Source organism: Aeromonas sp. 82P (assembly GCF_051919365.1).
Lineage (GTDB): Bacteria > Pseudomonadota > Gammaproteobacteria > Enterobacterales > Aeromonadaceae > Aeromonas > Aeromonas veronii.
In genome coordinates, this window is sequence record NZ_JBQBEV010000001.1 from 1,458,704 (window position 1) to 1,516,374 (window position 57,671).

Annotated in this window: 45 protein-coding genes and 1 pseudogene (2 of these 46 running past the window's edge); 23 read left to right on the forward strand and 23 right to left on the reverse strand. The window is 59.6% G+C overall.

The genetic code is table 11. The features are described 5' to 3' along the window. Positions 1-698 carry the 3' portion of an acetyl-CoA carboxylase carboxyl transferase subunit alpha gene (gene accA, locus ACTG2S_RS06905; protein WP_005338549.1) on the forward strand. It extends 253 nt beyond the left edge of the window, so only the last 698 of its 951 coding nucleotides appear in the window; its start codon lies beyond the left edge, outside the window; its stop codon occupies positions 696-698. Positions 699-984: 286 nt separating this feature from the next. On the opposite strand, the gene ACTG2S_RS06910 is transcribed toward accA, so the two are convergent. Next, complete coding sequence (locus ACTG2S_RS06910) at positions 985-1,167, reverse strand: DUF3545 family protein (RefSeq protein ID WP_005338547.1); 183 nt, start codon at positions 1,165-1,167, stop codon at positions 985-987. Positions 1,168-1,327: 160 nt separating this feature from the next. After that, a complete protein-coding gene (gene tal / locus ACTG2S_RS06915) occupies positions 1,328-2,278 on the reverse strand; it encodes a transaldolase (protein ID WP_224968470.1) in 951 nt (316 codons plus the stop codon). A gap of 701 nt (positions 2,279-2,979) precedes the next feature. On the opposite strand from tal, the gene ACTG2S_RS06920 reads away from it, so the two are divergent. Further along, entirely contained in the window at positions 2,980-4,410 is a 1,431-nt protein-coding gene (locus ACTG2S_RS06920) for an alanine/glycine:cation symporter family protein (protein WP_013724018.1), read from the forward strand. A gap of 62 nt (positions 4,411-4,472) precedes the next feature. Here ACTG2S_RS06920 and ACTG2S_RS06925 read toward each other — a convergent pair whose 3' ends face one another. From ACTG2S_RS06925 to ACTG2S_RS06935, 3 genes are read right to left on the reverse strand one after another with little or no spacing between them, the layout of a single operon-like run. Next, positions 4,473-6,488, reverse strand: a complete 2,016-nt coding sequence (locus ACTG2S_RS06925) for a transglutaminase family protein (protein WP_439982199.1) — start codon at positions 6,486-6,488, stop codon at positions 4,473-4,475. Then, entirely contained in the window at positions 6,475-7,353 is an 879-nt protein-coding gene (locus ACTG2S_RS06930) for a DUF58 domain-containing protein (RefSeq protein ID WP_439982200.1), read from the reverse strand. The genes ACTG2S_RS06925 and ACTG2S_RS06930 overlap by 14 nt, the downstream gene beginning before the upstream one ends. After that, positions 7,353-8,273 carry an AAA family ATPase gene (locus ACTG2S_RS06935; protein WP_274160233.1) on the reverse strand — a complete coding sequence of 307 codons (921 nt, stop codon included), beginning with the start codon at positions 8,271-8,273 and terminating at the stop codon, positions 7,353-7,355. Before ACTG2S_RS06935 ends, ACTG2S_RS06930 begins: the two co-directional genes overlap by 1 nt. 199 nt (positions 8,274-8,472) lie before the next feature. Between ACTG2S_RS06935 and ampC the strand changes: the two genes are divergently transcribed. The 4 genes from ampC to dtpB all read left to right on the forward strand — a co-directional run bounded on the left by ampC (position 8,473) and on the right by dtpB (position 14,285). Further along, complete coding sequence (gene ampC / locus ACTG2S_RS06940; protein ID WP_274160234.1) at positions 8,473-9,633, forward strand: FOX/MOX family class C beta-lactamase; 1,161 nt, start codon at positions 8,473-8,475, stop codon at positions 9,631-9,633. 293 nt (positions 9,634-9,926) lie between these two features. Next, the gene (locus ACTG2S_RS06945) at positions 9,927-11,099 is read left to right on the forward strand and encodes an MFS transporter (protein WP_274160235.1); all 1,173 of its coding nucleotides are present in this window, start codon (positions 9,927-9,929) and stop codon (positions 11,097-11,099) included. 18 nt (positions 11,100-11,117) lie between these two features. Further along, a complete protein-coding gene (yidZ, locus tag ACTG2S_RS06950; RefSeq protein ID WP_139735835.1) occupies positions 11,118-12,080 on the forward strand; it encodes an HTH-type transcriptional regulator YidZ in 963 nt (320 codons plus the stop codon). Between the two features lie 699 nt (positions 12,081-12,779). Continuing rightward, complete coding sequence (gene dtpB / locus ACTG2S_RS06955) at positions 12,780-14,285, forward strand: dipeptide/tripeptide permease DtpB (protein WP_274160236.1); 1,506 nt, start codon at positions 12,780-12,782, stop codon at positions 14,283-14,285. Positions 14,286-14,342: 57 nt separating this feature from the next. On the opposite strand, the gene ruvX is transcribed toward dtpB, so the two are convergent. The 7 genes from ruvX to metK all read right to left on the reverse strand — a co-directional run bounded on the left by ruvX (position 14,343) and on the right by metK (position 20,005). Then, a complete protein-coding gene (ruvX, locus tag ACTG2S_RS06960; RefSeq protein WP_274160237.1) occupies positions 14,343-14,765 on the reverse strand; it encodes a Holliday junction resolvase RuvX in 423 nt (140 codons plus the stop codon). Positions 14,766-14,806: 41 nt separating this feature from the next. Further along, the gene (locus tag ACTG2S_RS06965) at positions 14,807-15,361 is read right to left on the reverse strand and encodes a YqgE/AlgH family protein (protein WP_043849418.1); all 555 of its coding nucleotides are present in this window, start codon (positions 15,359-15,361) and stop codon (positions 14,807-14,809) included. Between the two features lie 202 nt (positions 15,362-15,563). Next, positions 15,564-16,514 carry a glutathione synthase gene (gshB, locus tag ACTG2S_RS06970; protein ID WP_040066605.1) on the reverse strand — a complete coding sequence of 317 codons (951 nt, stop codon included), beginning with the start codon at positions 16,512-16,514 and terminating at the stop codon, positions 15,564-15,566. A gap of 114 nt (positions 16,515-16,628) precedes the next feature. Next, positions 16,629-17,360, reverse strand: a complete 732-nt coding sequence (gene rsmE / locus ACTG2S_RS06975; RefSeq protein ID WP_005343824.1) for a 16S rRNA (uracil(1498)-N(3))-methyltransferase — start codon at positions 17,358-17,360, stop codon at positions 16,629-16,631. A gap of 119 nt (positions 17,361-17,479) precedes the next feature. After that, on the reverse strand, positions 17,480-18,184 hold the full coding sequence (locus tag ACTG2S_RS06980) for an endonuclease (protein WP_021229195.1): 705 nt from the start codon (positions 18,182-18,184) through the stop codon (positions 17,480-17,482). A 73-nt stretch (positions 18,185-18,257) separates the two neighbouring features. Beyond that, complete coding sequence (locus ACTG2S_RS06985) at positions 18,258-18,785, reverse strand: SprT family zinc-dependent metalloprotease (RefSeq protein WP_118854213.1); 528 nt, start codon at positions 18,783-18,785, stop codon at positions 18,258-18,260. Between the two features lie 68 nt (positions 18,786-18,853). Then, complete coding sequence (gene metK / locus ACTG2S_RS06990; RefSeq protein WP_005338519.1) at positions 18,854-20,005, reverse strand: methionine adenosyltransferase; 1,152 nt, start codon at positions 20,003-20,005, stop codon at positions 18,854-18,856. Between the two features lie 349 nt (positions 20,006-20,354). Between metK and tkt the strand changes: the two genes are divergently transcribed. Both tkt and ACTG2S_RS07000 read left to right on the forward strand, forming a co-directional pair. Continuing rightward, complete coding sequence (gene tkt / locus ACTG2S_RS06995; RefSeq protein WP_005343828.1) at positions 20,355-22,346, forward strand: transketolase; 1,992 nt, start codon at positions 20,355-20,357, stop codon at positions 22,344-22,346. Positions 22,347-22,512: 166 nt separating this feature from the next. Beyond that, positions 22,513-23,214 (forward strand): hypothetical protein, encoded by a 702-nt coding sequence (locus tag ACTG2S_RS07000; RefSeq protein WP_005358731.1) that lies wholly within the window; start codon positions 22,513-22,515, stop codon positions 23,212-23,214. 226 nt (positions 23,215-23,440) lie between these two features. Here ACTG2S_RS07000 and ACTG2S_RS07005 read toward each other — a convergent pair whose 3' ends face one another. After that, entirely contained in the window at positions 23,441-24,460 is a 1,020-nt protein-coding gene (locus ACTG2S_RS07005; protein ID WP_274160662.1) for an NAD(P)H-quinone oxidoreductase, read from the reverse strand. A 135-nt stretch (positions 24,461-24,595) separates the two neighbouring features. Between ACTG2S_RS07005 and ACTG2S_RS07010 the strand changes: the two genes are divergently transcribed. The 3 genes from ACTG2S_RS07010 (at position 24,596) to ACTG2S_RS07020 (ending at position 27,196) form a co-directional block, all read left to right on the forward strand. After that, positions 24,596-25,468 (forward strand): LysR family transcriptional regulator, encoded by an 873-nt coding sequence (locus tag ACTG2S_RS07010; RefSeq protein ID WP_274160663.1) that lies wholly within the window; start codon positions 24,596-24,598, stop codon positions 25,466-25,468. Between the two features lie 145 nt (positions 25,469-25,613). Continuing rightward, entirely contained in the window at positions 25,614-26,477 is an 864-nt protein-coding gene (hchA, locus tag ACTG2S_RS07015; RefSeq protein ID WP_274160664.1) for a glyoxalase III HchA, read from the forward strand. Next, on the forward strand, positions 26,474-27,196 hold the full coding sequence (locus tag ACTG2S_RS07020; protein ID WP_139464137.1) for a PA1136 family autoinducer-binding transcriptional regulator: 723 nt from the start codon (positions 26,474-26,476) through the stop codon (positions 27,194-27,196). The genes hchA and ACTG2S_RS07020 overlap by 4 nt, the downstream gene beginning before the upstream one ends. Before the next feature lie 71 nt (positions 27,197-27,267). Here ACTG2S_RS07020 and ACTG2S_RS07025 read toward each other — a convergent pair whose 3' ends face one another. Next, positions 27,268-28,533, reverse strand: coding sequence for a RidA family protein (locus tag ACTG2S_RS07025; RefSeq protein ID WP_429150005.1), 1,266 nt, complete (start codon positions 28,531-28,533; stop codon positions 27,268-27,270). A gap of 1,173 nt (positions 28,534-29,706) precedes the next feature. Here ACTG2S_RS07025 and ACTG2S_RS07030 point away from each other — a divergent pair. Further along, complete coding sequence (locus tag ACTG2S_RS07030; RefSeq protein ID WP_064338528.1) at positions 29,707-30,579, forward strand: hypothetical protein; 873 nt, start codon at positions 29,707-29,709, stop codon at positions 30,577-30,579. Between the two features lie 21 nt (positions 30,580-30,600). Here ACTG2S_RS07030 and ACTG2S_RS07035 read toward each other — a convergent pair whose 3' ends face one another. Both ACTG2S_RS07035 and ACTG2S_RS07040 read right to left on the reverse strand, forming a co-directional pair. Continuing rightward, positions 30,601-31,722: an anhydro-N-acetylmuramic acid kinase gene (locus tag ACTG2S_RS07035; RefSeq protein WP_274160665.1), complete on the reverse strand. Its 1,122-nt coding sequence runs from the start codon at positions 31,720-31,722 to the stop codon at positions 30,601-30,603. Positions 31,723-32,035: 313 nt separating this feature from the next. Beyond that, positions 32,036-33,361 (reverse strand): peptidoglycan DD-metalloendopeptidase family protein, encoded by a 1,326-nt coding sequence (locus tag ACTG2S_RS07040; protein WP_042081077.1) that lies wholly within the window; start codon positions 33,359-33,361, stop codon positions 32,036-32,038. A gap of 109 nt (positions 33,362-33,470) precedes the next feature. Between ACTG2S_RS07040 and tyrS the strand changes: the two genes are divergently transcribed. Next, the gene (tyrS, locus tag ACTG2S_RS07045) at positions 33,471-34,670 is read left to right on the forward strand and encodes a tyrosine--tRNA ligase (RefSeq protein ID WP_005347884.1); all 1,200 of its coding nucleotides are present in this window, start codon (positions 33,471-33,473) and stop codon (positions 34,668-34,670) included. Positions 34,671-34,712: 42 nt separating this feature from the next. Here the strand turns inward: tyrS and ACTG2S_RS07050 are convergent, their stop codons facing one another. Then, a complete protein-coding gene (locus tag ACTG2S_RS07050; RefSeq protein WP_043818935.1) occupies positions 34,713-35,648 on the reverse strand; it encodes a LysR family transcriptional regulator in 936 nt (311 codons plus the stop codon). A gap of 108 nt (positions 35,649-35,756) precedes the next feature. Here ACTG2S_RS07050 and budA point away from each other — a divergent pair, with 108 nt between their 5' ends. After that, the gene (budA, locus tag ACTG2S_RS07055; protein ID WP_274160666.1) at positions 35,757-36,551 is read left to right on the forward strand and encodes an acetolactate decarboxylase; all 795 of its coding nucleotides are present in this window, start codon (positions 35,757-35,759) and stop codon (positions 36,549-36,551) included. An 18-nt stretch (positions 36,552-36,569) separates the two neighbouring features. Then, positions 36,570-38,240 carry an acetolactate synthase AlsS gene (gene alsS, locus ACTG2S_RS07060; RefSeq protein WP_005338504.1) on the forward strand — a complete coding sequence of 557 codons (1,671 nt, stop codon included), beginning with the start codon at positions 36,570-36,572 and terminating at the stop codon, positions 38,238-38,240. Between the two features lie 114 nt (positions 38,241-38,354). Here the strand turns inward: alsS and ACTG2S_RS07065 are convergent, their stop codons facing one another. Beyond that, positions 38,355-39,767 (reverse strand): MATE family efflux transporter, encoded by a 1,413-nt coding sequence (locus ACTG2S_RS07065; RefSeq protein WP_274160667.1) that lies wholly within the window; start codon positions 39,765-39,767, stop codon positions 38,355-38,357. A gap of 73 nt (positions 39,768-39,840) precedes the next feature. Beyond that, positions 39,841-40,779, reverse strand: coding sequence for a LysR family transcriptional regulator (locus tag ACTG2S_RS07070; protein WP_042055187.1), 939 nt, complete (start codon positions 40,777-40,779; stop codon positions 39,841-39,843). A 498-nt stretch (positions 40,780-41,277) separates the two neighbouring features. Between ACTG2S_RS07070 and ACTG2S_RS07075 the strand changes: the two genes are divergently transcribed. Beyond that, positions 41,278-42,570, forward strand: coding sequence for an HAAAP family serine/threonine permease (locus tag ACTG2S_RS07075; protein ID WP_005338498.1), 1,293 nt, complete (start codon positions 41,278-41,280; stop codon positions 42,568-42,570). Positions 42,571-42,661: 91 nt separating this feature from the next. Here ACTG2S_RS07075 and ACTG2S_RS07080 read toward each other — a convergent pair whose 3' ends face one another. Then, positions 42,662-43,381 carry a substrate-binding periplasmic protein gene (locus tag ACTG2S_RS07080; protein WP_439982204.1) on the reverse strand — a complete coding sequence of 240 codons (720 nt, stop codon included), beginning with the start codon at positions 43,379-43,381 and terminating at the stop codon, positions 42,662-42,664. A 91-nt stretch (positions 43,382-43,472) separates the two neighbouring features. Beyond that, the gene (locus ACTG2S_RS07085) at positions 43,473-44,495 is read right to left on the reverse strand and encodes an MBL fold metallo-hydrolase (RefSeq protein ID WP_236368035.1); all 1,023 of its coding nucleotides are present in this window, start codon (positions 44,493-44,495) and stop codon (positions 43,473-43,475) included. A 155-nt stretch (positions 44,496-44,650) separates the two neighbouring features. Between ACTG2S_RS07085 and ACTG2S_RS07090 the strand changes: the two genes are divergently transcribed. The 6 genes from ACTG2S_RS07090 to pdxY all read left to right on the forward strand — a co-directional run bounded on the left by ACTG2S_RS07090 (position 44,651) and on the right by pdxY (position 54,152). Further along, a complete protein-coding gene (locus ACTG2S_RS07090; protein WP_439982206.1) occupies positions 44,651-45,550 on the forward strand; it encodes a LysR family transcriptional regulator in 900 nt (299 codons plus the stop codon). 88 nt (positions 45,551-45,638) lie between these two features. Further along, positions 45,639-46,919, forward strand: a complete 1,281-nt coding sequence (gene yjeH, locus ACTG2S_RS07095) for an L-methionine/branched-chain amino acid transporter (RefSeq protein ID WP_216977219.1) — start codon at positions 45,639-45,641, stop codon at positions 46,917-46,919. A gap of 392 nt (positions 46,920-47,311) precedes the next feature. Then, a complete protein-coding gene (gene cadC, locus ACTG2S_RS07100; protein WP_021229174.1) occupies positions 47,312-48,865 on the forward strand; it encodes a lysine decarboxylation/transport transcriptional activator CadC in 1,554 nt (517 codons plus the stop codon). A gap of 788 nt (positions 48,866-49,653) precedes the next feature. Further along, positions 49,654-50,988 carry a cadaverine/lysine antiporter gene (gene cadB / locus ACTG2S_RS07105; RefSeq protein WP_005338486.1) on the forward strand — a complete coding sequence of 445 codons (1,335 nt, stop codon included), beginning with the start codon at positions 49,654-49,656 and terminating at the stop codon, positions 50,986-50,988. A 77-nt stretch (positions 50,989-51,065) separates the two neighbouring features. Beyond that, the gene (locus tag ACTG2S_RS07110; RefSeq protein WP_139443216.1) at positions 51,066-53,198 is read left to right on the forward strand and encodes a lysine decarboxylase CadA; all 2,133 of its coding nucleotides are present in this window, start codon (positions 51,066-51,068) and stop codon (positions 53,196-53,198) included. A gap of 93 nt (positions 53,199-53,291) precedes the next feature. Beyond that, the gene (gene pdxY / locus ACTG2S_RS07115; protein WP_042079858.1) at positions 53,292-54,152 is read left to right on the forward strand and encodes a pyridoxal kinase PdxY; all 861 of its coding nucleotides are present in this window, start codon (positions 53,292-53,294) and stop codon (positions 54,150-54,152) included. Between the two features lie 76 nt (positions 54,153-54,228). On the opposite strand, the gene ACTG2S_RS07120 is transcribed toward pdxY, so the two are convergent. Together ACTG2S_RS07120 and ACTG2S_RS07125 are read right to left on the reverse strand one after the other, a co-directional pair. Then, positions 54,229-54,672 (reverse strand): PliI family lysozyme inhibitor of I-type lysozyme, encoded by a 444-nt coding sequence (locus ACTG2S_RS07120; RefSeq protein WP_274160672.1) that lies wholly within the window; start codon positions 54,670-54,672, stop codon positions 54,229-54,231. Between the two features lie 58 nt (positions 54,673-54,730). Next, entirely contained in the window at positions 54,731-56,764 is a 2,034-nt protein-coding gene (locus ACTG2S_RS07125; RefSeq protein ID WP_274160673.1) for a M13 family metallopeptidase, read from the reverse strand. 180 nt (positions 56,765-56,944) lie between these two features. Between ACTG2S_RS07125 and tilS the strand changes: the two are divergent. Next, a pseudogene (gene tilS / locus ACTG2S_RS07130) lies at positions 56,945-57,671 on the forward strand (tRNA lysidine(34) synthetase TilS) (it continues 629 nt past the right edge of the window).

Below are 57,671 nucleotides of genomic sequence, written 5' to 3' on the forward strand. Positions count from 1 at the left end.
AGTTGGCTGGCGATCGCGCCTATGCCGATGACAAGGCTATCGTCGGCGGCATCGCCCGTCTCGACGGCGAGCCGGTGATGGTGATTGGTCACCAGAAGGGTCGCGAGACCAAAGAGAAGATCAAGCGCAACTTCGGCATGCCGCGTCCGGAAGGGTACCGCAAGGCCCTGCGTCTGATGGAGATGGCCGAGCGCTTCAAGATGCCGATCATCACCTTTATCGACACCCCGGGCGCTTACCCTGGCGTCGGTGCCGAAGAGCGTGGCCAGTCCGAAGCGATTGCCCGCAACCTGAAAGTGATGGCCGGTCTGACCGTGCCGGTGGTCTGCACCGTGATCGGTGAGGGTGGCTCAGGTGGTGCGCTGGCAATCGGCGTGGGTGACCGTGTCAACATGCTGCAGTACTCCACCTACTCCGTCATCTCGCCGGAAGGGTGTGCTTCCATCCTGTGGAAGAGTGCCGACAAGGCCTCCGTAGCTGCCGAAGCGATGGGTATCACTGCCCAGCGTCTGAAAGAGCTCAAGCTGATCGACCATGTGATCGACGAGCCCCTCGGTGGTGCCCATCGCGATGTGGAGAAGATGGCCAAAAACCTCAAGGCTCGCATCAAGCAGGATTTGGACGCTCTGCGTCCGCTCGATACCGAGCAACTGCTGGAGCAACGCTACCAGCGTCTGCTGGGCTACGGTTACTGCTAAGCGCAGCCGTCACCCCCGAGTATTCTGGCCCCCGTCATCGACGGGGGTTTTTTATTGCTGATTACTTGTCTTGCGGTGATTGCCCCAATGCGCCCTGAAACAGCGCAGGTCAGTCTTCTAGGGTGAGGGGCAGGGTTGGTATGCCACGCTGTTGGTGAGGGCTGTTAGTAGCCTACAGTATCCTTTGGCATTGCGGGCGATGGCATGACAAGCCACGTGATCATCCGATTGCGGCATAAAAAAGCGCCCCGGCTGTGCGGAGCGCTTTTACAGGTGTCTGGCAGTATTACAGTTCAATCTCGTCTGTAAGACCTTCATAGGCGATATCGATGGATTGCAGCTCCTTCTGCAGGCGATGTTTGTCTTTCAACGCCTCGATTTCACGCCATTTACGTTTTTTTCCCGTTGTCCCGCGGCTACGCGAACCGAGTTCAACCACTTCGTCATAATCGAAGTTGAACATTTCCATGGCTCCCTCCTTGGTTTTTATCGTTTTCACCACCCGTATAACATAACGAACCTGAAATTAAAACGTTTTCGTGACGACTCTATGACAGCGCTAAAAAAGCCCATGAAAAAAAACCGGGCCCCTTGGTAGGGGCCCGGTTTTTATCAGAAAAAAGAACCGATTACAGGCGGCTTGCCAACATGGTTTCCAGCTTGCCTTGGTCGATGGCAAACATGCGGATGCCTTCGCCCAGCTTCTCGTGAGCCATGGCGTCTTGGTTCAGTTCCCAGCGGAATTCGGCTTCGGTCATCGGAGTCGGTTTGGCCTTGCGCTCACCGGTGTAGTCCAGTTTGCGTACCACGGTTCCTTCGGTCTTGCTCAGCTCTTCCAGCAGGGCCGGGCCAATGGTCAGGCGGTCGCAACCGGCCAGTTCCAGGATCTCGCCGGTGTTGCGGAAGCTGGCGCCCATCACCACTGTCGGGTAGTCGTGCTGCTTGTAGTAGTTGTAGATGGAGGTGACGGAGACCACGCCCGGATCTTCGCTGGCGGTATAATCACGGCCATTTTTGGCCTTGTACCAGTCGAGGATGCGGCCTACGAACGGGGAGATCAGGAAGGCACCGGCTTCGGCACAGGCACGAGCCTGGGCGAAGGAGAACAGCAGGGTCAGGTTGCACTGGATACCCTCTTTCTCCAGTACCTCGGCGGCACGGATCCCTTCCCAGGTGGAGGCCAACTTGATCAGAATGCGGTCGTTGCTGATACCCGCTTCGTTGTAGAGACGGATCAGCTTGCGGGCCTTGGCGATGCTGGCTTCGGTATCGAAGGAGAGACGGGCATCCACTTCGGTAGAGATGCGGCCCGGAACGATCTTCAGCACTTCCAGACCGATGTTGACGGCCAGCTTGTCGCCCGCGTCGATGATTTGCTGTGCCTTGTCCTGGCTCTGGGCTTTGGCCCACTTGATAGCGTCTTCGATCAGCGGAGCGTACTCGGGGATCTCGGAGGCCTTCAGAACCAGAGAGGGGTTGGTGGTGGCATCGATGGGCTGATAGCGTTTGATGGCTTCGATATCACCGGTGTCGGCAACAACAGTGGTCAGGGCTTTCAGCTGGGTTAATTTATCGGCCATAGCGAATATCATCTCTTAATGAGGGAGTAATCCCTGGGTTGCGGGCTTGAGACGGTGGTTCTGAAATAAAATTACAGAATCTTGGTGCCTCAGGCTCAGAAAAGCGCGATGGGGGCGGCCCATCGTCATTGCCTGCCTAATTAATACTGATGTGGTGCATCCTGCAATAGGGGCGCTTGGTTGTTAAACATTCAGGCTGTTGAGCTATCCCGTTTTATGGCGTGAAACTATATGATTAGTAAGGTTTTTTACATTTCATCCCGACCTCGTTCCGGTTTGCTTTCAGCTGAACTTTTTTAGCCAATATCCATATTTGTGTCGTCGATCACATAAATTATCTCACTACGTACTTGAAATTTAATTACAGCGAAAACGTTTGGCGAAATGTCTCCGTTTGAAAGCCATTTCATGCAAGCGTTTGCGTTTTCGGATAGCTCATCAGGGATATATCAAAATGGTTCTCTTATGGGGCTTAATGGTGGCCTGTCTGATTGAATTATTGAGTTTGTTGAAAGTTTGCGATTTAAATGGAGCTTTATGGGCTTTTACCGTTCGTTTTTTGTGTCTCGCGTGACCGGGATCACTATTCCGGGCTCTCCCGCTGTGCTAGATTCCGCCCCTTTAGCGAAACGCTAATTAAACGACAGACAGAAAACGGTCAGCGCAGACTGGCCATGGATGTGAATAACAACGAGAGAATTATGGACACCTTGATTGCGATGCTAAACGACCTGATGTGGGGAGCCGTGCTCATCTACCTGCTCATCGGGGTCGGTATCTTTTTCACCTTCCGCCTGGGTTTTATCCAGATCCGTCACTTTGGCCACATGTTTTCCGTGCTGAAAAACAGCCGTAAATCGGACAACGCAGGCATCTCCTCCTTCCAGGCCCTCTGTACCAGCCTTGCCGCCCGTGTCGGCACCGGCAACCTGGCCGGTGTGGCAGTCGCCATCTATCTGGGTGGCCCCGGCGCCATCTTCTGGATGTGGCTGATTGCCTTTATCGGCATGGCGACCGCATTCGTCGAAAGCACTCTGGCCCAGCTCTACAAGGTCAAGGATGAGGATGGCAACTACCGTGGTGGCCCGGCCTACTACATGGAGAAAGGCCTTGGCATGCGCTGGATGGGGGTGGTCTTCTCGCTCTGCCTGATCCTGGCATTTGGTCTGGTGTTCAACGCGGTGCAGGCCAACTCCATCAGTCTGGCGATGAAGGTGGCGTTTGGCATTCCTGACTGGGTCAGCGGTCTGGCGCTGGTGGCGCTCTCCGGCCTGATTATCTTCGGCGGCATTCGTGGTATCGCCCGTTTTGCCGAGCTGGTGGTGCCCTTTATGGCACTGGCCTACATCCTGCTGGCGCTGGTGATCGTGGCGATGAACATCACCGAGTTGCCTCATGTCTTCATGCTGATCATCAAGTCCGCCTTCGGGATTGAGCAGGCAGGCTCAGGTGCGCTCGGTTATGCCATCTCCCAGGCGATGATCAACGGTATCAAGCGCGGTCTCTTCTCCAACGAAGCGGGGATGGGCTCTGCGCCCAACGCTGCGGCGACTGCCACTCCCTATCCGCCGCACCCGGCCTCTCAGGGTTATGTGCAGATGCTGGGGGTCTTTATGGACACCATCGTCATCTGCAGCTGTACCGCCGCCATCATCCTGATGTCCGGTCAGTTTGAGCCGGGCTCCGGCGTGACCGGTGTCGAGCTGACCCAGCGGGCGCTCTCTTCCCAGATTGGCAGTGGAGGCAACATCTTTATCGCGGCAGCCATCTTCTTCTTCGCCTTCACCTCTATCGTGGCGAACTACTCCTATGCCGAGACCAATCTGGTGTTCCTCGAGCACAACCACAAGGGCGGCCTGATGCTGTTCCGGGTGTTCGTGCTGGGGATGGTGATGTTCGGTGCCGTGGGTGAGTTGCCGATTGTGTGGGCGATGGCGGATGTCTCCATGGGACTGATGGCCATCGTCAACCTGGTAGCGATCCTGCTGCTCTCCAGCGTCGCCATCAAGCTGGCGAAGGATTACAACGACCAGCTCCGGCTGGGCAAGGTACCCACCTTCGATGCCAACAAATACCCCGAGATCCGCTCCCAGCTGGAAGAGGGGATCTGGGACAATCCGACCAAAAAGTAACAAGCGGTGAATCAAACCTCTTGATTAAAACCTGAAGGGGGAGCCGGTGGCTCCCCCTTCTTTTATGGCGCACTCGTTGGCTGTTGATCCCAGCGCTGGGCGAGCTGTCTGACACGCCGTTGCAACTGGCGCCAGCAGCGCCCTTGTTGCCGGTCGCTGAGGGGGGCATAACGCCAGAGTCGATAGAGCCACGCACTCTTTAGCAGGGAGTGGGCAAGGTCGGGACGCAGCCGTGCCAGCCGCTCGCACCATGCCCCCATGCTCTCGGCGGGCTGGGGTGGGTAGCCACTGCGTTTGCCCCGTTTGAGCAGGGGCTGCCAGATGCGCCGCTCTGGCGGCAGGCGGGCGGGCAACAGCAGGGGCAGGCTCACCAGCAGGGCGACCAGCATCAGGCTGGCGAGGATCAACCAGGGAGTGTGCCCCGTCAGTGCAGGCCAGCGCAGGCCAATTTGCTGCCAGAGCTGGCCCGCATCGTAACCAATCACCCAGCGACTCCACTGGTAGTCGATATTGTTGCCCCACCAGCGCAGCTGATTGAGCAGAGCCCAGTTGCGATAACGCTGCAAAGCGAGCGGGTCGGCGGCGGTAAACTCGTCGCTCAGCGCCTCCCTCACACCACCTTCAATGCGCACCGGCGCCACTGCAGCCGTGGGGTCGATTCGCCGCCATGTTCCTCCTTCATCGAGATACTCCACCCAGGCGTGAGCATCGAACTGGTGTACCGCCAGATAGTTGCCTCTGGGATTCCACTCGCCGCCGAGATAACCGGTGACCAGCCGTGCCGGAATACCGGCAGCGCGTAGTACGAAAGCGGTCGCCATGGCGTAGTGGCCGCAAAAGCCCTGCCTGGTATCGAACAGGAACTCATCCACCCCGTCACTGCCAAGTCGTGGCGGGGTCAGGGTGTAGTAATAGGATTGGCTGCGAAACTGTGCGAGCAGGGCGGCGACCAGCTTGGCGCGTTCTGGATAGCGCACAGCCAGCCCTTGGCCGTAAGCTCGCGCTCTCGGGTTGCCCCCTGCAGGCAGTTGCAGGTTGCGCTGGGCGGCTTGGTGGTCATCCTCGGGCAGCGCTTCGCCACTGCCAATGCGATAGCGGATCGCCACCTCGCCGCTTCCCTGACGATAGAGGGTGTCGAGAGGGGTAAGCAGCACCGGACCCGCCAGCAGGCGCGGTTCACTCAGGGCAAAGGCCCAGCGGTGGCGCTGGGGCTCGGCGATCACCTCGTAGCTCCCGGCGGGCAACGGACTATCTGCCAGTTGAGTGTTGGCCTGTGAAGAGGATGCCAGAAGGGTCAGCCCGGTCTGCACCGGCACTGTCTGCTGCCATGCTTTGACCTCGGGGCTCAGCAACCAGCGCTGACCATCGAAAACTTCTTGGCGCATCACCGGAAAATAGCGCTCGCGGACAGGGGGCGGGCCATCGGCAAAAGTGACCCGAAACGCCAGTTCCGAGGAGTTGACCAGTTCGCTGATATCGCCGGGGGCCAGCTCTTCCGAGAGGCCCGACAGGGTGCGGCTGGTGGTGGGCATCTGCCAGAGGGGCGGGAGCCTTGGCAGCAGCAAAAACAGCGTGATAAGCAGGGGAAGCGCCAGCAGCAGGCTACCACCCGCACTTCGCCAAGGCCGTTTCTGTTCGGGGGCGATGGCGGCCACCAGCGTAGTTACTGCCAGCCAGAGCGCCACTGTCATTCCGACCGTCCAGCCGATGCTCTGTCGCTGCACCAGCGCCAGCGCGATGAGGAAGAAGGCGAGCAGCAGCACCTGCTCGATATCCCGCTCGCGCCGTACCTCGATCATCTTGAGGCTATAGCCGAGCCAGAGCAGATTGATAAGGGCAGGCAGGGTGCCCAAGCCACGCCACTGTAGTCCCAGCAACAGCACAGTGGTGATGGCCAGCAGCGCCAACCCGCGGGCAGGCAGGGGCGGCCAGCCGCGCCACAGCATCATGGCCCGGATGCCGAGGGTGATGGCGCCCACCGCCACTACCCAGATCTGCAGTTGGGGCCAGAGCGCCGCGACCAGCAGCAGCTGTTGCAGGGCGATGAGTGGCAGCAGGCGGCGGTTATTTAGCAGCATCCTGCGTGCTCTTCGGTGGTGTGGCATCGAACTGGGCCAGCACCGCCAGCCGCTGCTCCAGATCCCCGCCCGCGACCCGCGGCAATGTGAGGCGAGTGTCATCCTGCTGAGGTTCATGGAACTGTTTGGTCAGCAGGCCGCGCCCCTGGGCAAGTTGTTTCCAGGCGACCCGGCTCAGTGGTTCACCGGCCTGATGTGTCCGCAGGGTATCAAAGTCACCGAGAGTGGCCGGAGCGGGCTGGCCCTGATGCCCCTCGCTTTGGGTCGCATGCTCCCCTCTTAACGCGCCGAATGCTGGTTTGGGAGAGAGCCAGCCCTCCAACTGCAAGTCCAGCAGGGACCAGCAGCGAAACAGACCGAGGGGGTAGCGACTCTCGACCCGCAATCGACCAAGGGGCAGTGGCCCACGGCGCGAGCCCGATACTGGCAGGATAACTGTGCTGGCCACAGCGTCGGCCTGTGCCAGCCAGAGGGTGCCTTCGTTGAGGCTAAACCGGAGCGCCTGCACCCGGCGAGGGCTCTGCACCAAGATACGGATAGGTAGCTGGCTACCCGCTTCCCCCAGCACCAGCGGCCCACCCAGCAGCTCCAGCCCCAGCAGGTTGCGGTGGGTGAGCCACATGGCTGCCATAAACAGGCTGCCGAGGCAGTAGGCCACCAGCAGTACCAGATTGTTCTGGTAGTTGGTGCCGAGCAGATAGATGGCGAGCAGCACCAGCAGATAGAGCAGCCCCATGCGGGTGGGGAGGATAAAGAGGCTGCGGGTAGCCAGCGTGATCTGGCGGGTCGGAGGAATGCGGCGGTCGAGCCAGCGCCGCTGCCAGCGGGCTCGCCACTGCTGCCAACGGTTTAGCAGTTTGCTCATCAGGGATTGTCCGGATCGACCCGGGCCAGCAATCGCTGGCTAAGGGGACAGGCTTCGCCGTGCTGTACGCCAAAGCTGCCCCGCAGCCGATGCTCGGCCACATAGGGGAAGACTGCCTGCACATCCTCCACCGTGACAAAGCGCCGCCCCGCCACCAGCGCCCAGGCCCGGCTCACCGCCAGCAAGGTCTGGGCTGCCCGGGGGGAGAGGGGCTGTGGCAGCTCCCCATCAAAGCGGCTCTGGTGCACCAGTGCCAGCAGGTAGTCGAGGGTGGCATCCGAAACATGGATGGCATCCCCTTCGCTTTGCAAGGTGGCGAGTCCGGCAGCATCCAGCATGGTGGGCAACGGGCCAGTCGGCTGGTTGCCCCGCAGTAGCTGGCGCTCCGCTTCTCGCGGCGGAAAACCCAGCGAGAGTCGCACGGCGAAGCGGTCGAGTTGGGACTCCGGCAGCGGATAGGTGCCCGCCTGATCCGCCGGATTCTGGGTGGCGATGACGAAAAACGGATCGGGGAGGGGATGCGTATTCCCCTCAATGCTCACTTTGCCCTCGGCCATCGCCTCCAGCAGGGCGCTCTGTACTTTGGGGCTGGCACGGTTAATCTCGTCCGCCAGCAGTACCTGGGCGAAGATGGGGCCGGGGTGAAAGCGAAAGGCTTGCTGTTGGGGGTCGAAGATCTGCAACCCCAGCAGGTCGGCGGGCAGCAGATCGGCGGTGAACTGCACTCGCCGACAGTCGAGCCCCAGTACCTGTGCCAGGGCGTGGGCCAGGGTAGTTTTGCCCATGCCGGGCAGATCCTCGAGCAGCAGATGGCCGCGGGACAGCAGCGTCACCAGCGCGATTTTCAGTTGCAGTGGCTTGCCCAGAATGACTCGCTCCAGTGTCGCCAGCACCGCCGTGATGTGCTCTTGTGATCTCACCTGCGCCTCCGTTTCTCTCTTTGGCTCTTTGGCCCCTACAGCTTATACGCCCGCGAGCAGAGGAAGGGCACATCGAGCTGTCAGCGATGCAACCCCGGCCATTTCCCGATGACTTCACAGAGGCTTCACACAGGTTCATCGTGGGCACATACATCTTGTTTATGCTAATCCCAATTTCATTCACCACGAGAATAACCATATGCAACAACGAACCACGGTCTCACTGCTGACGCTGGGCACCCTGCTGCTCTCTCCATTATCTTCCTCACTCTCCTATGCGGCCGGGGAGGCACCCCTGACCGCCGCTGTGGACGGCATTATCCGGCCGGTGCTCAAGGAGCACAGGATCCCGGGCATGGCGGTCGCCGTGTTGAAAGATGGCAAGGCCCACTACTTCAATTACGGGGTGGCTAACCGGGAAAGTGGTCAGCGTGTCAGCGAGCAGACCCTGTTCGAGATTGGCTCGGTCAGCAAGACACTGACCGCGACCCTCGGTGCCTATGCCGTGGTTAAAGGGGGCTTTCAGCTCGATGACAAGGTGAGCCAGCATGCCCCCTGGCTCAAGGGATCCGCTTTTGATGGTGTGACCATGGCCGATCTTGCCACCTACAGTGCGGGCGGTCTGCCGCTGCAGTTCCCCGATGAGGTGGATTCGAATGACAAGATGCGCACTTACTATCGGAACTGGTCACCGGTTTATCCGGCGGGTACCCATCGCCAGTACTCCAACCCCAGCATAGGTCTGTTTGGTCACCTGGCCGCGAATAGTCTGGGCCAGCCGTTTGAGCAACTGATGAGCCAGACCTTGCTGCCCAAGCTGGGTTTGCATCACACCTATCTCCAGGTGCCGGAGTCGGCCATGGCGAATTATGCCTACGGCTACTCGAAGGAAGAGAAACCCATCAGGGTCAATCCGGGCGTGCTGGCGGCCGAGGCTTATGGGATCAAGACCGGCTCGGCGGATCTGCTGAAGTTTGTCGAGGCGAACATGGGGTATCAGGGGGATGCAGCGGTAAAGAGCGCGCTCGCGTTGACCCACACAGGTTTCTACTCGGTGGGGGAGATGAGTCAGGGATTGGGATGGGAGAGTTACGCCTATCCGGTGACCGAGCAGGCGCTGTTGGTAGGCAACTCGCCTGCGGTGAGCCTCAAGGCCAATCCGGTCACGCGTTTTGCCGCGCCCAAGGCGATGGGTGAGCAGGTGCTCTATAACAAGACTGGCTCGACCAATGGCTTTGGCAGCTATGTGGCCTTTGTGCCCGCCAAGGGGATAGGCATCGTCATGCTGGCCAATCGCAACTACCCCATCGAGGCCAGGGTCAAGGCGGCCCACGCCATCCTGCGCCAGCTGGCCGAGTGACAGTGTGGCTGTTCTGACCGAGATGAGTACGCCGGGGTGACCCGGCGTACTTTTTGGGTCCTGCCCGGCTCGGCCATCATTCATGTTAATGCCCAAACAGCTCGGCACTTAAAATAATATTTCCAAATTGGAATGTACCGATCGCCATCTCTTCACTAGGTGAGAGCGGTGGGCGCCCATATAGTTGCCCCCATTGCGACGCGCTGCGTTGCTACCTTTGTGACCACCTTGGCTCCGCCCACTCTTGCCCTATGTTGCTGCCATCTGGCGGGCCACTCTGTTATGGAGCATCCATGCCTGTTTTCCTGTTGTGCACCTTTCTGATGATCATTCTCTATCCGGTCGGGATCGATCTCTATCTGGTGGCGGTGCCCCGGATTGCCGATACCCTGCAGGCGAGCGAGGCGCAGATCCACACCGCCTTCTCCAGCTATCTGTTCGGCATGGCGGCGACCGTGCTGCTGGGCGGAATGATTGCCGATCGCTACGGGCGGCGCTGGGTGGTGCTCGGGGGCGCCCTGATTTTTGTCCTCGCCTCGCTGGTGGCAGGCAATGCGGAGGGGATTGGCCAGTTCTATTTCGGCCGTTTCTGGCAGGGAGTCGGGGCGGGGGCGCTCTATATCATGACCTTTACCGTGCTGCGGGATGTGCTGAGTCAGGAGCGGCTGGCGATGGCACTTTCAATGATTAACGGGGTCATCTGCGTGATCCCGGTACTGGCGCCGGTGCTCGGTTACCTTATCCTGTCCCATTTTGACTGGCGCGGGATCTTCGTGGCGATGGCGCTGGTGGCGGCCATCAGCGGTCTGGTGAATTTGTTGCTGCTCAAGGAGACCCGCCCAGCACGGCAACCGGGGAGTAGCGCGGCGCTGCCCTTTGCCCTACTGCGCTCGCCGCGCTTTATGCTGCTCTCCCTGCTGACCAGTGTCAGCGTGACCTCTATTTTGGTCTATGTCAGCGTCTCGCCGCTGATCCTGATGAAGGAGTTTGGCTTCACCACCGAGCAGTACTCCATCGTGATGATGGTGATGGCCGGCGTGAGTATGTCCACCTCCTTCCTGACGCCCCTGCTGTTGCGCTGGTTGGGCAAACAGAAAGTGCTGGCTGTGTCTCATCTCTCCTATCTGCTGGCTGCGTGCTCACTGATCGGCAGCTGGCAGGCGGGGGGCGATATCCATCTGTTGCTGCCGGGGTTTGCGTTGGTCTGTGTCGGCTTCTCCTGTGGCTTCGGGGTGGCGATGGGGGAGGCGCTCGATGGTTGTCAACACAATGTGGCCTTTGCCAGCGCGGTGCTCTGCATCATGCAGATCAGCCTCTCCGGCCTCTATATCTGGCTGCTGGGCCAACTTGGCTTTGCCCCGACCGAAATGCTGATCTGCGCCCTGCTGCTGGCACTGCTCAGTTACCTGGCTGTCAAAGGGCTGTTACCATGGCTCGCGCTTCGTGAAGCGCGGTCGCAGGGCTGATGGAAGATGAGAGGGGATATGCGCAATCTGGGTGAACTCGATTTAAACCTGCTGGTGGTGTTCAAGTACCTGATGCAGGAGCGCAGTGTGGCAGGGGCGGCCAAAAAGCTCTGTGTCACTCCGTCAGCGGTGAGCAAGTCTCTGGCCAAATTGCGGGAGTGGTTTGACGATCCCCTGTTTGTGCGGGTACGGCAGGGATTGCAGCCCACCAACCTCTCCCTGACCCTGGAGGAGGAGCTGAAGGTCTGGTTCCAGCTCACCGACAGCATCACCTCGCTCAATAGCGAGGCGATCCCCGACGGTGCCCGCTTCACGCTGGTGATGGAGTCCCCCTTCTACATCAGCTTCCTGAGCGATCTGCCCATGACCATCTACCAGAAGTACCCCAACTCGGTGGTCAGGATGCTGGGGTGGGATCACCACTCCCTCAACGATATCGTCAATGGCGATGCGGATCTCGGCTTTTGTGCCCGCGAGACCCATGGCCGTTCCCGGGCCAAGGTCAACCGCTTGCCCTACTACATCGATCACGAGGTGCTGTTCACCGATCGCCCGGTGGTTTTTCTGCGCAAGGATCACCCCTTGCTCCAGCAGAAGTGGTCGCTGGAGAACTTTCTGGCCTGCCCCCAGATCAGCATGGTGTGGGAAGCGAACGATACCTGGGCCCTCGACAGTCTGCTGGAGGACGAGGGGCTGAAGCGGGAGGTGCCCATCATGGTCTCAAGCTTCGAGCAGGCGCTGCATATTGCCTCCCAGTCGAGCCACGAGCTGATAGCGGTGGCGCCCTCTTACTGTGGTGGTTATGCCAGTCGGCATCACGGCAATCTGATCGCCATGCCGCTGCCGCTCCCCGAGAAGCTCTACGCCCAGCTGGAGATCGCCTTCATCTTGCTGTGGCACAAGCGGCACAATCAGGATGCCAAGGTGATGTGGCTGCGCAACGAGATCCGGCGACTCTACAACGATGAATCGCCACGCTAATGTGGCCGTGACGGTGCCCATCGATCAGCCGGAGCCATCTGCTCCGGCTTTTTGTTGTCGCAGCGTCCGGATGAGTGGGCTTTTGCACGACTTAAGTGCCGAGTTCGGGTTCAACTGTGTGCCATTCAACTCTCTTTATGCACAGATTGGCCTTGGTTGCACGTCTCGAGTGAAGCTCTTTTCACGAAAAAAATTCATGTGGTTTCATTAGAAAACTTCACTGATGGTCACTTTTAAAGTGTGATCGACCATTAAGTTCCTGTATTTGCAGTGATATAGCATGACACCCCTTGGAGTGGCGGGGTTAGATAGCGCCTGCGTAGGTGACTGCCAGTAGAGCGCGGCGTGAGCCAGCCCCACAGGTCGTCTGTGGCCGTGTCATGCCCCAGCTATCTGGCCACCAGCCATGAGTGACGGAGCAGAGGGGAATAAGCAAAACCGGCTTGAGTGAAGGGATGCAGCAAAGGTAGCACCTGGAGCCGGTAACTGTACTGGGAGACGCCACTCACCATCCCCCGATAACCCGTAATTGAAACCGGCTAGATGAAAAACACCTTTCATCGAACGGGGCGTGTGCACCCGAAAATAGCCAGATTGGCAGGCTGACTGTGCTCCCCGTTATAGCAATGGCGGGCAAAAAAATAGTGCGGTAGCCACCACCAGATTAATAAAAATAAATCTCAGCAAAGGCAGGTTGATATGCGTCCAGCAACAGCACCCACAGGGTTGTTACAACAGCCCAAACCCTTCTTTATGATATTTTTCGTCGAACTCTGGGAGCGCTTCGGTTATTACGGCGTGCAGGGGATCCTGGCGGTCTTCTTTGTGCAACAACTGGGATTTTCCCAAGAGCAATCCTTTATTACCTTCGGTGCCTTCTCGGCGCTGGTATATGGCCTGATCTCGGTCGGTGGCTATGTCGGTGACCATGTGCTCGGCACCAAGCGCACCATGGTGCTGGGGGCCGTGGCGCTGGTGATAGGCTACTTTATGACCGGCCTCTCTATCTACAATCCCGACCTGATTTTCTATGCGCTGGGCACCATTGCAGTTGGTAACTGCCTGTTCAAGGCCAATCCGGCCAGCCTGCTTTCAAAATGCTACCAGCCAAAAGATCCGCGGCTGGATGGGGCTTTTACCCTGTTCTATATGTCGATCAATATCGGCTCCCTTATTTCCCTCTCGCTCGCTCCGGTGATTGCCGATCACTACGGCTATACCGTGACCTATAACCTGTGCGGGGTGGGACTGATTATTGCGCTGCTCACCTTCTTTGCCTGCCGCAATATGGTCAAGGATATTGGCTCCGAGCCGGATCACCTGCCACTGAATTACAGCAAGCTGCTGCTGGTTATATTGGGCTCGGTAGCCATGGTCTTCTTCTGCGCCTGGCTGATGCACCACGTGGTGATCGCCAACATGGTGCTGATGACGGTGACCATCGCCGTGGTGATATTCTTTTTTCGCGAGGCATTCAGGCTCGATACCGTGGGCCGCAACAAGATGTATGTGGCCTTCGTGCTGATGCTGGAGGCGGTGCTCTTCTATGTGCTGTATGCCCAGATGCCGACGTCTCTCAACTTCTTTGCCATCAACAACATGCACCACGAAATGCTGGGCATGAGCGTTAACCCGGTCAGCTTCCAGGCGCTCAACCCCTTCTGGGTGGTGGTGGGTAGCCCGGTACTCGCGATGATCTATACCCGGATGGGCAGCAAGGGGCGGGATCTCACCATGCCGCTCAAGTTCACTCTCGGGATGTTCTTCTGCTCGCTGGGCTTTCTGACGGCGGCGGCATCCGGCTGGTGGTTTGCCGATGAGCAGGGGCTGACCTCCCCCTGGTTTATGGTGCTTATCTACCTGTTCCAGAGTCTGGGCGAGCTGATGATCAGTGCGCTGGGACTGGCGATGGTCGCCGCGCTGGTGCCACAACGCCTGATGGGCTTCATTCTCGGAATGTGGTTCCTGACTCAGGCGATGGCGTCCCTGCTGGGTGGCTATGTGGCGACCTTTACCGCCGTGCCGCAAGGGATGACGGATCCGATGCAAACTTTGCCCATTTACACCGGCGTATTTGGCAAGATCGGGATGGCGACCCTGCTGATTGCGGTAGTGATGGGGCTGATGGTGCCCTGGCTGAACCGGATGATGAATGCGAACCCGACAGAGGCCGAAGGGCTGGTGCCAGGTCAGTCACAGGCGTAATGAGAGGATAGTGCGAGACAAGGCAAGGGCGGCGACCCTTGCCTTTTTGTTGATGGTTTAGTTGTACTGCTCTTCCATCCAGGCTTCGACGATCAACTGCGCCGAGACCCCGTCCACACTGCCTTTTTCCAGCGCGCGATAGCCGCCTCGCTCAAACAGGCGGGCGCGGGCATCTGTGGTGGTGAGTCGCTCATCCTTGAACTCGACCGGTTTGCCGAAGCGACCGTGCAGGCGATTGCCAAACTTGCGGGCACGAACCGTGATCTCCTGATCGGTGCCATCCATGTTCAGGGGCAGGCCGACAATGAGCAGATCCGGTTGCCACTCCTTGAGCAGCTTCTCGATTTCGTCCCAGTTGGGGATGCCGTCATTGGCCTTGAGGGCGCGCAAGGGACGGGCAGTGCCGGTCAGCTCCTGGCCGATGGCAACGCCAATGCTCTTGGTGCCGTAGTCAAAGCCCATGATACTGCGTGATGACATGAAAAAATCCTCGAAATACAACGCAATATGCGTCGCAGGGGTTAGCTGTGGCCGACATCGCTTGATAGGTGGATCGGGTTAACCCCGATGCTGGCCGCAGCTTGCTGCCACCGCTTGTGGATGGGGGTTTTGAATATAAGGTCAGGATTGGGAGGGATCACCAGCCAGGCGCCATCAACCAGCTCCTGTTCCAGCTGTCCGGCACTCCAGCCAGCGTAACCAAGCGCCACCAGCCAATGATCGGGAGCCTCACTCGTACCCAGGGTTTCCAGTATATCCTTTGAAGTGGTCACCATCATTTCGTCCCCCACCTGCATCGTGGAGCCGAAACCGGGGCGGAAGCTGTGCAGTACAAAGCCACGATCGGCGTGCACCGGCCCCCCTTGCACCACCGGCTGCTTGAGTTCCGCAACGGTCGGGGGAGTGAGCTTGAGCTGGGTCAGCATGGCCTCAACGGACATGTCGACCGGGATGTTGACGACCAGCCCCATGGCGCCCTCTTCGTTGTGTTCGCACAAGTAGACCAGCGAACGCTCGAAGTAGGGGTCCGAGAGGCTTGGCATGGCAAGAAGAAAGTGATTTTGCAGTGTTTGCATATGGGCCAGATATTGCAAAGGTATTTGAGGTCAATTATGGCAGTTGATCCCCATGGGAAAAACCGCTTTTTGGGCTGGGCGAGATCCCGCCCCTTTCCGGATTGCTTTGAAACAGAGAGGGTGGCGCCGGGCCACCCTCTCTGTTTTCGGGCTTGTCGGGGGCGGGTTACCCCTGAACAGGCCGGTTTAGCCTGCCTGGCGATTATTTGCCCAGCCGACGCTCGATGGCATCCATCAGCATGCCGGTGATGTGTACATCGAAGGCCGCTTCAATCTCGCGAATGCAGGTCGGGCTGGTGACGTTAATCTCGGTCAGCCGATCGCCGATGATGTCGAGACCGACGAAGATAAGGCCCTTCTCTTTCAACGTCGGGCCCACCGCACGGGCGATGGCCCAGTCGGCTTCGCTCAGGGGGCGCGCTTCACCACGGCCGCCAGCAGCCAGATTGCCACGGGTCTCGCCTTGCGCCGGAATACGGGCCAGACAGTAGGGAACCGGTTCGCCATCCACCACCAACACCCGCTTGTCGCCATCCTTGATGGCGGGCAGATAGGTCTGCGCCATGCAGTACTGGCTGCCGTGGGCGGTCAGGGTCTCGATAATCACGCCGACGTTGGCGTCATCTTCCTTCATGCGGAAGATGGAGGCGCCGCCCATGCCGTCCAAGGGCTTCAAGATCACGTCTTTGTGCTTAGCGTGGAAGGCGCGCAGCTTGTCGGCGCGGCGGGTCACCAGCGTGGTCGGGGTGTGCTCGGCAAACCAGGCGGTGTAGAGCTTCTCGTTGGCGTCACGCAGGCTCTGCGGCTTGTTGACGATAAGGCAACCCTCATCCTCGGCCCGCTCCAGCATATAGGTGGCGTAGATAAATTCGGTGTCGAACGGCGGATCCTTGCGCATCAGGATCACATCGAGGTTGGAGAGGGGCTGGTCCACCACCTCGCCCAGGGTGTACCAGTCGGCATAGTCATATTTGACGGTGAGCGGGCGCATGGTGCCAAAGGCGCGACCGGCTTCCATGTAGAGATCCTTCATCTCCAGATAGAAGAGCTCATAGCCGCGCTTTTGCGCCTCTTCGAGCATGGCAAAGCTGGAATCTTTCTTGATGTTGATGGCCGAGATGGGGTCCATCACGATGCCGAGTTTAATGGTCATCCGCTGTTCCTTTTTAGTGGCTCGATAGGGTTGTAGGGTCGATTAGCGCAGCGTAATCGGCCGCTTGAGGCTGCGTCGATGCAGCCATGGGGCTGATTGATGCGGCCGATAGTATCAAGCTAGATCGCCAAAGCGGCACTGCAGCGCAGTAATCGCAGTCAGGGCGGCGGTTTCGGTGCGCAGCACCCGCGGCCCCAGCAGCATCTCTTTGAAATCTTCCTGCACGGTACGGGCGATCTCGTCGCTCGACAAGCCCCCTTCCGGGCCAATCAGCAGGCGCACGCCGTGCTCGGGAACGGGCAGGGTGTTGATGCTGTACTCGGCGCGCGGGTGCAGGTTGAGCTTGAGCTCTTTGGTCTCTTCCGCCAGCCAGGCGTCCAGCTCCATCGGCATGCGCACCTCTGGCACCACGTTGCGGCCGCACTGTTCGCAGGCGCTGATCACCACCTTCTGCCACTGTTCGCGCTTCTTCTCCAGCCGATCGGCCGGCAGCTTGACGCCGCAGCGCTCGGAGAAGAGTGGGGTGATGCAGGTGACGCCCAGCTCAACCGATTTCTGGATGGTGAAGTCCATCTTGTCGCCGCGGCTGATCACCTGACCCAAGTGGATGGCCAGCGGTGACTCCACTGATTGGACGTCGCAGCTGTCGATGGTCACTTCCACCGACTTTTTGCCGACGCTGGCGATGGTGGCGGGATATTGATTGCCATCGCCGTTGAACAGCTCGAGCTGCTGGCCCGGCTGCATGCGCAGTACCCGGCCGATATGGTTGGCGCCGTCTTCCGACAGGGCGATGGTCTGGCCAACTTGCAGGGTGGCCGGTTCATAGATACGTGGAATGCGCATGGCTGCTTGTCAGTCTCTTGCTTGGAAACCCTTTATATCCTGCGGCGAGCAAGGCTCACGCTGCGGTGAAGAAGGGTTTCATGATAGGAGGGGCGATCCCCCTCCCTGGTCAAATGGGGTTATTGGCACTGCTTTTCAATAAAGGGATTGGTATTGCCCTGCAGCTTGCCGATGCGGCGGTTGCGCTCGCACTCCCAACCCTCTGCCGGGTACTGGCGATCCCAGGCTTCAAACAGTTTACGCTGTTGCGCTGCCAGACGCAGCCCATACTGCTGGCTCATGTAGAGGTAGGCACGGGCAATCTGGCCCCGCACCGGCCCCTTGGGCGGTTGCACCCGACGATCCTTGAAATCCACCAGCATCTGGCACTGGCCGTACTGATCCGGCTTGCCGTTCCAGTCGGAGAAGCGGTAGTTGGCCCGATCGCCGTTCACCTCGCCAATGGCGGGGAAGAGGTTGTGCATGTCCCCCTCCATCTTGTTGAACTCGGGGCTCGCTTTTTCGCAATTCTTGCGACCGCCATCCTGCCAGCATTGCAGCTGGTGGCCGAACTCCCAGGCTGGGACCACGTGTTCCCACTCGATGCGGGCGGCGCGCTTGGCCTGCTTGCGCGGCTCATAACCGCAACTGGCGAGATCCGGGCTCATTTTCTTGCCCTGATAGTCGATGTCACAGCCGCAGTAGAAGGTGGTGACCGCAGGCTGACTGCGATAGAGCTTCACCAGATCCTGCTTGGCTTCACGAAAGGTCTGGGCGTGCAGGGGTGCGCTAAGCAGCGGCAAACCGGCCAGCAGGGTCAGGGCGAGGGAGGAGATGAAACGCATGGGATTCCTTGCAAACGGGATGATTGACGAACGATGGCGGGCACCCTACCACAGGGGCGCGACACAAGTTGGCTTACTGCTCTGGCTCCGGCCGTTCCCGCTCCAGCGGCTGCTTGCAGCGACGACAGTGATAGCGGGCCTCGCCACGCACCACCTTGTTGTGGCGGCGAATAGAGAGCTGATGCTGCTGGCAGTGACAGCGATAGGGCACGGTGCGTTGCGCCAGTACCGCCAGATCGAAGCTGTGGGTGGTTCTGGGCTCAAGGCCGAACACCTCCCGCATCACCGATTGCCACTGGCGGCCGTGGGGTAGCACCCGGTTTTTGCCGCGCCCTTCACCCCACAGGGCATAGACCAGCAGATGGGCCACCTCGTGGGGCACCACCTCATCCAGAAACGCCTGCTGGTTGGCCTGATAGAGGGCGGGATTGAAGCGCAGCTCCCAGGTTTGCAGCCGCGCCGATCCCGCCGCCCGGCCCCGCATATTGCAGTAGATCCGCGGGCGGGGGAAGGTGCGGCCAAGGCGCGCCTCGGCCTGCACAAAGCAGGCTTCTACGCGTTGTTGCAGCAGGGCGACAAGCTGGGCAGGAGTGGCAGACATCAACATCTCGTCAGATAGCGGATAAGCAAAAGGGGAGCCAGGCTCCCCTTTTATTACAACAGCGAGCCTTACAGGCCAGCGGCGGAACGCAGCAGTTCGGCCTTGTCGGTCTGCTCCCACGGGAACTCGTCGCGACCGAAGTGACCGTAGGCAGCGGTAGCCTGGTAGATCGGACGCTTCAGATCCAGCATTTCGATCAGACCATACGGGCGCAGTTCGAAGTGCTCGCGCACCAGCTTGACCAGCAGCTCCTCGGCGACCTTGGCAGTACCGAAGGTCTCGACGCTGATGGAAGTCGGCTCGGCCACGCCGATGGCGTAGGAGATCTGGATTTCACAGCGATCGGCCAGACCGGCGGCAACGATGTTTTTGGCAACGTAGCGGGCGGCGTAGGCAGCGGAGCGGTCAACCTTGGACGGATCCTTACCGGAGAAGGCGCCACCACCGTGACGAGCCATGCCGCCGTAGGTGTCGACGATGATCTTGCGACCGGTCAGACCGCAGTCACCCATCGGGCCGCCGATAACGAAACGGCCGGTCGGGTTGATGAAGTATTTGGTGTCCTTGTTGACCCACTCGGCCGGCAGCACCGGCTTGATGATCTCTTCGCGTACTGCTTCAACCAGATCTTTGTGGCTGATGGATTCAGCGTGCTGGGTAGAGAGTACTACCGCATCCACACCGATGATCTTGCCTGCGTCGTCGTAGGCGAAGGTCAGCTGGCTCTTGGCATCCGGACGCAGCCACGGCAGGGTGCCGTTCTTGCGCACTTCAGCCTGACGCTTCACCAGCAGGTGAGAGTAGGTGATGGGGGCTGGCATCAGCACGTCGGTTTCGTTGGTGGCGTAGCCGAACATCAGGCCCTGGTCGCCAGCGCCCTGCTCCAGCGGATCGCTGCGGTCAACGCCTTGGTTGATATCCGGGGACTGCTTGCCGATGGCGTTCAGCACGGCGCAGGAGTCAGCGTCGAAGCCCATGTCGGAGTGGGTGTAGCCGATTTCACGTACGGTATCACGCACGATCTCTTCGATATCAACCCAGGCAGAGGTGGTTACTTCGCCGGCCACCATGACCATACCGGTCTTGACCAGGGTCTCACAGGCAACGCGTGCCTTGGTATCTTGCTTGAGGATGGCGTCCAGTACCGCATCGGAGATCTGGTCCGCAATCTTGTCGGGATGGCCTTCGGAGACCGACTCGGAAGTAAACAGCTTTGCCATGATAAGAGTCTCAGCTTGTCTGGGTTATCGCCACAGCAATAACCGGATGAATAGGATGGTGTAGAGGTATCTACATCTGGACGTCTATTTTAATTAGCGCCCCCCGTGATTGCCAGCACTATTTTGTCGCGCAGTGTCCAATGGGTCACAAGCGGTGCTCTCCTATCCCGAAAGGGATGGAAGTCAAACGTTTTTCTCTGGTTGCTTGGGTCAATAGAGGGCAAGAAAAGCGATTGTCCTCCCAAAGCCACTTTATTCATCCAGATAATATTTGCACGCCGCGCGCCCTGCTGGGACAATAACGCGCCTTAATCTTGGCCATCAAATGAAGCAATCGCAGGAGATTCAGATGCCTTCTCGTAAAGAGCTTGCCAATGCCATTCGTGCATTGAGTATGGATGCCGTTCAAAAAGCCAACTCCGGTCACCCGGGCGCCCCCATGGGAATGGCGGATATCGCCGAAGTGCTGTGGCGTAGCCACCTCAGACATAACCCGAACAACCCCAAGTGGGCCGACCGCGACCGTTTCATTCTCTCCAACGGCCACGGCTCCATGCTGCTGTACTCCCTGCTGCACCTCTCCGGTTATGACCTCTCCATCGACGATCTGAAAAACTTCCGCCAACTGCACTCTCGCACCCCGGGTCACCCGGAGTACGGCTATGCACCGGGCGTTGAAACCACCACTGGCCCGCTGGGTCAGGGCATCACCAACGCCGTTGGTATGGCGATCGCCGAAAAAGCCATGGCTGAGCAGTTCAACCAGCCGGGCCACGATATCGTTGACCACTACACCTACGCCTTTATGGGCGACGGCTGCCTGATGGAAGGTATCTCCCACGAAGCGTGCTCCCTGGCAGGTACCCTGCAACTGGGCAAACTGATCGCGTTCTGGGATGACAACGGTATCTCCATCGACGGTCACGTAGAAGGCTGGTTCACCGACGACACCGTCAAGCGCTTCGAAGCCTACGGCTGGCACGTTATCCCGGCTGTTGACGGTCACAGCCCGGAAGCCATCAATGCCGCCATCGAAGCCGCCAAGGCCGAGACCGGCAAGCCGACTCTGATTTGCTGCCGCACCATCATCGGTTACGGTTCTCCGAACAAATCCGGTTCTCACGACTGCCACGGCTCACCGCTGGGCAACGACGAGATCGCCGCTGCTCGCGCATTCCTGAAGTGGGACCACGCGCCGTTCGTTATCCCGGCTGATATCGCTGCCGAGTGGAACGCTCAGGAGAAGGGCGCCAAGCTGGAAGCCGACTGGGCTGCCAAGTTCGCCGCCTATGAAGCCGCTCACCCGACACTGGCTGCCGAATTCAAGCGCCGTACCGCTGGCGAACTGCCGGCCAACTGGGCTGCCGAATCCGCCAAGATCATCGAAACCCTGCAAGCCAACCCGGCCAAGATCGCAACCCGTAAAGCGTCCCAGAACTCTCTGGAAGCATTCGGCAAGCTGCTGCCGGAGTTCATGGGTGGCTCCGCTGACCTGGCTCCGTCCAACCTGACCATGTGGTCCGGCTCCAAGTCTCTGACCAACGACGATGCCTCCGGCAACTACATCCACTACGGTGTACGCGAGTTCGGCATGTCCGCCATCATGAACGGTATCGCCCTGCACGGTGGTTTCATCCCCTACGGCGCTACCTTCCTGATGTTTATGGAGTACGCCCGCAACGCCCTGCGCATGGCCGCCCTGATGAAGCAGCGCGCTATCTTCGTTTACACCCACGACTCCATCGGTCTGGGCGAAGATGGCCCGACTCACCAGCCGGTTGAGCAGATCGCCTCCCTGCGTCTGACTCCGAACATGAGCACCTGGCGTCCGTGTGACCAGGTTGAATCTGCCATCGCCTGGAAACACGCCATCGAGCGTACCGACGGCCCGACCTCTCTGATCTTCTCTCGTCAGAATCTGGCCCAGATGGATCGTACTGCCCAGCAGCTGGCCGACACCGCCAAGGGTGGTTACGTGCTGAAGGATTGCGCCGGTACTCCGGAGCTGATCCTGATCGCCACCGGTTCCGAAGTGGAACTGGCCGTTGCCGCCTATGAGCAGCTGACTGCCAAGGGCCGTGCCGTGCGCGTGGTCTCTCTGCCGTCTACCGACGTGTTCGACGCTCAATCTGCCGAGTACAAAGAGTCCGTCCTGCCGTCCTCCGTCACCAAGCGTGTGGCCATCGAAGCCGGCATCGCTGACTACTGGTACAAGTACGTCGGTTTCGGCGGCAAGATCATCGGTATGACCACCTTTGGTGAGTCCGCCCCGGCTGAACTGCTGTTCAAGGAATTCGGCTTTACCGTGGAAAACGTGGTTGCGACCGCTGAGTCCCTGTAATAGCTAATTGCTTTGTATAGAACTGAAAAGCGCCTCCCTAGGGAGGCGCTTTTTTATTTTATAATTATTGTTGTAAATAAACAGCTGGTTTATTTACAACAATAATTGACTTGTGTGACAATAATCGGGGTGGTTATTAGAGAGTTTTCTTGGCGTGAAATCATCAATGATCGATATATTAAGTATGCTTGGTTCCTGGGTGTCAGGAATAGGTACGGTATCTGCTGTTTTGTATGCGATGGATATAAACAAGCCGCGGGTAAAAGCTCTTGTTAGTGATATTAAGTTCAATGATGAAGGTGATTTTACTATTGATATATACAATGAAAGAGCAATATCGGCACATATATCTCATATACGATTAATTCCTGCATGGTCAATGAAACATAGAAAAACTAAAAAAACTAGGTTCAGTGAAAATTCAATAATAAAAGGATCTAGCAAAAAACAATATGAGCGGCTTGATATTGAAGTGCAACCAGGTATGTACCAACAAATTAATTTATCTGCGTCATCCTTATTAAAAGCATATTGTGAGTTTTGTCCAATATCTAGAGCTGATAAGATGATGAGGATGACTAAGGCTCGTTTAGCTATATACCTAACTACTGGGTCGGTCTGTTATGTAGACTTACCAAAATCACAGTATCAAAAAATTAAAAATGCTATGTTTTTACCAGTTGAACGACGAGTAGATAGTTATACAGCGATCGACTTTCATTGGAATTTTCCATCCGATTATACTGAGGAGCATAAGGATAGTATATATAAAAGAGAACTTGATGAGTTTGAGCGGGCATCAAGACGTCATAAATACATTTTGTTACCGTTTGGTATATCAAAGGATGATTTTTGGAATAACAGATAATTTAATGTGATTTTATGTGTTGAGATTTTTCGATAGAGACTCTGTTCGCTATTTAAGTCAAAGGCATAAAGATAATGCCAATTATTCTATGTAAAATAGACCGGTCAGTAGCCGGTCTGTTTTCATTCAGTCAATATTTACCTTTACGTGTGCTTAATAGCCGTAAAACACACATCTATCGTAAGATTAGGACGTTTTTAAATATCGCTGGCCTTTATCAATCTGACTACAACGGCGCCATGGTTAATACCAGCTTGCCAATATGACGACCTGAATCCAGCAAATGGTGGGCGGCGGCGGCCTCATGCAGCGGGAAGGTCTGGTAAACCTGTGGTTTGACCTCGCCCCTTTCGATAAATGGCCAGACATGAGTTTGCAGCTGGGCGATCAGATCGGCTTTTTCCTGCGGAGTACGCGAGCGCAGGGTAGAGCCGATATGGGTCAGCCGCTTTTGCAGCATGGGAAACAGATCCAGATTGGGGGCGGCGCCCGCAATAATGCCGATCTGGACTATGCGGCCATTGATGGCGGCCGCCGCATAGTTGCGCGCGACATACTCCCCGCCAATGATATCGAGAATGATGTCGGCGCCATGGCCATCGGTGGCTGCATGCACGGCCTCGACAAAATCCTCCTCCTTGTAGAGCACGGCCACATCCGCGCCCAGCTTGATGCTGGCGGCCTGCTGCTCGGGTGAGCCGACCGTGGTGATGATTTTTGCGGCGCCAAATGCCTTGGCCAGCATGGTGGCGGTCGTGCCGATGCCGGAGGCGCCGCCATGGATCAAGATAATGTCCCCTTTTTTAAACTGGCCCCGTTCAAACATATTTGACCAGACCGTCATAAAGGTTTCCGGCAGCGCCGCGGCTTCGACAAAGCTCAATCCGGGCGGCAGGGGCAGGACATTGCTCTGGTGGGCGACGCTGTACTCGGCATAGCCGCCACCCGAAATCAGCGCTGCGACTTTGTCGCCAACCTTGAGATGCTCCACCTGCTCCCCCTTGGCGACCACGACCCCGGCGACCTCCAGCCCGGGAATATCCGATGCTCCTGCCGGAGGCGGGTAGAGCCCTTTGCGCTGCATCACATCCGGCCCATTGATGCCGGTCGCATAGTGCCGGATCAAGACCTCATCGGGCTTGGGCTCTGGTGTGGCGCGGGTGGTCAGTTGCAAGACATCGGGGCCACCTGGCTGGGTAATCTCTACCGCGCTCATGGTGGCGGGAATGGAATAGGCGTTATGCATCAGCGGCTCCTTGTAACGAGGTGATATGAGGTTCCCCGAGTGGGATGAGCACCAAGATAGTGGAGATTGCTGATGAATAAACGCAGTATTATCCCTCACCTGTAATGCAAAAATGCATTTCAACCGGGAGTCGTGATGAACTGGGATGATGCGAAAATTTTTCTGGCGTTGCATCGGGAAGGGAGCCTGAGGGGCGCCGCCCGTGTGGTCGGGGTCGATCAGGCCACCATTGGCAGGCGGATTGCCGCACTGGAGCATCGTTTGGCGGCCACGCTGTTTCTCCGTACATCCAAGGGGTATGCGCTGACCCATGTCGGAGAGATAGTGCTGGCCAGCGCCCAGCAGATGGAGCTGGCGGCCATTGATTTTGTGCGGGCGGCGCAAGGGGTCGACAACCGTCTGGTTGGGGAGGTCAGCGTGGCGACCACAGACACCCTGGGGATGGATTTTCTGATACCGGCCCTGACCGAGCTGCATCAGCGTTATCCCGATATCAGGGTCATCCTCAATACCTCGACCCAGGTGGTCAATCTGTCCCTGCGGGAAGCGGATATCGCGATCCGGACGGTGAAGCCGGACAATCCCGACCTGATTATTCGCAAGCTGGCCTCCTGGCCGGTCGGGTTGTATGCCTCCGCCGACTATCTGGCTCGCCATGGCATTCCCGAAGCGGGCACCGGTTTTGCGGGCCATTCGCTGGTGGTGTATGAGCCCCACTGGCAGAGCGCTCGCTCGCCAATGATGCTCGAAGAGGCGGCCGAGGGGGCCACGGTCGCCGCGGGGGTCAATACCAGCCTGATGCTGCGTCAGGCACTGTTGATGGGGCTGGGGCTTGGCGAGGTGGCGGTTCCGCTCGCCGCGCAAGCCGGGTTGGTGCGGGTCTGGCCCGAGCGGCAGTTACAGCAATCCTACGATGTGTGGCTGGTGACCCATCAGGATGTGCAACATGCCGCGCGGGTCAGAGCGGTCATGGATGTCATCGTCAGGGCATTTGCCGCGATGGCCTAAGTCTGTCGGGGATTCTGTTCAGGTTTTGTCGCAGCGCGGTCACACCTCTTGCCATAGTCATGGCGGTTGAGGGAAAACCCTCATTTACTTGGTCTCTGACAGTCAATACTGTGAGACCGAGTCCACCACTACTGGAGCCTGAGCCATGACCGATATGCTTGTTGACGATAAACAACCGACCCCGGATCCGGCAGAGCAGAATGCCTTCTTTCCGTCGCCCTACTCCCTGAGCCAGTTCACCTCGAGCAAATCTGACCTTGCCGGGGCCGACTATCCCGCTCCCTATCGGGAGGGGCGCTGGAAGATCCTGCTGATCGGTGCCGATGAGCGTTATCTGCCCACCGACAACGGCACCCTGTTTTCCACCGGTAACCATCCGGTCGAAACCCTGCTGCCCATGTATCACCTCGACAAGGCGGGCTTTGCCTTTGATGTGGCGACCCTCTCCGGCAATCCGGTCAAGTTCGAGTGGTGGGCCATGCCCGGCGAAGATGAAGAGGTGCTGGGGCTCTATGGCAAATATCAGGCGCAGTTCCGCCAACCGGCCAAGCTGGCCGACCTGCTGAAGCAGGCGCTGGCCGCCGACTCGGACTATATCGGCGTCTTTATTCCCGGCGGCCACGGCGCCCTGATGGGGTTGCCGCAGAGTGCCGAGGTGAAAGCGCTGCTGGAGTGGGCGATGGCCAACGATCGCTTCATCATCTCCCTCTGTCACGGGCCTGCTGCGCTGCTGGCGGTGGCCAATCCAGAGACCTTCGCGGGCTACAAGATCTGCGCCTTCCCCGACGAGCTGGATGCCCAGACCCCGGCAATTGGCTATATGCCGGGCCACCTTACCTGGAAGTTTGGCGAGAAGCTCAAAGAGATTGGCTTTGAGATCGTCAACAACGGCATCTCGGGAGAGGTGTGCCGGGATCGCAATCTGCTGACCGGTGACAGCCCGCTGGCGGGCAATAACCTCGGCAAGCTGGCCGCTACCACCTTGCTGGAGGCGGTTGCCAAGCGATGAGGTTGTCGTCGTCGCCAGCAAATGCGCTGCAGGTCGCGGTGGCGCTCGAAGGGTGTCAGCGGCTGGAGGAGATCCAGCAACTGGTGCGCGCCTTTGCCACTCCGCTGGGGTATCACCGCTTTGCGCTCTTCTCCATCAGCGCCAGCGAGGAGGGGGTGGTCGAGCACCTCTACTGGCTGGAGGGGGAGTGGTTGGAGAGCGGCGAGGCGGTCGACCTGCATGCCTATATGCGCGAGTGCCCGATGGCGATGCATATCAGGGAGCGAGACCAGCCCTTCTTCTGGAGCAAAACGGTTGGCGCCGTTGGCGAGCAGTACCGTATCGTTCGCCATCCTGAGGGGCCGGGCCGACATGGCTTGCAGGTACCCGTCTATGGGCCGTTGGGACTGGAAGGGGCGATGAGCTTTGGCGGCGATCAGATCGATGCCTGTGCCCACACTCGGGTTGGCCTTGCGCTGATCGCGGTGGCGGCTTTTCATGCTGCCCGTCGGCTGATGGAGATGCCGGTAGCGGGTCACGAGCGTGGCCTCACTGGGCGCGAGCGCGAAGTGCTGGAGTGGGTCTCCCGGGGTTGGCGCCATGCCGATATCGCCACCACCCTGAAGCTTTCGGTGCGCACGGTCGAGAACCATCTGCGCAGTGCCCGCCGTCGACTGGGGGTGGCCACCACGGCAGAGGCGGTCAGAGTAGCGATCAGGTACCGCGATATTGAGGGCTGAGGGCCACCCCTTTGTCTGGCATGTAAAAAGAGACCGGCATATAGCCGGTCTCTTTTTATTTATTGCAACCCTTACACCTGCGGCGGGGTGCTTTCGGCGTTGGACATCACTGCATCCATCTGGATTCGCGCGCCGGCCGGCAGCTCGCGCACCGCGATCACGGTGCGGGCAGGCAGGTAGGTCGGGAAGTATTTGGTGTAGACGGCGTTGACCGCATCCAGATCCGCGATATTGGCGAGCTGGATATTGACCTTGACGATATCGTCCATCACATGGCCGATGCTCTCCACAATTGCCTTGATATTGCTCAGGCACTGGGCGGTCTGCTCCTTGATGCAGCCAGCCAGGATCTTGCCGGTGGCGGGGTCAATCGGCAGCTGCGCAGAGAGATGGTTGTAGTGAGAGAAGGCGACGGTCTGGCAATGGAGCGGGCTACGCGGTGCCTTGTCAGTATTGCGGGCGCTGATCACCAGATTGTGTCTGTCTTCCACCAGTTGCGGCGGGGTGCCGTCACCGTGGGAGATGACCGCATCCATCTGCACCCGTGCCCCCATGGGCAGAGCGGCGGCACTGACTACCGAGCGGGCGGGCAGATAGGCGACGGCGCGGGCGATGGCGGAGTCGGGGAAGAAGGTGGTGTAGACCTCGTTGACGGCCTCCAGATCTGCCAGATCGGTCAGATAGACGGTCACCTTGACGATATCGTCAAACGGCACGTCGATGCTCTCCAGCACCGCCTTGATATTGCGCAGGCACTGGCCCGCCTGCTCCTTGATGCCACCGGCAACCAGCTGGCCCGAGGCGGCCTCGACCGGCAGCTGGGCACCGATATTGTTGTAGTGGGAGAAGGCCACAGTATGGGTGGAGAGCGGATTGTGCGGCGCCTTGTCACTGTTGCGGGCCAGTTTAATCAGCTGGCAGGGGGCTTGCGGGAAGGTGCCTTCGCCGTTGGAGATGATGGCATCGATCTGCACCAGCGCGCCCAGCGGCAGGGCTGCGACGGCGAGGGTGGTGCGGGTCGGCAGATAGCCCGGGAAGAATTCGCGGTAGACGGCGTTGACCGCCTCCAGATCCGCCATCTCTTTCAGGAAGATGGTCGCTTTGACCATATCGTCCATCACATGGCCGATGCTCTCGATGATTGCCTTGAGGTTGCTCAGGCACTGTCTGGCCTGCGCAGTGATATCGCCACTCACCATCTTGCCGGTGGCCGGATCGACCGGCAGCTGGGCGGAGATATTGTTGTAATGAGAAAACGCCACCGTTTGGGTGCAGGGACCCAGATCCTGGGGTGCATGGGGGGTATTTCTTGCCGACTTGATGATGGTGCCACTCATAGATATGCCTCTTTTTAATATTTGTTGTTTATTCAGGTACAGGTTTACCCCATCTTGTTGTGCGCCATGGCCACTGCGCCAGCGGCGGCATCCCCGGTTATTATTTGTGATCCACTCAATTACTGAGAGGAATAAGGGAGAAGAGGACAGGGTAGATATTTCAGACGCTGCGATTCTATGAGTGGCTATCAGGGGTTGCAAACCGCTGATTGCATTTCTATGAGATGGCTCAATGGGTGGAAATTTAATCATATTGCTATTCAATTCACCCGAAATCGCAGCCAATTCGTGTGCAAATAGTGTCGAACCGGCGGACAGCCTTGCCCTGACTGGGTTTGCTCTCCCCCTCTTCGGGATATTGGCGTGTGAATAAAGGGTTAATATTATGCGCCGATGTGCAAAGAATGCATATTATGGTGCATGGATATCTGTTTTAAGCTTTTTTAAGGGGCTATGAAAATTCCCGTGAATATGCATATCCACCTTATTAAAGATACCTCTGGAATATAATTCACGGCTTTTGCATTCCTCTCTGTTAACGATTATTCCGGCATACTCGATGACGCCTTGCTGGCAGCCGGGATCTGTTATTAACGCCATAAAATTCTATGCCATGAATTTGCACGGCGGATCTGCTCCTGCTGCACAGGAGTGGTGATCATGGCGTTGGCGTTGGCGTTGGCGTGACGGAGTGCGGGAGCTGTGGTGCTGGATGAAAGGTGGCGTTGGATGAGGGGCGGTGGTGGCAATACGAGTCTCTTCACTCCGGTTGTATCCCCCGATAGGGGGCTTGCCCCGCGTCATCGCTTTTTCCATTTTTTGCGGCTTTGTCTGATCTCCCTCTTATCTGTGGCTGGTTGTGATGATTGGGATGGTTTTCAGGGCTCGGGAACAGCCCAGGTGATTTCGCAGGAATAAAGTTCAATATATTGTTTTTAAAAGGGAATGCGTCAAAAAATGGATTTATCGACCACTTCTTATGGTTTCTTGATGAAACTGTTAATTAGTGGCGTGATTGCGAGTCAGGTCGCTTTTTTCACTCGCTATTAATCGTATGATTAATAAGGTAATCAAGGAGCCCTGACGGAGAGCATCGATGCACCGGCAGGCCATTGCCCAGGATTGGCAAACGAGATCGCGTCGCGATCATCATTACCTGACTGTGGAGGATTTATGCTGGGTTTCGTTCTGGGCGATATGTATTGTCAAACATCTGGGCAGCGGTTACCTCCTCGCCTGGGAAAGAGCTTTCCCATTCCTGCCGATTACCGACTGCGCGGCCGGGTATCCGCCGCCATCATGACCATCGAGAGCCTGCTCGATACCCCTTATCCGCAAAAGCAGTTTCGTGATCTGGTCTTTGGCGCTTTTATCGAGCGCCAGCGTCGGCTGTTTGGCGAACATGTGATTGTGGCCCGCATGGAAGGGGAGGAGGGGCTGGAACTGTCGATTGATCTCTCGTTTGTCAGCACCGCCGTACCTGTGGGCCTCTTGGCCATCTCTGAAGAGCTGGCCCTCGCCACGGCGCCGCGTCCCAAGAAGAGCCATCCCCACTACGAGGCGCTGTGCAAGGCGATCGACTGCATGGTGATGCTGATGTTTTATGGCAAGGTGATCAGCCAGCGGAATACGGTGTTGGAAAATATCGGCCATCAGTTTGGCTATCAGCCCGCGGCGACCCTGACGGCGCGCGTTGGCAAGGGTGGGGAGGATGATTACGACGCCTTCATGGTCAATATCATGACCTGTATTGCTCACTCCAATTCGCTCAAGGAGGCGCTGGAGAACGCCAGCCGGATGGGAATTCAGGAGCCCGCTTTCTTCTGCATCGTCGGGGCGATTGCCAGCACCCTGTGGGGCGTGCCCAGACAGTGGGCGTATCAGGCCTCACAGCTGATCCATCGATCCCACCACCACTACATCCAGAATCTGCTTCGCTGTGAAACCCGTGCCGGGCGGCGCCATATCAATCTGGAGCCGCCAAAGCCCCCGCTGTTTGCACCGATCCGGCAACAGGTTGTGCGTCTGTTCAAGGGGGCACACTGATCCGCAGCCCCTTGTCATCACTCAGGCGGGATAAAGCGCCCCCAGCACAGCCGGACGGCTGGCACCGGTGACGGCGGGCAGGTTGCCCGGCTTGCGGTGAACAAAGCTCATGGCCAGCCAGGCAAAGGCAGCGCCTTCCACCCAGTCGGGGGCAAGGCCCAGCTCGGCAGTGCTGGCGATGCGCCATGCAGGCAACAGGCTGGCCAACTCCTTCAGCAAGGGGGCGTTATGGGCACCGCCGCCGCAGACAAACAGCTCGGCTTTCGGCTGGCTGGCACCGACTGATTCGGGCCGGGCGGGCAGTTGGCGGGCGATGCTGTGGCAGGTGAGCGCCTGCAGGGTGCGCTGCACATCCACGGGGGCGTATGAAGTGCCAGCCAGCTCCCCATCGAGCCAATCGAGGGTAAACATCTCCCGTCCGGTGCTCTTGGGGGCGGGGGCTGCGAAATAGGGGTGAGCCAGCAGCTTCTCCAGCAGGGCCGGGATGGGCTTGCCACTGGCGGCCCATTTGCCACCGGCGTCATAGCTGCCGCCGTGGGGCTGATGGCGGCGATACCAGCCATCGAGCAGGGTGTTGGCCGGGCCGGTATCAAAACCATATACCCCGCCCGGATTGCCCGGCAGCACCGAGATATTGGCGATGCCGCCGAGGTTCAGTACCACTCGCAGGGCGCCGGGTTTGGCAAACAGCGCCTGATGGAAGGCGGGCACCAGCGGCGCCCCCTGACCACCGAGGGCCATATCCATGGTGCGAAAATCGGCGATAACGTCGATGCCGGTCAGTGCGGCCAGCAGGGCGGCATTGCCGATCTGCAGGGTAAAGCCGAGCTGGGGGCGATGGCGGATGGTCTGGCCGTGGCTGCCGATGGCGCGAATATCTTTGGGCTCAAGCCTCGCCTTGGCCAGCAGCGCGCGGGTGGCGGCGGCAAACTCTCGCGCCACCAGATTATCGGCCACGCCCATGCGGTCGATTTCGTTGTCGCCCGGGGTGCAGAGTGCATGCAGCGTGCGGGCGGTCTCTTGCGGCCAGGGGTGACAAAGCGCCGCTTCGACCCGCAGTTCATCCCCGGCGATCATCACCAGCACGGCATCAATGCCGTCCATGCTGGTTCCCGACATCAGACCGATATAGCGCTCAGCCATGGTGTCTCCTTACATTGCTGTTCGAAAATACGGTGTGCAGAGAGGGTGAAGAGGGGAACGGCTTTCATCCCATGCCACATGGCGTGGTCTTTGACATCAGACCGATATAACGCTCAACCATGTTGCATCCTCAATGCGGACCGGAAAAAGAGTGAGAGAGACAGGATAGATAAGCCCTTGCTTCCGTGCCACATGCCGCTCCCGGTTATCCATCTCATCTTATGTCTGAAGGGGGACTCATTTCAATCTGGTCACCTGGCGCGGGTTCAATAAAAGGGGCTGGCAGGGCCTTCACCCTGCCAGCCCTGATGGCTTAGTTGCCGCGACTATCCCGCTTGTTCTGGGCCAGCTGCAGCTCGGGGTTGTCGAGCTTGGCCAGTTGCGGCATCGCCAGCTTTTTGAAGTTGGCCAGCTCGCGTCCGCTCAGGGTCTCTGCCTGCGGCAGGGTGAGGGTGCGCGGGTTCTTGTGAATGCCGCCCACCACGAATTCGTAGTGCAGGTGCGGGCCGGTGACGCGGCCGGTGCCACCCAGGGTACCGATGGTCTGCCCCTGCTTGACCCGCTGCCCCTTGTTGACGGTGCGCTTGGAGAGGTGCAGGTACTTGGTCACATAGTTGCCGGCATGCTTGATAAAGACGTAGTTGCCGTTGAACTGGTTGTAACCGGCGGCCACCACGCTGCCGGAGCCCGCCGCCATGATGGGGGTGCCCACCGGCGCCACATAGTCGATGCCGTTATGGGGGCGGATCTTGCCGGTCACCGGATGGAGGCGGCGTGGGTTGAAGTTGGAGCTGATGTATTTGAAGTTGACCGGCGCGCGCAGGAAGCTCTTGCGCATCGCTTTGCCTTCCGGGGTGTAGTAGTTGCCATCTTCATTGAGCACGGCGCGGTAGGCGGTGCCCTGGTTGACGAACTCTGCCGCCAGAATATCGCCGGAGGCGACCCGCTCGTCGTCGCGGAACTTGTCTTCATAGACCACCCGGAAGCTGTCCCCCGGCTGCAAGTCCTGGGCAAAGTCGATGTCCCAGCCGAAGATGGCGGCCAAGTCCATGATCTGATCTTCGGTCATTCCCGCATCCACCGCGGCGCCCCAGAAGCTGGAGCGGATCTCCCCTTTGCTCACCTGTTCGCGGGTGTCGAGGGCGATCTTGACGTTGCGGGCGACAAAGGTCTCCTCCTTGCGGCTCACCTTGAGCGCCTGCTCCAGACTGTGGGGGTAATAGAGGCTATGCAGCTCGCCGTTCTCGGTGAGCTTGAAGGTGAGTTCCTGCCCCGGTTGCAACATCCGCAGGGGATCGCTGCCCTCGAGCTGGTCGATCAGGTGCAGATCCGTGGTGCTCAGGCCAATGCGCTGGAAGATCACCCCCATGTTGTCGCCACGGCGTACCTTCACCTGCTTGGTGATGTAGCGCGGCTTGGGCGGGGTGATAGGCTGGGCGGCTTCGGCTGGTAGCTCGTCGTTTAGCGCGTTGTCGTTGGCCGGTTCCCGCAGGGCAATTTCGTTGCCGTTTTCATCGACCCGTGTTGCTACTGCCTGTTCGCTTGGCCAGGCAGCCAGCATCATGATCATGATGCTCAAGATCAGCACCATCTTGCGGTGCCAGTGGGGGAGTGCGTTGAAGGCGTGCCAAATAACCATGAGAAGCAGATGAAGTCGGGCAGAATGGACGGATTTTACAGCCTTTCCAATTGGCCCGCCATTCCAGTAATATGTTTGGCCCTGTGGAATCGTGATGGAGAGTCAAAAAATGTCCCAGCTCGAGGTGGCGCTAGCCGAGATCAAGCGCGGAGCGGAAGAAATTCTGGTTGAAGAAGAACTTGTCGCCAAGTTGAAGGAAGGGCGCCCGCTGCGCATCAAGTTGGGCATGGACCCGACCGCCCCCGACATTCACCTGGGTCATACCGTGATCCTCAACAAGCTGAAGACCTTCCAGGATCTGGGCCATGAAGTGATCCTGCTGATCGGTGACTTCACTGCCATGGTGGGTGATCCCTCCGGCAAGAACGCCACCCGTCCGCCGCTCTCCGAAGAGGCCATCAAGCACAACGCCCTCACCTATGCCGAGCAGGCGTTCAAGATCCTCGACCCGGCCAAGACTCGCATCGAGTACAACTCGACCTGGCTAAGCGAGCTGGGGGCGACCGGCATGATCAAGCTGGCGGCCAAGCAGACCGTGGCCCGCATGATGGAGCGTGACGACTTCAAAAAGCGCTACACCGGCGGCCAATCCATCGCGATTCACGAATTCCTCTATCCGCTGCTGCAAGGCTATGACTCGGTCGCGCTGAAGGCGGACGTTGAGCTGGGTGGTACCGACCAGAAGTTCAACCTGCTGATGGGCCGAGAGCTGCAAAAAGATGCCGGCATGGCGACCCAGTGTGTGCTGATGATGCCGCTGCTGGTGGGTCTGGATGGCGTCAAGAAGATGTCCAAGTCCGCAGGCAACTACATCGGCGTTCACGACGCTCCGGGCGAGATGTTCGGCAAGATCATGTCCATCACCGATGATCTGATGTGGAACTACTACGAGCTGCTCTCCTTCCGTCCGCTGGCTGAAATCGAAGAGTTCAAGGCTGGCATCGCTGCCGGTACTCTCAACCCGCGCGACGTGAAGATCTGGCTGGCCAAAGAGATCATCGCCCGTTATCACGACGAAGCGGCGGCCGAAGCGGCCCACGAAGATTTCACCCAGCGCTTCTCCAAGAACGCCATTCCGGACGAAATGCCGGAAATCGAGCTGGCTCTGGAAGGCGAAGGTCTGGCCATTGCCAACCTGCTGAAAGAGGCCGATCTGGTGGCCACCACCTCCGAAGCGTTGCGGATGATCAAGCAGGGCGCAGTCAAGGTGGATGGCGAGAAGCTCGAAGATGGCAAGGCACTCATCGGTGCCGGTACCGCCGTCTATCAGGTCGGCAAGCGCAAGTTTGCCCGCGTGACTGTCAAATAAGCAGTACCGTCAAATAAGCAGTCGCATCAGGCAAGCTGGTCATCAAACCGGTTCAAGCTTGTTCAACAGGGCCTCCTTCGGGAGGCCTTGTCGTATCTGGGCGGCACGGATCTGGGCGATAAAGTGCCGCAGCACGGCACTGCTTGGGTGTGGTCGTGTCGCCAGACTGATACTGGTCATCATGCCGTTGCCCTCAATGGGGTGATAACTGACCCCGAGCGGGCGCAGCGCCGCCACCGAGCTGGGCACTAGAGTCACGCCAAAGCCCGCCTGCACCATGCCGACGGTAGAGATCACCTGCGGGCATTCGGGCCCCAGTATCGGCTCGAAGCCCGCCTCCCGGCAGAGACCCACGATGCCGTCATAGAGCCCGGGCCCGATGGCGTGGGGAAACAGAATAAAACTCTCGTCCTTCAGGCTGGCCAGTGGCAAGGGGCCCGGCTTGGCTTTGGGGTGGCTGGTGGGCAGGGCGATCAGCAGCGGCTCCTGCTCGATAAGGTGGTGGGCAAAGCCCTCGCTACCCCGGCAGGGGAGCCGCAAGATGGCGGCGTCCAGCCGATCGTTGCGCAGCGCCTCCACCAGTGCCGGCATGGTGCCCTCCTGCGGGCTGAGGGCTACCTCGGGGTAGCGCTCCCGATAGTCGTGCAACAGGGTCAGCACCGCAGGGTGGAGCACGGTGGAACCGGCGAAGCCGATCCTCAGCGCCCCCTGCTCGCCCCGGGCAATCCGCTTTACCTTCAGTTTTGCCGCATCGGCCAGCGCCAGGATCTGCGCCGCATCCCGATAGAGGCTTTCGCCCGCCTCAGTCAGCTCGACACTGCGGGTCAAACGGCGCAGCAGCGGGGTGCCCAGGGTCTCCTCTAGCTTGCGGATCTGCTGGCTCAGGGGCGGCTGGGCCATGTTGAGTGATTCGGCTGCGCGGGTGAAATTCTGCTTTTCAACAACGGCCATGAAGTAGCGGAGCGTACGAAGTTCCATATCGATTGAGTCTCAAAGTCATGGGATCAGCGTATTGGTGTTGAAATGTGAACCAAGTCACCATTGGATCCGAACGCTAACAGGATTCACGGTGGAGGTGAAACCCGAATGGAACATATTGCAACATCTGACAGTGCCGGGTGCAGCTGTGCCCTCGAAGTGAGCCAGCAGTTTTCCCGCTGGCGCAGGCAGCATGACGGTGGCGAGATCTACCAGAGTTCCCTGATGAGCGCCCTGCTGGCGGGGGTCTACGAAGGGGAGACCACCATGAGCGAGCTGCTGCGCCACGGCGACTTTGGCCTCGGCACCTTCAACCACCTCGATGGTGAGCTGATCGCCTTCGAGCGCCAGATCCACCAGTTGCGCTCCGATGGCTCGGCCCGTCCCGCCCGCGCCGATCAGAAGACCCCCTTCGCGGTGATGACCCATTTTCGCCCCTGTCTGGAGCGTCGCTTCGACCATCCCCTCAGCCGTGACGAGATCCACCAGTGGGTGGATCGGCTGGTGGGATCCGACAACGTCTTCGTCGCCCTGCGTCTCGACGGCCAGTTTGAAACGGCCAAGGTCCGTACCGTGCCGCGCCAGGAGCCCCCCTATCGCCCCATGCTGGAAGCCATCGAACAGCAGCCGCTGTTCCGCTTTGCCGCGGTGGCGGGAACCCTGGTGGGTTTTCGCTGCCCGCCGTTCGTGCAGGGGGTCAATGTGGCGGGCTTTCACGAACACATGATCACCGCCGATCGCAAGGGGGGCGGTCATCTGCTCGACTACACCATGGCCCACGGTACCCTGCGGCTTTCTGTGGTGCGTCACCTCAATCTGGCCCTGCCATCGGATCCCGCTTTCCGGCAGGCCGACCTCAACCCCGTCGATCTCGATCGCGCCATTCAGGCTGCCGAAGGCTGATAGACAAGGAGCAATATCATGGAAAACAGACAGTGGAAGTGCGGTGCCGAGCTGGTGGTTCGTCATCTGGAGGCGCAAGGGGTCAAGCAGGTGTTCGGTATTCCCGGCGCCAAGATTGACCGGGTGTTCGATGCGCTGGAGGACTCTCCCATCGAGACCATAGTGGTGCGCCACGAGGCTAACGCCGCCTTTATGGCGGCCGCCGTGGGGCGCCTCACCGGCAAGGCGGGGGTGGCGCTGGTCACCTCGGGCCCCGGTTGCTCCAACCTCATTACCGGGCTGGCGACCGCCACCTCGGAGGGGGACCCCATGGTGGCGCTGGGCGGTGCGGTGCGCCGTGCCGACGGCCTCAAGCTCACTCATCAGAGCATGGATACGGTCAACCTCTGCCGTCCGGTCACCAAGTTCAGTGCTCAGGTCAACAGCGGGGCGGCGATCTCCGAAGTGATGGCCAACGCCTTTCGCGCCGCCGAGCTGGGACGTCCGGGGGCGGCGTTTGTCAGCCTGCCGATGGATATCATCAACAAGCCGGTGCAGGGCAATGTGCTGGTACCCCGCGAGGTGCCGGAGCCGGGCTGCGCCGACGAACAGAATATGGAGCAGGCATTGACCCTGCTGCGCAACGCCCAGAATCCGGTGGTGCTGCTCGGCCTGATGGCGAGCCGGCCGGAAAATGCCGAAGCGGTACGCGCCTTCCTCGACAAGGCGCGGCTGCCGGTGACCGGTACCTATCAGGCTGCCGGGGTGGTGGACAGCTGCCACTTCGATGACTTTGCCGGACGGGTGGGGCTGTTTAACAACCAGCCGGGGGATCAGCTGCTGGCGGGGGCCGATCTGGTGATCTGCATCGGCTACAGCCCCATCGAGTACGACCCCGTGCTGTGGAATGGCGATCGGGAGCGGCGCATCCTCCATATCGACGTGCTGCCTGCCGATATCGACAGCAGCTACTGCCCGACCGCCGAGCTGGTGGGGTCGATCCGCGCCAACCTGTTGCAGCTGACCCGCATCATGGGCAATCCGAAAATCCGTCCCCCCGAGGTGGATCGGCTGCTGCAAGGGGTGCGCCAGCAGCGACTGCGACTGGCGATGCGGGCCGATGATCTGCACGGCAATCCGGTTCACCCCTTGCGTATCGTGCGCGAGCTGCAGGATCTGGTGCGCGACGACATGACACTCTGCGTCGACATGGGCAGCTTCCATATCTGGATTGCCCGCTACCTCTACAGCTTCCGCGCCCGTCAGGTGTTGATCTCCAATGGTCAGCAGACCATGGGGGTGGCACTGCCGTGGGCTATCGGCGCGGCGCTGGTACGGCCGGGTGAGAAGGTGATCTCGGTATCGGGGGATGGCAGCTTTATGCAGTCGAGCATGGAGCTGGAGACGGCGGTGCGGCTCAAGAGCAATATCGTCCACATCATCTGGGTTGATAACGGCTACAACATGGTGGCGATGCAGGAGCAGCAGAAGTATTGCCGCACCTCCGGCGTCTCTTTTGGTCCCATCGACTTCAAACGCTATGCCGAATCGTTCGGGGCGGCCGGTTTCGCGGTGCGCTCTGCCGACGAGCTGCGCGCCACCCTGCGGGCCGCACTGGCGGTGGAGGGGCCTGCTGTGGTGGCGATCCCGGTGGATTACTCCGACAACCCGGGGCTGATGGCCCAGCTCAGGCCAGAAGTATTGGCATAGTGTGGGCAGCGGTGTTGGCCTGGCTTGTTGTGTCAGCGCAAGCAGACCCGCCCATATAGCAAAAACCGGCATCAATGGATGCCGGTTTTTTATTGTTTTGCGGGATGGGTGACCTTAACGGGCCAGCTGGACGGCGGCGCGTGCGCGGGCCGGTTGCGGGCGACGCTTGTTTTTTGGCGCGCAGGCCATCTTCAGGCGCAGCCACTCGCGCCACAGCAGCCAGCAGAGCGGCAGGGTGAGCAGCAGCACGGTGGCGGGCTGGGCCATCAGCACCCCATCACGCCCCCACAGTTGCGGCAGCAGGAAGATGAGCGGCAGCAGCAACACGGTTTTGGCGATGGAGATGACCAGCGCCTGACGGGTACGCGCCATGGATTGCAGCAGCACTATGCCGAACATGATGATCCCCTCCAGCGGAATGGCGCCGAGGTTGAGGGTCAGGCTGCTGATGGCGGCGGCCAGCAGTTCGGGATCCTTGTCGCCGGTATAGAGCATGGCGACCTGTCTCGGCAGCAGCTGGATGGTGAGCCACACCAGCATGCCGTAGATAAAGGTGAACTTGAGCCCCATCTCCATCAGGTACTTGAGGTTGCGATTGCGCTTGGCCCCTGCCGCCTTGCTGATGAGCGGTTGAATGCCGAAGGCGAGCCCCTGCAGAATGACGATAAAGACCGCTTCGGTGTAACCGGCCACGGTAAAGCCCGCCAGATCCTTCACATTGCCATACACCATCAGCTGGCTGTTGTGCAGCATCAGCAGCAGGCCGAGGTTGAACTGGGCAATCAGGCTCGGCAGGCCGGTAAAGAGCAGGTGCGGCATGGCGGGGAGGTTGGGCACCAGATCCCGCCAGCTGAGGCGCAGCCGCGCCCAGGGGGTAAAGAAGTAGCCAAGGCCGATCAGGCTCACCGCACCCTCTGCCATCAGGGTGGCTTGCGCGGTACCGATCAATCCCAGCCCCAGCCGACCCACCATGATGTAGTTGAGGATGATATTGAGCACGGCGCCGCTGCTCACCAGCACCATGGCCAGTTTCGGGCGGCCATCGTTGCGCAGCAGATAGGGCACCGCCAGATTGCTGGCCAGCAGCAGGGTACCGCCGCCAATCCAGGTGAGGTAGTCGCTCGCCTGTTTCCAGGTCTCGGTGCCCTGTTCAATCCCCAGCCCCAGCAGGATATCGGTGTGGGTGTAATAGAGCAGCACCGGCGCAACTACCCCGAGACCGGCCAGCAGCCAGAGGGCGTTGACCAGCGCCTGACGGGCCAGCGTGTCGTTTTTCGCCCCTTGCTGGAAGGAGATGGCAGTGGCCGCCCCCATGCTGATCATGGCGGCCAGACCGATCAGCACCATGATGACCGGATAGACCAGGTTGATCCCGGCGAGGCCAGCGGCACCGACATAGTGGCCGACGAAGATGCCGTCGATGAGGTAGTAGGCCCCCGAGACCAGCATGGCAAGAATGGAGGGGAGGGCGTAAGCCCAGAAGCGACGGGTCATGGCCCGTTGCCGCAGTGTTAAATAGGCAGACATATCTGTTCTCTCGGGGAGTTCGATTATCGAACAGCTAGTCTAGATTAATACTTATTTGGTGATAATCAGGGTTTCACTTGATGAATTGCTGAGTATTACTCACTAATCCGGGGTTTTGGTAGTGAGCCTTGAGCATGTCGATCAGGATGCGCAGGCCGCTGCCCAGCTGATGCCGACTGGGATAGAAGAGGTAGAAGCCGGCAAAGGTGGGGCACCAGGGCTCCAGCACGGTGAGCAGTTTCCCTTCCGCGACCTTTTGGCTTACCTCCTCTTCCAGACAGTAGGCCAGTCCCAGCCCCGCCTCGGCGGCGCCCAGATAGAGGGCCGGGGTGCTGGTAGTGAGCGGCCCGGTCACTTCGATCTCCAGCATGGTGCCGTCGGCGGCAAAGGCCCAGCGATAGTGGTGGTGCGGGGTGAGGCGATAGCCGATACAGGCGTGGCGGCTCAGCTCGCTCGGGTGCTCCGGCGTACCGTGCTCCGCCAGATAGGCCGGGGAGCCTACCACCAGATAGCGCTGGGGCGGGCCGAGGGGGATGCCGATCATCTCCTTGGGCAGCAGATCGCCATAAAAGAGCGCGGCATCGTAGCCATCTTCAATCAGCCGGGGCATCAGCTCCTGCTCCACTACCTCCACCTGCATCCGCGGATAGCGGGCCAGATAGTCGATCAGCACAGGTGCCAGCAGGCTGTCGATGGCGCCGCGGGGGGCGCAGAGCTTGAGCCTTCCCACCGGCTCGTCGCTGTTGCGGGCCAGCTCGCAAAGCGCCTCTTCCAGGGTATTGAGGGTGGGGAGCAGCTGCTTGAGCAGCCGCTGGCCCGCTTCGGTCGGTACCACGGCGCGGGTGCTGCGGTTGAGCAGCCGTACTCCCAGACGGGCTTCCAGCCCCTTCAGGCTATGGCTGAGGGCGGAGGCGGAGACCCCGAGTTCGAGGGCGGCCTTGCTGAAACTGCGGTGACGGGCGACGGCGGCAAACACCGCCAGTTCGGCGAGATCGGTACGGGTAATGGTCATCATCAATCAACAAAAAGGCGTGAGTCACAAGGGTACGCCAAGGCCGTGCTGCACACAATCCGCGCTAAATGGGTGGCTTGTTGCAAATATGTAGCTGCTCGCAGGCCATTGATTCCAGTGAAACTAAGTTGAATTGTTAAAAAAAACTCACAATAAGGCGCTTTGAGTGTGATCTTGGTCGTCCGAAAGGCGACCAAAATCAAACTTTGGTTGATTAATTCAAAAAAACGCTGTGATTAATAAGGGCATTTAATTAAAGTCAGCCCATCAAGAGTGGCGCACGTTAATCGGTTGTTAAGTGAGACGGGCGCCGACCCTCAGGGTCAAAATCTCGCACTGTTGTTTGTTGCAATCCTGTTGTCACAAGGAGTGATGGCCAGGTTGCCGGGGGGCGAGAGGTTAATATCAAGGACGGACAGCAGGCGTTCCAGGGAGATGGAACCGGGCCAAGGCCCGACCAAACAAGAATCCCATTTTCCTAGATGACAGGAACAACGTATGTCTGACATGAATATTGCAGCTGATGGTCGTTTAGCCAGCAACACCTCCCGCGGCGTCAACAAGGCCGATGTGGTCTGGATGCTGGGTCTGTACGGTACCGCGATCGGTGCCGGTGTGCTCTTCCTGCCAATCAACGCCGGTGTAGGTGGCCTGTGGCCGCTGGTTGCCATGTTGATCCTGGCGCTGCCGCTGACTTTCTTTGCTCACCGTGGTCTGACCCGCTTCGTGCTGTCCGGCTCTACCCGTGATGGCGACATCACTGAAGTAGTAGAAGAGCACTTCGGCAAGACCGCAGGCAAATTCATCACCCTGCTCTACTTCTTTGCCATCTACCCGATCGTGCTGATGTATTCAGTCGCCATCACCAACACCGTCGAGAGCGTGATTGTTCACCAGCTGGGCATGTCTGCACCTCCCCGTGCCGTTCTGTCACTGGCCCTGATCCTCGGTCTGATGGCGGTTGTTCGTCTGGGCGGCCAGGTTATCGTCAAAGCGATGAGCGTGCTGGTATTCCCGTTCGTGCTCACCCTGATGGGTCTGGCGTTCTACCTGATCCCGCACTGGAACGGTGCCATCATCACTGAAGCTCCGGCCCTGTCCGACGCCTTCAACGGTGACTTCATCAAGACCCTGTGGCTGGCTATCCCGGTAATGGTGTTCTCCTTCAACCACTCCCCGATCATCTCCTCCTTCGCGGTGGACAACAAAGGTCGTTACGGTGAAGGTGCCGAGAAGAAGTGCAGCAACATCCTGCTGGGCGCCCACGTCATGATGGTGATGACCGTTATGTTCTTCGTATTCAGCTGCGTACTGAGCCTCTCCCCGGCTGACCTGGCTGCTGCCAAAGAACAGAACATCTCCATCCTGTCCTACCTGGCCAACCACTTCGATAACCCGGTTATCGGTACTGTGGCTCCGCTGATCGCCATGGTTGCCATCAGCAAATCCTTCCTGGGGCACTACCTAGGTGCGCAAGAGGGCATGAACGGCCTGATGGCCAAGGCGCTGCGCGAGAAGGGCAAGAACGTTGACACCAAGCAACTGAACAAAGTCACTGCCGTGTTCATGATCCTGACCACCTGGGCCATCGCTACCATCAACCCGAGCATCCTCGGCATGATTGAAGACCTGGGCGGCCCGATCATCGCAATGCTGCTGTTCCTGATGCCGATGTACGCCATCACCAAGGTTCCGGCCATGCGCAAATACGCTGGCAACATCAGCAACGGTTTCGTGACCATCATCGGCCTGATCGCCATGTCCGGTATCATCTACAAGCTGATTGCCTGATAACTCCGGTTACCAAGTTGAATGAAGAAGCCGCCTCGCAAGAGGCGGCTTTTTTTATGGCTTTTTGGGGCGGCGAGCGGATGCGGTATCGCTACTTCATCAGCTTCTTCACCTCATCGCTGGCCAGCGCCTTGTTGAATTTGTCCCGCGCCTCTTTCTCCTTGGCTGAGTTGGTAAAGCAGACGTGGAGGGACTTGTCCTCGAGGATCTTGCCGTTGAAGCCGAGGTTGGCGGCGACGTCCTTGAGCTGGGGATCGCTCTCCAGCAGATAGGTCATCACATTCTGGTCGATAACCGCCAGATCGAGCCGACCGTTGCCGAGCTTGAGCAGGTTCTGGCTGTCCGAGCTGGTGGCGTCAGCCGAGAGCGCCTTGCTGGCCACTTTTTCGTCGAACTCGGTGGTATTCACATAGCCGGTGACGACACCAATTTTCTTGCCCTTGAGGTCATCAAGGCTCTGCCAGGTGACCGACTGATCGGCTCGCTGGGCAAACCCGAGAGGGCCGTTACCTATGGGGTCAGAGAAGAGGCAGCTGCTCTTGGGGTCGAGATACTCGGGGAAATAACCCAGTACCTCTGGGTTGTTGGTTGCCTCGTCCACGGCCCGTTGCCAGGGGTAGAACTTGATAGTCAGCGGGTCGCCAGCCAGGGCAAAGGCTGCGGTCACCACCTGACTGCTCTTGCCCTGTTCAGGCAGGCTGGCGCTGGTGTAAGGGGGCCATTCAAGGCTGGTCAACATCGCCGCCTGAGCGACCGACATGCCGAACAAGGGAAGAGTGGCCAGGGCGAGGTGCTTCCATTTCAGGCTCATAGAGATAACTCCTTGTGGTCAAACACCCCTTAAAGATAGCCCCCGGTGTCGATTGCGGATGCCGGCCATGGCTGACCGGCATCCGTGCCATCTATTTATTGTCGATATTCTCCGACTGCCAGAGGGCATAGCCCTTGCCGGAGGCCGTGGTGGGCAGATCAATCTGCATCAGGTCGTTGCCGATGACGAAGGGGCCCGTGTAGCGGGCGCGCAGATCCTGCGCCAGATCTTTGACCCTGATCTTGCCGTTGAGGCCGATATGGCTGAACACGGTCAGCGCCGGTTTGGCTTCGTTCATTACCCGGGCCGCCTGCTCGGGGGAGGCGAGGTGACCGGCGATCGCCTTGTAGCCGGGGTTGGCCTTCATCTGTTCGGCAGAGGTCATTGAGACGCAGTGCACCAGCAGGTCGGCTCCTTTGGCCTGCTTCACCACTTCAGGGCTGTAGCGGGTATCGCCGGAGAGCACCACGCTGTGGCCGTGATAGTCGATGCGATAGCCGAATGATGGCTTGATGTTGACTCCGTGGTCGTTGTCAAAGGCGGTTACCTTGACCCCGTCATGGTTGTAGACCACCCCGGCGGTGACCTCGTGGCTGTTGATCTCCACCCCGTCCAGCGGCGTTCCCTCATCCTTGACCCGGGTGGCGATGTCGGTGGCGTAGGCCTGCTGCAAGCCACGGGCGAGAGCTGTGGTGCCCTTGGGGCCGTAGAGTTCCATCGGCGCGTGGCGCTGGCCATAGGCCGGTTGCAGCCAGCCGGTCAGCCAGAGATCCGCCAGCCCGTTGGTGTGGTCGGAGTGAAAGTGAGTGAGGAAGAAGGCGTTGACCCGGCCGATGGGGATATGCAGCTGCCACAGGCGAGTGGCGGAGTTACGGCCAAAATCGAACACCAGCTTCTGGTTGCCTGCCTCGACCAGAGTGCTGTAGCCGCCCCGGCTGATCTGGGGCACCGGAGTGCCGGTGCCGAGCAGGCTGACCCGAAAGATATCGGGCCGGGCTTGAGTTGCTGAGGCAGGGGCATGGTCGTGGTTGCTGATAAAACTGCTCTCGGCGGCCTGACTGACACCGGTAGCCAGCAGACCGACCAGTAATGCGGCCAGATAGGTGCTTTTCATGGGAATTTATCCTGTGGGGAAGGGACGGCATCACTGTATTGGTAACTAAAAGTTGAATAAATTGGCTAAAATCCATTTCTTACTAAACTTTTGGTTGTGAATTAGTGCCCTTGTCGCGGGCCAAATCGCCTTGAATGAAGGTCAGAGGAGGGGTTGTGGACCGATTGACCAGCATGCGTATCTTCACCCGGGTGGTGGATCTCGGCTCCTACAGCGCGGTGGCGAGCGAAGAGGGGATCAGCGCCCAGATGGTGGGCAAGCATGTGCTGGGACTGGAGCAGTGGCTGGGGGGCAAGCTGTTTCACAAGACCACCCGCCAGCAGACTCTCACCGAGCTGGGCCAGCTTTTTCTCGCTCGCTGTCAGCGGGTACTGGAGGAGCTGGCATTGACCGAGTCGCTCACCCAGAACCTGCTGGCCGAGCCGGCCGGACGGCTGCGCATCGCCGCTCCCCTCAGCTTTGGCCACCATCGGCTGGTGCCGCTGCTGCCCGCTTTTATCGACCGCTACCCCAAGCTGGATCTGGATCTGCAGCTCACCCCGCGCTGGGTCGATCTGGTGGAGGAGGGGTTCGACGCCGCCATCCGCACCCTGCGCCCGCAGGATGAGGCGCTGATCGCCCGTCCGCTGCTGACCCAGCACTACCGCCTCTGCGCGGCCCCCGACTACCTCAATCGCCACGGCGTACCCCGTCATCCGGCCGATCTCGCCCGCCACCAGTGCCTGCACGGCAACTGGGGGGAGCACGAGCGCTGGCAGTTTGTCGGGGAGGATGGCCAGAGCGAGGAGGTGCGGGTCGCCTCGCGCCTGCGCATCAATCACTGGCCAGCCTTGTTGACGGCTGCGCTCTCGGGGGCTGGCATCACCTTACAGCCCGCCGAACAGGTGCGTGAGCATATCGCTGCAGGGCGTCTGCTGCCGCTGCTTGGCCGCTATCAGAGCCCGGCCAAGATTCTCTACTTCATCTATCCAGCGGCGCGGCGGCAGGTGCTCAAAATCACCCTGCTGGGGGATTTTCTGGCCGAATCCCTGCAAGCTGAGTCCGAGCCTGAATAAAAGGCTGCATATTCTCGCTGCCGTGCTTAACAAAGGGGCGGGGCAGGCCTAACATGGCGGGATGTTTTTTTAGTCAGGACAAAAGGATATGTCTGGGTTGAAAAAGGATCTCGGGCTCTGGCAGGGGATGGGGCTGCTCGCCACCTCGCTGCTCGGCACCGGGATCTTCGTGGTACCAGCGACTGCCGCCTCGCTGGCGGGTGGGGCCTCGCTCTGGGCCTGGTTGCTGCTGATTGCGCTGGTGCTGCCCATCGCCTTTACCTTCGCTCGCCTCGGTCGTCGCTATCCCCATGCGGGCGGTGCGCCGCACCTGATTGGCCTTGCTTTTGGCAACGGCGCCGAGCGCTTCTCCGCCTTCCTGTTTCTGGCGGTGCTGCCGGTGGGGCTGCCTGCCGCCCTGATGATTGCCGCCGGTTTCTGGCACGCCCTGTTCGAGATGGGGGAGTGGACCCTCTGGGCCATCCAGCTGCTCACCCTGCTCGGGGTCTTTCTGCTGGGGCTGCGCGGGGCGCGATCTTCCGGCAACCTGCAACTGTTGATTGCGCTCGCCATTCTGGGGCTCACCCTGCTGATCTGGTTCAAGGGGGAGGTGAGCTGGCGCGATGCGGCCCGGCCGCTGCCGAGTGCGGATGAGTGGCCCCCTATGGCCACCGCGCTGGCGGTGATGTTCTGGTGTTTCGTCGGGCTGGAAGCCTTCGCCCATATGGGTGAGGAGTTCAAGCGGCCGGAGCGGGACTACCCCATCGCCCTGCTCGGCGGGGTGCTGCTGGCGGGGCTTATCTACTGGGTGCACTCGCTGGTGGTGCTCAAATATGGCCTCTACGGCGATGAGGCGAAAAACGCCACCGCCATCCCCTCCCTGCTGGCGCTGCTGTTCGGCCCCACCGCCAAGTGGCTGGTGGCGGTGCTCGGCTACCTATCCTGTTTTGCCAGCATCAACATCTACATTCAGGGCTTTGCCCGGCTTATTTGGAGCATGGCACGGGAAGGCAAGTTGCCCCCCTCGCTGGCCGTGCTCACCGCCCGCGGCGCGCCGCTGCGGGCGCTCGGCCTAGTGCTCGCCATCTGTCTGCTCTGCATCACCCTCATCATCTGGTTGCGACTGCCGCTCGATGAGCTGATCCGCTACGCCAACGGCAACTTCGTGCTGGTCTACCTGCTCTGCATGGCGGCGGGCTGGCGTCTGCTCGGCGGGGTGGGCAAGGGACTGGCGGGCGTGAGCGTACTGCTCTGCGCTCTGGTGCTGGTGGCACTCTCCACTCAGGTGCTCTATGCGGTGGTGCTCAGTCTTGGCTACGGCGGCTTCTCGTTGTGGCGGCGTCATCTGCGCCGCAGTCGTCAGCAGGATGCGCTCCCGCTGGCGAAGTAACGTCTCCCCGATTGTCGAAGAAATGAGAAAGCCCTGATGTTCAGGGCTTTTTGATTCCGGCATATGGGATGTTCATATGAATACTAGTTGGCATGCTATTTGCCGAAAAGTGCGGTGTCGGATCAACTCAACGGCGATTTATAGCCAAAAAAAGTGGGATCCAGCTCCCGTTTTGCTTAAAGTGATCCCTTCCGATCCCGGTGGTCGGAATGCCCGCAAGGATGCCCTTCAGACGTAAACAGGATGGCCTGGCCAGACTGACTCTCAGAGATGTGATTGCTTCGGTTCTCTTTTTATCTGTCACCTGTAGTGATAGCGCCTTGTTCCGTTCAGTCAGCCCGGGTTTTGCGTCTCTCTCATCGTGCATTGTCACCATCTGCAGCGAGTGAATCATGAGCGAATCGGTTTTTGAGATCCACGACTGGACCCTGAGCGTTGACGACAACATGTTGTGTCGCCCCGACCGTGAGGTCTACCTCGAACCCAGACTGGTCAATCTGTTGCGGTTTCTGGCCCACAATGCCGGCACCGTGTTTGGCCGCGATGCCCTGATCAACGAGGTGTGGGATGGCGCCGAGGTGACCGATCAGGTAGTGACCCAGTCCATCTTCGAACTGCGCAAGATCCTCAAAGATGGTCGCACCGATGCGACCGACTATATCGTCACCGTACCCAAGCGCGGCTACAAGCTGGTGGCACCGGTGCGGCCGTTGCAGGTGGTTTCCGTGGTGATGGCGGACGAGCAGCCCGCGCCCGCGGTCAATACCGCTCTCTCCGACAACCCGACGCTCTCCGATCTGAGCCCGCCCGTGGCTGAGCAGGATGATGATGCACAGCCCAATGTCGCCCCTTTTCCCGCCGGGCCCCTGACCCGCGCCATCTCCACCCATGCCAAGGATGCTCGCAGCCGCTGGAAGATGGTGAGTTTCGATATCTTCGTTGCCATCGTGCTGATCGCCATTGTCAGCATGCTCAGCTACCAGCACACCAGCCCCCAGGTGCATGCCATGCTGGATCCCAATCTGCTGGTGTTCCGCTTCCACTCCGGCATGGATGACAACAACGAGAACGTGCGCCTCGCCGATGGCATTACCCGTGCCCTGATGGGGGAGGTGGCCGTGGCGACGCCGCTGCGGGTGCAGTACGGCGCCACCACTCTGATGGGGGGTATCATGCCCGGCAAGGAGCTGAGTGTGCGGGTCACCCGCCAGCCGCGCGGCACCTATCTCGATCTGGAGTATCGCAATATCAACACCAACCGGGTGCTGTTCAGCCATCAGTACCAGCTCAGTCGCCACAGTGTGCACGGCGTGTTGCAGGCGAGCAGCCAGGATCTGCTGCGTGCCCTAGACCAACCCGATGCCGAGCCGGGGATGGGGTGGCCCACCGATGATGCCTCCCTGATGGCGATGATGGAGGCGCAGTACTACATCAACAGCCGGGATCCGGTCGCCCTCAAGCGCGGCATCGATCTGCTGGAGCAGGCGCTGATTGCCCATCCGGATCAGCCGCTGCTGTTGGCGGAGCGCTATCTGGCGGGCGAGGCGCTGGCCACCCTGGCGGGCAAATCCGAGAGCGAGCGGCTGCAGGGGATTGGCACTCATCTCGCCAGCGTGGTGCAAAACAGCGGCGCCCTCCCTGCTCGGGTGTGGGAGGCGTTGACCCTGCAGGCGATCCTCAACGGCCAGCAACAGCAGGCCAACTATCTGCTGGAGAAGGCGGCGAGTCGCGGCCGCTCGGTGCTCTACTACATACTGCAGGGCAAGCTGGCGGAGCTGGACGGTCGTCCCGAGGCGGCGGGTGATGCCTACAGTCAGGCCTTTCTGATGGAGGCGACCGAGCAGACCTATCTGCTCTGCCAGCAGCTCGGTTTCTACAGCAATATGGAGAGCCTCACTCCGGCTCTGTTCAATGCATTGGGTCAGAGCAAGGTGAAGCTCTTTTAACACCGCAGTTTGGTTTTCCCCCGGTCGGTGCGGTTGCCGACCTCATCCACAGGCTGCCTTCGGGCGGCCTGTGCGGTTTCTGCTCGTCTCAATCCTGCATGTTTGCCACCGGGGATAGTCGCTCTGGTGCGGCCCGATTTATCCCCCGAAGCTCCCCACTATCCCCACTATCCCCACTATCCCCACTATCCCCACTTGCCTTTGCCTTGCACGCGGCATTCGCTGCACTCGCGTTTGTTCGGCTTCACGCCGTGCGCGCTGCTCGTGATGTCTATCCATTGTTGGTAGCGGGATAAGATGTCCGTCACTGCTCACTGCTCACTGCTCACTGCTGAACAGTTGTCGCCACTGAGCTTTGCTTTTGAGTCTGAATTGCGATGAAACAAGCAGAGGGTCAAACAGGAGGTGAGCGGTCTTCAGGGTGATGGTCAGCAGGGCGTTCAAATGGTTACAAGGGCAGGGGGGCGCAATGGGAGCTGCTTTATCCCGGGTTTATCTGGCCAAAAATATCAAGACGGCGAGATAAGGGGGTTATCAAGGGGAAAAATTGGGCGGAAGGATATCAAGGTTTTATCAAGACGGCTGTGTGATGTGATGTCAATTTACTGTTTTTAAATGGTTTTTATCAAAAGTGACGAGGCGGCGAAAAAAGTTGGCTCATATTTTTATCCGTTAGCTGGTCTTTATGTTTTCCGGGGATGAGAGGCCTAGTCTGTGCCCATTCTTTGGCGGGGCGTTCCGCCAAATGTGTATGTGACGACCCGACCTTTTATAGAACCGGAGATCTTATGTCCCTAGATACGAGCAAGAAGATTGGCCTTATCGCCTGTACAGGTGTGGTGGCCGGCAACATGATGGGGAGTGGCATCGCGCTGCTGCCTTCGGCACTGGCCACCATCGGCTCCATCTCTGTCTTTAGCTGGGCAATCTGTCTGGTAGGCGCCATGGGCCTCGCCTTTGTCTTCGCCCGCCTTGCTACCAAGAACCCGCAAGAGGGTGGCCCCATTGCTTACGCTGGCGAGATCTCTCCGGTGTTCGGTTTCCAGACCGGTGTGCTTTATTACCACGCCAACTGGATCGGTAACCTGGCCATCGCCATTACCGGCGTCTCCTACCTCTCGGTCTTCTTCCCCATTCTCAACAGCCCAATTCCGGCCGCCGCAGCCACCATCGCTGCCGTCTGGATCTTCACCTTCGTCAACCTGCTTGGCGGTAGCTGGGTGAGCCGACTCTGTACTCTGGGTCTGGTGCTGATCCTGCTGCCGGTGGTCGGCACTGCGGTGATGGGCTGGGGTCATTTTGATGCCACCGTCTACAGCCAGAACTGGAACACCACCAGCGGCAGCGACCTGCATGCGGTCATCAGCGCCGTGCTGATCTGCCTCTGGTCCTTCGTCGGTGTTGAATCTGCCGCCGTCTCTTCCGGCATGGTGAAGAACCCCAAGCGCACCGTACCGCTCGCGACCATGCTGGGTACCGGTATCGCCGGTGTTATCTACATCCTCTCTACCCAGGTGATCAGCGGCATGTTCCCGGCCGGTGAAGTGGCTGCTTCCGGCGCCCCGTTTGCCATGGCCTCCTCCGCCATCTTCGGTAGCTGGTCTGCACCGTTTGTCTCTGCCTTCACCGCCCTGGCCTGCTTCACCTCGCTGGGCTCCTGGATGATGCTGGTGGGCGAGGCGGGCAAGCGTGCCGCCAACGACGGCAACTTCCCGAAAATCTACGGCGAAGTGGACAAGAACGGCGTAGCCAAGAAGGGTCTGATCCTGGGCTCCCTCAAGATGACTGCCCTGATGGTTGGCCTGACCGCCTTCACTTCCCAGTCCGCTCACGCTGCCGATCTCTTCAACGTGCTGACTACCGATGCGGTGCTGCTGACCATGCTGCCCTACTTCTACTCCAGCATTAACCTGATCCGCTTCGAAGGCATGACCTCCCGCAGCATCGGCGCGATGATCTTCTCCGGTGTGGCCTGTGTCTTCTGTCTGGTAGCCCTGATGGGTGCCAAGGGTTCCAACCTTACCGCTACCTTCGTGGTGTCGCTCATCATCCTGATGTTCTACGCCAAAAAACAGGGTCTGCGTCAGCACGACGCCCTGCTGAGCGAACAACCCAGCAACTAATTCCCCCTTTTATCTTCCGAGCGCTCTTCACTCACCATCCATGATGGAGAGCGCCCCATTACGTGTGGAGCATTACGATGAATATCATTGCCATCCTCAACCACCTGGGCGTTTTCTTTAAAGAAGAACCCATTCGCCAGCTGCAAGCCTCCCTCGAGCGCAAGGGTTTCGAGGTTGTTTATCCGGTCGACGTTGCCGACCTGCTGAAACTGATCGAGAAGAACCCCCGCGTTTGCGGCGCCATCTTCGATTGGGACAAATACTCTCTGGGTCTGTGCAAGGAGATCCACGATCGCAACGAGAAGCTGCCGATCTTCGCCTTCGCCAACGACCAGTCCACCCTCGATATTCACCTGACCGACCTGCGTCTGAACGTGCACTTCTTCGAGTACCGTCTTGGCATGGCCGATGACATCGCCCTCAAGATGGGTCAGGCCACTCAGGAGTATCAGGACGCCATCCTGCCGCCGTTCACCAAGGCGCTGTTCAAGTACGTGGAAGAGGGTAAATACACCTTCTGTACGCCGGGTCACATGGGCGGTACCGCCTTCCAGATGAGCCCGGCCGGCAGCATCTTCTATGACTTCTACGGCCCGAACGCGTTCAAGGCTGACGTCTCCATCTCCATGCCGGAGCTGGGCTCCCTGCTGGATCACTCTGGTCCGCACAAGGAAGCCGAAGAGTACATCGCCCGTACCTTCAACGCCGATCGCTCCTATATCGTCACCAACGGCACCTCCACTGCCAACAAGATCGTTGGCATGTTCTCCGCGCCGGCCGGCAGCACTGTGCTGGTTGACCGCAACTGCCACAAGTCGCTCACTCACCTGATGATGATGAACGACGTGACCCCGATCTACTTCCGTCCGACCCGCAACGCTTACGGCATTCTGGGCGGTATCCCGCAGAGCGAATTCAGCCGCGACACCATCGCTGCCAAGGTTGCCGCGACACCGGGTGCCCAGGCTCCCCGTTACGCCGTCGTCACCAACTCCACCTATGATGGCCTGCTCTACAACACCGGCTTCATCAAGGAGAGTCTGGATACCCCTTACATCCACTTCGACAGTGCCTGGGTGCCTTACACCAACTTCAGCCCGATCTATGAAGGCAAGTGCGGCATGAGCGGCGAAGCGATGCCGGGCAAGGTGTTCTACGAAACCCAGTCCACCCACAAGCTGCTGGCAGCCTTCTCCCAGGCCTCGATGATCCACATCAAGGGTGACGTGGAGGAAGAGACCTTCAACGAAGCCTTCATGATGCACACCTCTACCTCGCCGCAGTACGGCATCGTGGCATCGACCGAGATCTCTGCCGCCATGATGCGTGGCAACACCGGCAAGCGTCTGATCAAGGACTCCATCGATCGCGCCATCTCCTTCCGCAAAGAGATCAAGCGTCTGCGTGATCAGAGCGAAGGCTGGTTCTTCGACGTATGGCAGCCGGACAACATCGACACCGTCGAGTGCTGGAAGCTGGATCCGAAAGATGACTGGCACGGCTTCAAGGACATCGATGACAACCACATGTACCTGGATCCTATCAAGGTCACCCTGCTGACCCCGGGCATGGGTCGTGATGGCAAGCTGCTGGAGAAGGGTATTCCTGCTTCACTGGTCTCCAAGTTCCTCGACGAGCGCGGCATCGTGGTCGAGAAAACCGGCCCTTACAACATGCTGTTCCTGTTCTCTATCGGTATCGATCAGTCCAAGGCGATGCAGCTGCTGCGCGCCCTGACCGAGTTCAAGCGTGGTTATGACCTGAACCTGACCATCAAGAACATCCTGCCGAGCCTCTATCGTGAAGACCCGAGCTTCTACGAAGGGATGCGCATTCAGGAGCTGGCCCAGAGCATCCACGATCTGACCTGCAAATACCGTCTGCCGGAGCTGATGTTCAAGGCGTTCGATGTGCTGCCGGAGATGAAGATGACCCCGCATGCTGCATGGCAGCAAGAGCTGGCGGGAAATCTGGAAGAGGTGCCGTTGCGTGACATGGTTGACCGCATCAGCGCCAACATGATCCTGCCGTACCCGCCGGGAGTACCCTTGGTTCTGCCGGGCGAGATGGTGACCCAGGATTCTCTGCCGGTGCTCGAGTTCCTCGAGATGCTGTGCGAGATCGGTGCCCACTACCCGGGCTTCGAGACCGACATCCACGGCCTCTATCGTCAGGCCGATGGCAGCTACACCGTCAAGGTGCTGCGTTAATCGACAGTGACAACAGTCGAAAGTGACAACAACGGGCCGCAAGGCCCGTTTTTCCCTCCGGAATTCCTGTTCTTATTGCGTGAGTCGCCAACCATGAAGCGAGTGCTCTCCATTCAATCCCACGTAGTCTTTGGCTGTGCCGGCAACAGCGCCGCCGTTTTTCCCATGCGTCGCCTCGGGATCGAGGTGTGGCCGATGAACACGGTGCAGTTCTCCAACCACACCCAATACCGCGAAGGCTGGCAGGGGATGGTGATGCCAAGCGGTCATATCCGTCAGCTGGTGAACGGTCTGGCGGAGATCGGCGTGCTGGCCGAGTGCGATGCGATCTTGAGCGGCTACCTCGGCTCGGCCGAACAGGGGGAGGAGATCCTGGCGGCGGTGGCCCGGCTCAAGGCGCTCAATCCGGCCGCCCTCTATTTTTGTGACCCCGTGATGGGTCACCCCGACAAGGGGTGCATAGTGGCACCCGGCGTCGCCGATTTTCTGAAACACCGGGCACTGGCCTGTGCCGATATGCTGGCCCCCAATCTGCTGGAGCTGGAACAGCTCACCGGCCGCGATATCCGCAATGTGCCGGAGGCCATCGAGGCGTGCCAGCAGTTGCGCGCGCAAGGGGTCAAGCTGGTGATGGTCAAGCATCTGGGCAAGGCCGGCTTTGCCATGGACCGCTTCGAGATGCTGCTGGTGTGCGAGGAGGGGACTTTTCACCTCTCCCGCCCGCTCTACCCTTTTGCTCGCCACCCCATCGGGGTGGGGGATCTGCTGAGCGCCACCATGCTGGCCAATCTGCTGGCGGGTTGTACCCCGGTAGCGGCGTTCGAGCTTACCAACGCCAGCGTTGATGCAGTGCTGGCTCGCACCTGGCTGGCGGGGGCCTACGAGCTGCAACTGGTGGCGGCCCAGCACGAGATGGCGCTGCCGCAGGTCTCCATCCGGGCGACCCGCCTCTGAGCTGTTTGTACCAACAGCAGAAACAACAAAGCCCTGATCATCAGGGCTTTTTACATTGCAGATTCGAGGAGAGGGCTTAGTCCTGCGGGCTTTTGAGCGCCTTGACCACATCCTCTTTGGGCTCCAGCTCCTTGACCTGATTGAAGATCTCCAGCTCCCCTTGCAGGCTGACGGTGTAGGCATCGGCATCCTGATAGCTGCCGCTGCCAGCGCTCTCGATGATGACCACCAGCTCGGGCTGTTTGTCGCCATTCAAATCGACCAGTTTCAGCTCCCGGATAAAGCCGTTGCGGGCCATCACCTTGCCATCCTGAAACTCATCCAGTGGAAATTGGGCGTTCTGGCCCGAATAGAGCCGCACGTCATAGCTGCCGATGGAGGCGGGCTCACCGGCCCCCTGCGCCACCCGGATCACCTGCCCGGAGGGGAGGGTCAGTTGCTTGCTAAATCCCTCTTCGGCTTGTGCTTGTGCCGCCAGCGGCAGGGCCAGCAGCCCCGCCATCATCAATGCTCTGTTCATCTTGCAACCTCTTGCTGTCTCTTGAGTGCGGGCTCCCGGGGAGCCCGCCGTGATGTTGCTACCAGATCTTCACCCGCTTCTGGGGTGGCAGATAGAGCTTGTCCCCCGGCTGGATGTTGAATGCCTCGTAGAAGGCGGGAATGTTCGGCACCACGCCGTTGACCCGGTACTCGGGGGGCGAGTGGGGGTCGGAGCGCAGCAGCATCTGCATCAGCTCGGGGCGATACATCCCCTTCCACACCTGCGCCCAGCCGAGGAAGAAGCGCTGCTCGCCGGTAAAGCCATCCAGCACCGGCGCCTCCTTGCCATCCAGCGACAGCTCGTAGGCCTTGTGGGCGATGGTGAGGCCGCCCAGATCGCCGATGTTCTCCCCCAGGGTGAACTGGCCGTTGACGAACTGACCGTTGATCGGCTCGAAGCGGTTGTACTGGGCCACCAGACGGCTGGTGCGGAAGCGGAACTCCTTGAGATCCTGCGGTGTCCACCAGTCGCGCATCATGCCGTCGCCGTCGGATTTGGCCCCCTGATCATCAAAACCGTGGCCCATCTCGTGGCCGATCACCCCGCCGATGGCGCCGTAGTTGACCGCATCATCCGCCGTCATGTCGAAGAAGGGGGGCTGCAAAATGGCCGCCGGGAAGACGATCTCGTTGTTGCTCGGGTTGTAGTAGGCGTTCACCGTTTGCGGCGACATGTGCCACTCGTCCCGGTCGACCGGTTTGCCGAGGCGCGCCAGACTGTCTGCGTATTCAAAGGCTTGCGAGCGTTGCAGGTTGCCCACCAGATCATCCGGTTTGATGGCGATGGCGCTGTAATCCTTCCACTTGTCGGGGTAGCCGATCTTGGGGCGGAACTTGGCCAGCTTCTCGAGGGCCTGCGCCTTGGTCTCGGGCGACATCCAGTCGAGCTCCTTGATGCTCTGGCCGTAGGCGGTGCGCAGGTTCTCCACCAGCTGCTCCATCCGCTCCTTGGCCGCAGGCGGGAAGTAGCGGGCCACATAGAGCTGGCCGACCGCTTCACCCAGATGATCGTTCAGCACCCCGAGCGCCCGCTCCCAGCTGGCGCGCTGCTTGGGCGTGCCGCTCAATGTGGTGCCGTAGAAGGCAAAGTTGGCGCGGTCGGTCTCGCTGTCGAGATAGGGGGCGTAGTCGGTCAACAGTTGCCACTTGAGGTAGGCCTGCCAGTCGGCAATGGGGGTCTGGGCCATCACCTGATCCAGCGCGCTCAGATAGGTTGGCTGACCGATAATGAGCTCCGGCTGGCCAGCAATGCCCGCGGCATTGAGATAGGCCTGCCAGTCGAGATGGGGGGCGAGCCGTGCCAGTTCGCTGGCGGAGCGCTTGTTGTAGTTCTTCTCCCGATCCCGCAGGGCGACGTTGTCCCACTGGATGGTGGCGAGCCGGGTTTCGAGGGCCAGAATCCGTTTGGCCTTGCCGCTCGGGTCAGACTCACCGAGGCGGCTCAGCATGGCGGCGATATGCTGCTGGTACTTCTGGCGTAGGGCCTGACTCTCGGGATCCTGCTTGAGGTAGTAGTCCCGATCCGGTAGCCCCAAGCCCCCTTGGTAGAGGTAGACCGCATAGCGGTCAGGGGACTTGGCATCGGCATCGATCCAGATGCCGAACGGCGCGCCGCCGCCCATGCGGCCACTTTGGGCAAAGGCACGGGCCAGCGCGGCCTGATCACCGATCCGATCGATGTCGGCCAGCGCCGGTGCCAGCGGGGTAAGCCCCTTGGCGTCACGGCCTGCCTGATCCAGATAGCTGGCGTAGAGGTCGCGGATCTGCTGGGTCGGCGTGCCGGTGGCGGCCTCCTGCTTGGCCAGCCCCTCGACCAGCACCCGCACATCGGCGAGGGATTTGTCCCGCAGCATGTAGAAGGCGCCATCGGCGGGGCGATCGTCGGGGATCTTGGCGGTGGCGAGCCACTTGCCATTGACGTAACGGAAGAAGTCATCGCCGGGTTTGACCTGAGTGTCCATATTGGCCAGCGCCAGCCCGGAGTGTTTGGGGGAGTCTTGCGGTGCCTGACTGCAGCCAGCCAGCAGGGCCAGTCCAATCAGGCCGGCCAGTAAGCTTTTCTTATTGTTCATCTTGTTTGATTCCAATTCGGATTGTTTGCTTCCCTGCCCATCTTCCTTGCTCCAACCGGTTGTGCGACCGCCTTGCGGCCAGCCTGGTGGAGAGGGCGGGCGAGCCTCACTCTAGCAGCAGGGTTGCAGCTTGATAAGCCCGACTCTGCTAAGATCGGCCGGTCCGTTTTGGGGAAGCCTATGATTTCTCATCTTTATTCTCGCTTTTGTCTGACTATGCCAGCGCCGGAAGGTTCCACCGGTCTGCTGGTGGCCTTCAGTGGCGGCCTCGACTCCACCCTGCTGCTGGTGCTGGCGGCGCAGTATGCCCGCGAGCATGGCCTGCCAGTTCGCGCCCTGCACGTGCACCACGGCCTCAGTCCCCATGCCGATGAGTGGGTCGCTCATTGTGAAGCCGTGTGTCAGCAATTGGCGGTGGAGCTGCTGGTCGAGCGGGTGACTCTGGCCCGCGGCAATGGCGAGAGTCTGGAGGCGCAGGCCCGTACCGCCCGTTACCAGCGTCTGACCGCCCGGATGCGGGAGGGGGAGTGGCTGCTCACCGCCCACCATCAGGACGATCAGCTGGAGACCCTGCTGCTGGCCCTCAAGCGCGGCGCCGGTCTGCGCGGCTTGGCGGGGATCCTGCCAAGCCAGCCCTTTGCTGGCGGCCTGTTGCTGCGGCCGCTGCTCGATATGAGTCGCGCCGAGCTGGCCGAGGCGGCGGCGAGCCTCCCCTTTGGCTGGGTGGAGGATGAGAGCAATCAGGACGTGAGCTATGACCGCAACTTTTTGCGCCAGACGCTTATCCCCCAGCTCAAGGCGCGCTGGCCCGCCATGGCCCAGACTGCGGCGCGCAGCATGGCCCTGTGCGCCGAGCAGGAGGCGCTGCTGGACGAACTGGCAGAGAGTGACTGGCAGCTGGCGGGCG

What these genes read in the sequence shown, in the direction of transcription:
- alsS (WP_005338504.1), top strand. Translation starts at nt 36,570, where the DNA reads ATGGAAAACAGACAGTGGAAGTGCGGTGCCGAGCTGGTGGTTCGTCAT.
- gshB (WP_040066605.1), bottom strand. Translation starts at nt 16,514, where the DNA reads ATGACCATTAAACTCGGCATCGTGATGGACCCCATCTCGGCCATCAAC.
- ACTG2S_RS07025 (WP_429150005.1), bottom strand. Translation starts at nt 28,533, where the DNA reads ATGAGTGGCACCATCATCAAGTCGGCAAGAAATACCCCCCATGCACCC.
- dtpB (WP_274160236.1), top strand. Translation starts at nt 12,780, where the DNA reads ATGCGTCCAGCAACAGCACCCACAGGGTTGTTACAACAGCCCAAACCC.
- ACTG2S_RS06980 (WP_021229195.1), bottom strand. Translation starts at nt 18,184, where the DNA reads ATGCGTTTCATCTCCTCCCTCGCCCTGACCCTGCTGGCCGGTTTGCCG.
- ACTG2S_RS07085 (WP_236368035.1), bottom strand. Translation starts at nt 44,495, where the DNA reads ATGAAAAGCACCTATCTGGCCGCATTACTGGTCGGTCTGCTGGCTACC.
- ACTG2S_RS06930 (WP_439982200.1), bottom strand. Translation starts at nt 7,353, where the DNA reads ATGAGCAAACTGCTAAACCGTTGGCAGCAGTGGCGAGCCCGCTGGCAG.
- ACTG2S_RS07005 (WP_274160662.1), bottom strand. Translation starts at nt 24,460, where the DNA reads ATGCATAACGCCTATTCCATTCCCGCCACCATGAGCGCGGTAGAGATT.
- ACTG2S_RS07110 (WP_139443216.1), top strand. Translation starts at nt 51,066, where the DNA reads ATGAATATCATTGCCATCCTCAACCACCTGGGCGTTTTCTTTAAAGAA.
- ACTG2S_RS06920 (WP_013724018.1), top strand. Translation starts at nt 2,980, where the DNA reads ATGGACACCTTGATTGCGATGCTAAACGACCTGATGTGGGGAGCCGTG.
- ACTG2S_RS07050 (WP_043818935.1), bottom strand. Translation starts at nt 35,648, where the DNA reads ATGGAACTTCGTACGCTCCGCTACTTCATGGCCGTTGTTGAAAAGCAG.
- ACTG2S_RS06985 (WP_118854213.1), bottom strand. Translation starts at nt 18,785, where the DNA reads ATGTCTGCCACTCCTGCCCAGCTTGTCGCCCTGCTGCAACAACGCGTA.
- ACTG2S_RS07120 (WP_274160672.1), bottom strand. Translation starts at nt 54,672, where the DNA reads ATGAACAGAGCATTGATGATGGCGGGGCTGCTGGCCCTGCCGCTGGCG.
- ACTG2S_RS06925 (WP_439982199.1), bottom strand. Translation starts at nt 6,488, where the DNA reads ATGCTGCTAAATAACCGCCGCCTGCTGCCACTCATCGCCCTGCAACAG.
- tal (WP_224968470.1), bottom strand. Translation starts at nt 2,278, where the DNA reads ATGGCCGATAAATTAACCCAGCTGAAAGCCCTGACCACTGTTGTTGCC.
- ruvX (WP_274160237.1), bottom strand. Translation starts at nt 14,765, where the DNA reads ATGTCATCACGCAGTATCATGGGCTTTGACTACGGCACCAAGAGCATT.
- yjeH (WP_216977219.1), top strand. Translation starts at nt 45,639, where the DNA reads ATGTCTGGGTTGAAAAAGGATCTCGGGCTCTGGCAGGGGATGGGGCTG.
- hchA (WP_274160664.1), top strand. Translation starts at nt 25,614, where the DNA reads ATGACCGATATGCTTGTTGACGATAAACAACCGACCCCGGATCCGGCA.
- ACTG2S_RS07125 (WP_274160673.1), bottom strand. Translation starts at nt 56,764, where the DNA reads ATGAACAATAAGAAAAGCTTACTGGCCGGCCTGATTGGACTGGCCCTG.
- cadC (WP_021229174.1), top strand. Translation starts at nt 47,312, where the DNA reads ATGAGCGAATCGGTTTTTGAGATCCACGACTGGACCCTGAGCGTTGAC.
- ACTG2S_RS07040 (WP_042081077.1), bottom strand. Translation starts at nt 33,361, where the DNA reads ATGGTTATTTGGCACGCCTTCAACGCACTCCCCCACTGGCACCGCAAG.
- ACTG2S_RS07070 (WP_042055187.1), bottom strand. Translation starts at nt 40,779, where the DNA reads ATGACCATTACCCGTACCGATCTCGCCGAACTGGCGGTGTTTGCCGCC.
- ACTG2S_RS07020 (WP_139464137.1), top strand. Translation starts at nt 26,474, where the DNA reads ATGAGGTTGTCGTCGTCGCCAGCAAATGCGCTGCAGGTCGCGGTGGCG.
- ACTG2S_RS07030 (WP_064338528.1), top strand. Translation starts at nt 29,707, where the DNA reads ATGCTGGGTTTCGTTCTGGGCGATATGTATTGTCAAACATCTGGGCAG.
- ACTG2S_RS06945 (WP_274160235.1), top strand. Translation starts at nt 9,927, where the DNA reads ATGCCTGTTTTCCTGTTGTGCACCTTTCTGATGATCATTCTCTATCCG.
- cadB (WP_005338486.1), top strand. Translation starts at nt 49,654, where the DNA reads ATGTCCCTAGATACGAGCAAGAAGATTGGCCTTATCGCCTGTACAGGT.
- budA (WP_274160666.1), top strand. Translation starts at nt 35,757, where the DNA reads ATGGAACATATTGCAACATCTGACAGTGCCGGGTGCAGCTGTGCCCTC.
- yidZ (WP_139735835.1), top strand. Translation starts at nt 11,118, where the DNA reads ATGCGCAATCTGGGTGAACTCGATTTAAACCTGCTGGTGGTGTTCAAG.
- ACTG2S_RS06910 (WP_005338547.1), bottom strand. Translation starts at nt 1,167, where the DNA reads ATGGAAATGTTCAACTTCGATTATGACGAAGTGGTTGAACTCGGTTCG.
- ACTG2S_RS07035 (WP_274160665.1), bottom strand. Translation starts at nt 31,722, where the DNA reads ATGGCTGAGCGCTATATCGGTCTGATGTCGGGAACCAGCATGGACGGC.
- tkt (WP_005343828.1), top strand. Translation starts at nt 20,355, where the DNA reads ATGCCTTCTCGTAAAGAGCTTGCCAATGCCATTCGTGCATTGAGTATG.
- rsmE (WP_005343824.1), bottom strand. Translation starts at nt 17,360, where the DNA reads ATGCGCATTCCACGTATCTATGAACCGGCCACCCTGCAAGTTGGCCAG.
- ACTG2S_RS07000 (WP_005358731.1), top strand. Translation starts at nt 22,513, where the DNA reads ATGATCGATATATTAAGTATGCTTGGTTCCTGGGTGTCAGGAATAGGT.
- metK (WP_005338519.1), bottom strand. Translation starts at nt 20,005, where the DNA reads ATGGCAAAGCTGTTTACTTCCGAGTCGGTCTCCGAAGGCCATCCCGAC.
- ACTG2S_RS07010 (WP_274160663.1), top strand. Translation starts at nt 24,596, where the DNA reads ATGAACTGGGATGATGCGAAAATTTTTCTGGCGTTGCATCGGGAAGGG.
- tyrS (WP_005347884.1), top strand. Translation starts at nt 33,471, where the DNA reads ATGTCCCAGCTCGAGGTGGCGCTAGCCGAGATCAAGCGCGGAGCGGAA.
- pdxY (WP_042079858.1), top strand. Translation starts at nt 53,292, where the DNA reads ATGAAGCGAGTGCTCTCCATTCAATCCCACGTAGTCTTTGGCTGTGCC.
- ACTG2S_RS06965 (WP_043849418.1), bottom strand. Translation starts at nt 15,361, where the DNA reads ATGCAAACACTGCAAAATCACTTTCTTCTTGCCATGCCAAGCCTCTCG.
- ACTG2S_RS07075 (WP_005338498.1), top strand. Translation starts at nt 41,278, where the DNA reads ATGTCTGACATGAATATTGCAGCTGATGGTCGTTTAGCCAGCAACACC.
- ACTG2S_RS07065 (WP_274160667.1), bottom strand. Translation starts at nt 39,767, where the DNA reads ATGTCTGCCTATTTAACACTGCGGCAACGGGCCATGACCCGTCGCTTC.
- ampC (WP_274160234.1), top strand. Translation starts at nt 8,473, where the DNA reads ATGCAACAACGAACCACGGTCTCACTGCTGACGCTGGGCACCCTGCTG.
- ACTG2S_RS07080 (WP_439982204.1), bottom strand. Translation starts at nt 43,381, where the DNA reads ATGAGCCTGAAATGGAAGCACCTCGCCCTGGCCACTCTTCCCTTGTTC.